Below are 56,971 nucleotides of genomic sequence, written 5' to 3'. Positions count from 1 at the left end.
GTCCTCCTCGTCCCCACCCTGTTCGTCATCACCCTCGGGGTGCTGCGCATCGCGGAGCAGACCGAGAAGGCCCGGTCCTACGACGGCGTGCAGCAGGCCGTCGCGCTCGAGAGCAACAACGCGAAGCTCCTCGCCGCGCTCGACGCCGAGCGTCGCGCGGCCGCCGTCCTCCTGGCGACCAACCGCGCCGGCGGGTTCGGTCCGGTGCAGGAGGCGGCCGACGCGACCAACGACCAGCTCGGCCGGCTGCGCAGCGCCTACACGTCGGCCGACTCGGTCGACGGCCAGACCCGGTCGGCCTACGGCGGCGCCTTCTCGGCCGTCGAGGGCCTCGACCGCGTGCGCGACGACGTGCGCGGTGGCGCGATCGACCCCGCGGGCGCGATCTCGCGCTACACCGACGCCACGTCGGCCGTCCTGACCTTCGACGAGTCGCTGACGCGGGAGGCGGCGGACCCGTCCATCGCGGGCCTGTCCACCGGGCTCTACGCCCTCTCGGTCGTCCGCGAGCAGGACGCCTACGTGCAGGCCGTCGTGGCGGCCGCCATCGCGGGCGGCCGGATCGACGCGCCGTCGATCGACCAGGCGCGCAACGCGACGCTGCGCCGGAGCATCGCCGTCGACGAGTTCCGCAGCGCGATCGGCACCGACAACGCGGGCCTCGCGGACGCGGTGGTCGGGGCGGCCGTGGACCAACGCGACCGGCTCGCCCAGGTCGTGCTCGGGCGGGGCAGCGCGGGGCTGCCGCCGCAGGTCTCCGCCCAGGACTGGGACACCGCCTCGTCGGCGGTGCAGCAGCAGGTCACCGGCGTGTCCGACCAGCTGCGGACCCGGCTGCAGGCCAACGCCACCTCCCTGCAGGACGGTGCCCGCAACGCGGCCGGGGTCGCGTCGGTGGTGCTGCTGCTCGCGCTGATGGCCGGCGCCGCGGTCGTCTTCTTCGTGACCCGCTCGCTGCTGCGTCCGCTGCGGCTGCTGCGCCGCACCGCGCTCGACGTGGCCGAGCGGCGGCTGCCCGACGCCGTGCGCAGTCTGCGCGAGGGCGAGGCCCCCGACACCGACGTCAGCCGGACCCCGATCGAGACCCGCGAGGAGATCGGGCAGGTCGCCCGCGCCTTCGACCAGGTGCACGAGCAGGCCGTCCGGCTCGCCGCCGAGCAGGCCGGCCTCCGCTCGGCGTACAACAGCATCTTCGTCAACCTCTCCCGCCGTTCGCAGGCCCTCGTCGAGCGCCAGCTCCGGCTCATCGAGCAGCTGGAGAACAAGGAGGAGGACCCGGAGGCCCTCGGCGACCTGTTCCAGCTCGACCACCTCGCCACGCGCATGCGGCGGAACTCCGAGAACCTCCTGGTCCTCTCGGGCACCGACCTCGCACGGCGCGGCGGGCGGCCGGTGCCGCTGGTCGACGTGCTGCGGGCCGCGGCCTCGGAGGTCGAGCAGTACCAGCGCGTCGAGCTGGCCCCGCCGCCGTCGGTCCAGCTGCTCGGCCGCACCGCCGCCGACGTCGTCCACCTCGTCGCGGAGCTGCTGGAGAACGCGACCGCCTTCTCCGCGCCCGAGACCCGCGTCGACGTGTCGGCACGGCCGGAGCCCGACGGCGCGGTCGTGCTCGAGATCGCCGACAGCGGCGTCGGGATGACCGACGAGGACCTCGCGGACGCGAACCAGCGCCTCGGGTCGCCCCCCACCGTCGACGTCTCCGCCTCCCGTCGCATGGGCCTGTTCGTGGTCGGTCGCCTGGCGATCCGCCACGGCATCGGCGTCACGCTGCGGACCCGCGAGGAGGGCGGCGTGGCCGCGGCGGTCCGCATCCCCGCGTCCGCGGTGCTGTCGGGCGCGCCCGGTTCCAGCCCCGGCGGCGGCCCCTCGACCCGCGCGCTCGGCGGCACCGGCCTCCCGGTGCGCTCGCCCGGGGCCAGCCCGCTCGGCAGCCCGGTCGGCGGCGCGCCGCGGGCGGAGACCCCGGGCATCCCGCGGCAGGAATCGCGGGAGGACGTCTCCGGTCTGCCCCGTCGCACCGCCGCCGCCCGGGGTGCCGCCGGTGCGGCAGCGGCCGGTGTCGGCGCCGCATCGTTCTTCTCACCCGCCGGTGCGCCCGAGGAGACATCGGACCCGGCTCCCACCGAGGCGCGCACCGAGACCCCCGTCGAGTCCGCGGCGGCGCCCGCGGGCCCGCGCCCGGCCGACGCCGCGGTGCCCGAGCGTCGGAACGGGCTGACCGGCGCCCTCGCGGCGGCGCTCCCTCGCCGCCCGGTCCGTCCGGGCGCCGCGCCGCCGGAGGACCCGCCCTCCGCGCCGACGGTCGCGCCCGCGGCGCAGGTGTCGGCGCCGCAGACCGATGCGGCGGACATCGACGACGAGGACGACGAGGACGACGACCGCGTCGCCACCGTGTGGGCCGGCGGTGACGACGACGGCGTCTCCGTCTGGAGCCAGGGCGCGCCCGCCGTCGAGGAGCGCCGGACGCCCGGGGTGCCGGAGCGTCCCGTGGCCGCGCACGCGTGGCGCGGCCCGGACGGCGCCGAGGACGAGGACGAGGCCCCGGCCGGCACCGTGGAGGAGGCCGGCCCGCCCGGACGTCACGGGTTCCGACCGCAGCCCGGTCCCGGACCGGTCCCCGCCGCCGGGCCCTCCGCGGAGCGCACGACCCGTGACGGTCGCCCCGCGCCGCGCCCGCGGCCCACGGGCTGGTCGGACGCGCCGCAGGGCATGCCCTTCGGCCCGGGTGGACCGGCCGACCCGGCGGGTCCGCCGCTGAACCGGCCCCTCCCCCCGCGGCCGTCGCCGCAGCGACCCGCGCCGTTCCCCGGTGCGGCCGCCGGACCGGGCCCGGCGCCGTGGGGTCCGCCCCCCGACAGTGGGCCGCGGCCGCCCGGATCGGCCCCCGCGCCGCAGCCCCCGATGTGGAACGGCGCCGAGGTGGTGCCGCCGCCCGGGCCCACGGCGTCCGAGGCGCCGGAGCAGGACGTCGAGACGACCGGCACGGACCACGCCGAGTCCGTCGCGGCGCCCGTGGTGGAACCGACCGCTCCGCACGCCGCGGCGCACGTCGCCCCGCCGGACGCCGAGCCGGAGCCGAAGCCAGAGCCCGAGCCCGAGGACGTGGCGCCGGCTGAGGCCGTCGTCGTTGAGGACCCGGCCGAGCGGGCCGCCGACGAGCCGGCCGCCACCGCGTCGGAGCCGTCCGCTCCGGACGAGGCTGCCGGCGACGGGCTTCCGTCCCGCCCGAGCCGCCGGTCCCTGCGACCGATGGCGCAGCGTCGCCGGCCCGAGGGCGAGCCGCTGCTGCGGCCCGGCCTGGCGCCCCGGTTGCGGCCACGTCCGGCCGACGAGCAGGCGGAGGGCGAGGAGGCCCCGGCGGCCTCCGCCGAGGAGCTGTTCGCCCCGGGCGACGACACGGCGTCGCCCGGCGCCCCGGCGCCGGTCGTCGCCACGAACGGCGTGCCGACCCACGGCGTGCCCGCCCACGGCGTGCCCGCGCACGGTGCTCACGCCGACGGGGATCACGCCGACGGGGCTCACGGTGTGGACGCCGACGACCCGGACGTCGACGGCACGGCGCCCGAGGACGTCGCCCCGAACGGCGCGCCTGCCACCGGGGCGCACGCCATCGGCACGTACACCGACAGCGCCCCCACCGACGGTGCGGCCACGAACGGTGCGGCCACGAACGGTGCGGCCGCGAACGGTGCGGCCACGAACGGCACGTACACCAACGGCGCCGTCACCAACGGCACGTACACGAACGGCGTCGCCACCAACGGGTCGGCCACGAACGGCACCGGACCCCGCCCCGTCCGGTCGACGCCCGAGGGGCTGCCGCGGCGTCCGGCGGCGGTGCTGCCCAACCGGGAGCGCACGCCGATCTTCGACGAGGTCGCCTCGGTGTGGTTCCGCGAGGCGGAGCCGAACGCGCCCGACACGGTCGACCCGGAGTGGTCGGACGCCGGACGTCCCGGGTTCGACGCGGGGGCGCCGTCCCTGACGACGGTCGACGCCGGGACCACCGAGTCCGGGCTGCCCCGTCGTCGGCCCCGGGCGCAGCTCGTGCCCGGCAGCGCCCGGCCGTCCGCTCCGAGCGTCCCCGGGGCCGCCCCGGAGGCCCCGCGGCGCAACGCCGAGGCGGTGCGCGGACGGCTCGCCAGTTATCAGCGCGGTGTCGCGGACGGGCGTTCGACCCGGCCCGGCCCGTACCCCGACGGCGGCCCCGCCGCCGACACGAACGCCATCGAGGAGGAGCAGTGACGGCACCCCAGTCGCAGCCCAGCAGGTTCGGCTGGCTGGTCTCGAACTTCGCGGAGCGGGTCCCGGGTGTGGCCCACGCCGTGGTCGTGTCCGCCGACGGGCTGCTGCTGACCGCGTCCAACCGCCTCCCGCGGGACCGGGCCGACCAGCTCGCCGCCGTGGCGTCCGGGCTGGTCAGCCTCACGCAGGGCGCGGCCCGCTGCTTCGAGGCCGGCGAGGTGGTGCAGACGGTCGTGGAGATGGAGCGCGGCATCGTGCTGCTCATGTCGATCAGCGACGGCTCCTGCCTGGCCACGCTGGCCGCGCCGAACTGCGACATCGGCCTCGTGGGCTACGAGATGACGTTGCTCGTCGACCGGGTCGGGCAGCTGCTCACCCCCGAACTGCGGGCGGAGCTGCAGGGATCGGGGTTCCGGTGAGGAGGCCGGGGGGTGAGCGGCGGTGAGTGAGGACGACTCGTACGCCGAGGTCCTCAACGGGATCACGGGGGGCGCGCCGGGACGCTCCGGCGAGCGTCGGGGGCTGTTCCGGCGCCGCCGCAGGAACGACCGGGCCGAGCAGGCCGACCAGGAGGCGGCCCGGCAGCTCGACGCGGAGGACGCCGGCGGCGCCCACCGCGGCAGCGCGACGGGGTTCCCGCCGGGTGCCGCGTGGGCCGGCTCGGTCCCCCGGCCCGGCCCGCTCTTCCCGAACGGGGACCCGGCGCTCCCGCCGACGACCCCCGGGGGCATCCAGGTCCCGGGCCGCCACCAGTTCGTGGCGCCCGACTACCCGGACGCCCCGCGTCACGGCGACGAGCCACCGGAGGCGTCGTTCGTCCGGCCCTACGCGTGGACGCGCGGCCGGACCCGTCCGGCCTACGACCTCGCCGTCGAGACACTGCTGTCGACGACGGCCCAGGGCCGCGACCCCGCCCAGGTCGTCCAGTACGAGCACCGCATGATCGCCGACCTCTGCGACCAGCCGAAGTCGGTCGCGGAGGTCGCGGCCCTGCTCCGACTGCCCCTCGGGGTGGCCCGGGTGCTGCTCGGCGACATGGCCGCGCACGGATCGATCGTGGTGCACGAGACCGCCTCGTCGACGGGTGACTCCCCGGACATGGCGTTGATGGAAAGGGTGCTGAGTGGACTACGACGGCTCTGACGAGGCGGTCCCGACGACCACGTCGGCCAAGATCGTCGTCGCCGGGGGGTTCGGGGTCGGCAAGACGACCTTCGTCGGCTCGGTCTCGGAGATCGACCCGTTGACCACCGAGGCGGTGATGACCGACGCGAGCGCCGGGGTCGACGACCTCACGGCGGTGCCGAACAAGCGCACCACCACGGTCGCGATGGACTTCGGCCGCGTCACCCTCGACGCCGACCTGATCCTCTACCTGTTCGGGACGCCGGGGCAGGACCGGTTCTGGTTCATGTGGGACGACCTCGTCCGCGGCGCCATCGGCGCGGTGGTGCTGGTCGACACCCGCCGCCTGGCCGACTGCTTCGCCGCGGTCGACTTCTTCGAGGACCGCAACCTGCCCTACGTGCTCGGCGTGAACCTCTTCGACGGCGTGCTGACCCACTCGCTCGAGGACGTGGCGGAGGCGTTGGCCATCGACCCGTCCGTCCCGGTGGTCACCGTGGATGCCCGTGACCGGGAGTCGACGAAGGAGACGCTCATCGCGCTGGTGGAGCACGCGATGCAGGTGTGGGCGGTCGGCGCGCGCGCCTGAGCCTCGGCTGACGAACGGGTCGACCGTGCGGCGAGGACGCACGAACGACCCGTTCGGGGTTCAGTTCTCGGTCAGCACGCTGACCGAGGTGATGCGGTGGAGCGCGAAGGACACCGCCGAGCCCGGCCCGGTGTCCTCCGACCCCACCGCTGCGTCGGTGCCCTCCAGCAGGCCGCCGCCGACCCGCAGCGGGCGCACCACCCGCTGGGAGGCGGTGCCCGCGGCGTCGACGTAGCCGATCCACACGGTGCGGCCGGTCCGGGCGGCATCGGCGAGCACCGCGACCGTCGCCGAGGCGGTCTGCCGGGTCGAACCCGGGACGGTGGCCGCACCCCGTGCCGCGGTGGCGGCACGGTCGCCGGCCCGCAGCTGCGCGACGAGGGCCGCGATCTGGTCGTCGGACAGGGCGGGTGCGCCGTTCCCCCCGCGGTCGGGCCGGCGCGGCGCCGTGCGGCGGCCCCGCGGGCGCAGGTCCAGCACCCCGCCGTCGGCGTCCTCCGCCACGGGGGAGAGCCCGGCGGCACGGAGCGCGTCGAGGACCTCGGCGAGCGCGGCCGTCGAGATCACCACGGTCGGGGCGAGGCGGCGCAGCCCGAGGGTTTCCGCCGTCGGCAACGCCATGACCTCGGCCAGCAGCGCCTCGTCCTCCGAGCGCAGGAACGACGCGGCCGAGCCGCCGCGCAGCCGGCCGTGGCGCCGCGCGACGTCGTCGACGAGGTAGGTCAGGCCCTGCGGCACCGGCGTCGCGGACCGCTCCGCGAACAGCGCGTGCACGTCGGCGGCGGTCCAGCCGAGGTCCAGGGCCCGGCGGATCGACGCCTCGCTGATCCGGTACACGGTCGCGCCGCCGGCCGACTCGACGTCCGCGAGCCGGTCCATCGCCGACGCCAGTTCCGGCTCCAGCCGCCCGGGGGCCACCGCGGTGAGGTCGGCCTGCAGCAGGATGTGACCGACGGGCTCCGGCATGGCCGGCCGGACCGCCGCCGCGGCGGCCGCGTCCGGGTCGTCGCCGGGCCGCCGCGGCACCTGCAGCAGCTCCCGACCCGCCGTCGTGATGGCATCCAGGGCGACGATGCCGAGCGCGGTCGCCTCGCGCACGGTCGCGCGTACCAGGTCGTCGCGCGCCCGGCCGCCGCGGCGCGGCGCCCGCCACGCCAGGGACTCGACGAGCGCGTCGACCGAGACCGGCCCCGCCCCGTCGTCGAACTCGGCGAGGCGGTGCAGCACCCGACGGCGGACCGGCGCGGCCCAGGGCCGGCGGACCTCGTCGGAGAGCGGGCCGACGAGCTTGTCCATCGTGTCGCGCTGCCCGATCGTCGAGGGCTGTCGCGGCATCTCCAGCCAGGCCCGCGCGAGGGCGACCCACTGTGTCTCCGGTGGGGAGGCGAGCCAGCGGTCGGCCGTCGTCGTCGGGCACCAGACGGCGTCGGCGTCCTCGCTCACCGCGAGCAGGGAGGCGGCGGCGAGGGTCTCGACGAGGAGGCCGGCGGCGGTCTCGTCGACGTCGAGCTGCTTGGCGAGCTTGCGCAGGTCCCGCACCCCCAGCCCGCCCGAACGCAGGACGGCGGGGGGCGCGGCGGACCAGGCGGCCAGCACGGCCTCCGCGCGCCGGACGGTCTCGAGGGCCTCGCCGGCCGCCGTGGCGTCGATCGTCGCCGGGTCCTGCGTGCGGGGGGCGGGCATCGGGTCCACGGCGACGATCGGGCCGAGGGGCCGGTCGCCGCGCAACCCGAGCCCGGCCTCGCGGGTGAGCTCCACGGTGTCGTCGTCGATCCGGCGCAGGACGCCGGCCGCGAGCAGGCGGGCGACCGGGTTGTCGTCGCCGTCCCGCGCGCGGCTGCGCCCGACCGGACCGTCGCGGTCCAGGGCGTCGACCACGGCGCGCTCGTCGGCCGGCAGGGCCGCCATCACCGCCGCCGGGTCCTCGCGGTGCAGCACCGAGTCCGACGGCGCGGGCCGGCCGAGACCGGCGGGATAGCGCCGGGCGGTGTCGCGCAGGGCGGGCACCGCGCGCACGCCGACAGGACCACTCCCGTCGTCGGGAACGTCCCAGACCAGCGCCAGCACCCGGAGCCGGTCGAGGGCGGCCCGGCCCACCTCGGGCGGGACGTCGGCGCCGAGCAGGCCGAGCACGTGCGCGGGATCGGCGGGCGACTGGTCGGCCTCGGCGACGAGCAGGGCGTCGACCAGCGCGAGGTGGAGGGCGTCGAGGTCCTCGCAGGCCCGGCCGACGGAGGTGCGCACGCCCGCGCGGGTGGCGACGACCCCGGTGTCGGCCGGCGCGGGCAGGGCCAGATCGGGGCGCGCCCGCAGGAGCGCGCCCAGGATCTCGTCGTCCTGGGCACGCAGGTGCTCGAGGAGGGTCCTGGCCATCCCTACCAGGCTAATCGGTCGTGATCGCGGAGGTGGTCCGGTCGGTGTGTCGGGCCGGGATGCGGCAGACTGGAGACCCACGGAGCGACCAGGGAGGAACCGGTGGCAGCGCAGAGCGACGGTGAGCAGACCCCGAAGGCCGTCGAGCCCCGGCAGGACCCGGGCTGGCCGCAGGTCGACGGCGGACACCCCATCACGGAGCTGATGGCGCCCACGCAGGGTGCCGCCTCCCCGTTCGGTGAGATCGAGTTCCCGCTGCCGGCCGACCAGCTCGGCTACGAGCACCCGGTCACGGAGATCAATCGCTGATGACGGTCGCCGGCCTCCTGCTCGCGGCGGGGGCCGGCCGCCGGATGGGCACGCCGAAGGCGCTCGTCGAACTCGACGGTGAGCCACTGGTGGCGCGGGCGCTGCGGGCCCTTCACGACGGCGGGTGCGCCCCGCGGGTCGTCGTGGTGGGGGCGGCCGCCGACGCCGCAGCCGCGGCCGTCCGCGCGGCCGACCCGGAGGCGCTCGTCGTCACCGCCGACGCGTGGGAGCGGGGGATGGGGGAGTCCCTGCGCGCCGGGCTCGACGTGGTCCCCGCGGACGCGGACGCCGTGCTCGTGCTCCTGGTCGACACCCCGGGCATCGGGCCCGCCGCGCTCGCCCGGGTCGCGGCCGCGGCGGCGCCCGACGGCATCGTCCGGGGGGCCTACGACGGCCGTCCGGGCCACCCCGTGGTGTTCGGACGGGACCATCTGGCCGCCGTCGCGGCCGCCGCGCACGACGATGTCGGGGCGCGGGGCTACCTTGCCGGGCGGGACGACGTGCGGGCCGTGGAGGTCGGCGACGTCGCGACCCGAGACGACGTCGACACCCCGGCCGATCTGGCCCGGCTGTCATCGGACTAGTGCGCAGGAGGGCTGAACCGTGGCGGTCCCCGGACCCGGCTATGCCATCACCGCCCGGGTGGAGGCGCCGCCGAGCGCCACCGCGGCGGGCGACCTCGCCGTGGCCGTCGGTCGCGTCGGCGGCGTGATGACGGCGTTCGACGTCGTCGAGTCGCGACCCGACTCGATCATCGTCGACATCAGCTGCAACGCCCTGTCCGAGCGGCACGCCGAGGAGATCACCGAGGCGCTGGACACGCTCGACGGCGTGCGGGTGCGCAACGTGTCCGACCGGACGTTCCTGGTGCACCTCGGCGGGAAGATCGAGGTCACGCCGAAGGTCGGGCTGCGCACCCGTGAGGACCTCTCCCGGGCCTACACGCCCGGCGTCGCGCGGGTGTGCCAGGCGATCGCCCGGCGCCCGGACGACGCGCGGCGGCTGACGATCAAGCGGAACACGGTCGCGGTGGTCACCGACGGGTCCGCCGTGCTGGGGCTCGGCAACCTCGGGGCCGCCGCCGCGATGCCGGTGATGGAGGGCAAGGCGGCGCTGTTCAAGCGCTTCGCCGGGGTCGACGCGTGGCCCGTGTGCCTCGACACGCAGGACACCGAGGAGATCATCCGTACCGTCGAGGTCCTCGCCCCGGTCTACGGCGGGATCAACCTCGAGGACATCGCCGCCCCCCGCTGCTTCGAGATCGAGGAGCGGTTGCGCGCGACCCTCGACATTCCGGTCTTCCACGACGATCAGCACGGCACTGCCGTCGTCGTGCTCGGAGCGCTGCGCAACGCGCTGCGCGTGGTGGGCAAGCGCGCGGAGGACTGCCGCATCGTCGTGTGCGGGGTGGGTGCCGCCGGGTCGGCGATCATCCGGCTGCTGCTGCCCCTGCAGCCCGCCGACCTGATCGCGGTGGACGTCGACGGGATCATCCACCGCGAGCGGCCCGGGCTGCACTCGTCGCTGCAGTGGGTCGCCGAGCAGACCAACGCCGACGGGCGGACCGGCGACGTGCACGACGCGCTGCCGGGGGCCGACGTCTTCATCGGGGTGTCGGCACCGAACCTGCTCCACGCCGAGGACGTGAAGGCGATGGCCCACGACGCCATCGTCTTCGCGCTCGCGAACCCCGATCCGGAGATCGACCCGGGCGTCGCGCAGCACCACGCGGCCGTGGTGGCCACCGGCCGGTCGGACTACCCGAACCAGATCAACAACGTGCTGGCGTTCCCCGGCATCTTCCGGGGCCTGCTCGACGCCCAGGCCCGGACCATCACGGACGCGATGCTGCTCGCGGCGTCGGCCGCGATCGCGGACGTCGTCGCGGAGCCCAATCCGCTGTTCATCGTGCCGAGCGTCTTCGACTCCACGGTGTCGCCCGCGGTGGCCTCGGCGGTCCGGAAGGTGAGCGAGGCGGAGGGCGCCGAGCTCGGGTCGGTGCAGGCGGCGCTCGACGCGGGCGCCGAGTCCGCCGAGGGCGTCACCAAGGAGGAGACATGACCGGCCCCGGCGGCCTCACGCACGTCGACGAGACGGGCGCGGCGCGCATGGTCGACGTCGGCGACAAGGAGGTCACCCGACGGGTGGCCACGGCGAGCGGGACGCTGCGCACCACCGCGGAGGTGTGCGCGGCCCTGCGCGACGGCACGGTGCCCAAGGGCGACGCGCTGGCCACGGCGCGCATCGCCGGGATCATGGGTGCCAAGCGGACGCCCGACCTGATCCCGCTCTGCCACCCGATCCCGCTGGCCGGCGTGACGGTGGATCTCGAGGTCGGCGCGTCGGAGGTCCACGTGACCGCGACCGCCCGGAGCGCCGACCGCACCGGGGTGGAGATGGAGGCCCTGACCGCGGTGTCGGTCGCGGGTCTCGCGCTGCACGACATGGTCAAGGCGCTCGACCCGGCCGCGACCATGGACGGGGTGCGGCTCGAGCGCAAGGAAGGCGGACGCTCCGGCGTCTGGACGAGGCCGGAGGGGCGATGAGGCGAGCGCAGCGACGGGGTGGCAGGCCGTGAACGAGCCGTTGCGGCGGGCGCGGGTGATCACGGCGTCGAACCGGGCGTCGGCCGGGGTGTACGAGGACCGGGGCGGGCCGGTGATCGTCGACTGGCTGCGCGAGCGCGGGTGGACCGCGGACGATCCCCAGGTCGTCCCCGACGGCGAGCCCGTCGCGGAGGCGCTGCGCGCGGCGGTCGCGGAGCGGGTGCAGGTGGTCCTGACGACGGGTGGCACCGGCATCTCCCCGACCGACGGCACGCCCGAGGCCACCCGGTCCGTGCTCGACTACGAGGTGCCGGGGATCGCCGACGCGGTGCGCAGGGCCGGCGCCGAGAAGGTGCCGACCAGCATGTTGTCCCGCGGCGTCGCCGGCGTCGCGGGGCGCACACTGGTGGTGAACCTGCCCGGCTCTCCGGGCGGGGTGCGCGACGGACTGTCCGTGCTCGAGCCGGTGCTCGACCACGCCGTCGACCAGATCCAGGGAGGGGACCACCCGTGAGTGCACCGACCGGCAGAGACGCGGCGCGGCGGAGCTCGACCATCGAGCACCCCGCGGCCGTGCTGCGCGCCGCCGTGGGCGAGGAGCCGCTCGACGTGTCCGAGCACGCCGCCCTGGTGGACGGGCCGCGCAGCGGTGCGGTCGTCACGTTCTCCGGCGTGGTCCGGGACCACGACCACGGCCGCTCCGTCCGGGCGCTCGACTACGAGGGCCACCCGTCGGCGGGGTCCGTCGTGGAGAAGGTCGCGGCCGAGATCGCCGGCCGGTTCGACGGGGTCACGGCCATCGCCGTGTCGCACCGGGTCGGCCCGCTCGCGATCGGTGACGTGGCCCTCGCCTGCGCCGTCGCCGCCGAGCACCGGCGCGAGGCCTTCGACGCGTGCAGCGAGCTGGTCGACGAGGTGAAACGCCAGCTCCCGGTGTGGAAGCGCCAGGAGTTCGCCGACGGCACCGAGGAATGGGTCAACTGCCCGTAGCTCCCGGGGGTCCTGGGCCTCGCGGTGAGCCGGCAGGACGTCCGGGCGCGAGGGCGCGCCCGACGTCGTGATGTTCGGGCCCGCTGACCTGTCGCGGGCAGTTGACGTCGGCCAGCGGCCTTGTCGCGCTGATTCACTGCGACTGCGTGCCGGGTGTCGGCAGGCCGCGACAGGACGAGCCGAGCCGGCGTCGCTCCGCTGCGCTCGGCGCCGGGGGAAGACGCCCGCCCGCGAGCGTGACGTGGGGCAGCTCGGAGCGTCGGGGAGCATGCCCGGCGTGCACCTCGCTGTGAGCCCAGCAGGACGTCCGGGCCCCGAGAGCGACGTGGGGCAGCTCGGAGGGCCGGGGACCATGCCTGGTGTCCACCTCGCGGTGAGCCCAGCAGGACGTCCGGGCCCGGAGAGCGACGGGGAGCCCCCCGGACACACCGCGACCCCCGGCGGTGCTCGGAGCACCGGCGGGGGTCGGGGCGGTACGGCGGATCAGCTCAGGGCGAGCTGCTGCCCGACCGCGAGGACGTCGGGGTCCGCGAGGCCGTTGCGCTGGGCGACCTGCTCCCAGGAGACACCGTGGGCGCTCGCGATGGAGCTGAGGGTGTCGCCGGAGACGACGGTGTAGCCGCCGGCCGGGGCGACGGCCGAGGCCGTCGGTGCCTTGATGGCCTCGCTGCTCGTGCTCTTCTTCGAGGAGCTGGACGAGCCGGACGAGCTCGACGAGCTGCTCGAGCTCCAGGAGTTGGACGAACTCGAGGTGTTGCCGGTCTTCTTGGAGCAGGTCGGCCAGGCGTTCATGCCCTGGGCGGCCTTGACGCGCTCGGCGACCGCGATCTGCTCCTCGCGGCTGGCGTTGTGGGCACTGCCCGACCCACCGAACGCCTGCCAGGTCGACGGCGTGAACTGCAGGCCGCCGGAGAACCCGTTGCCGGAGTTCGTCGACCAGTTACCACTGCTCTCGCACTGGGCGATGGCATCCCAATCCGTGGCGGATGCCGTGCCGGCGGCGAGCGCGAGCGGGGTGGCCGCGAGCGCGCCGACCAGCGTCAGCTGGGCCGCCCTACGGGTGAGGGCGCGCGCCAGCGACTTCTCGGAACTACGAAGCATGACCTCTCTCGTCGCACCGCGTCCCACGACACAGTCGGCCGGGAGTCGGTGCTCCCCGACGGATCACGGACCGGTTCCACGCGGTCTCACCGTGGGCACTCCCCGTGGGGCGCGCCATGCCTCTGCTCGTTCGGCCTGTCCGGTCCGCACCTCTCGTGTCGGGTCACCCGGGGCCGCTGGACAGGCGTCGGACGCGGCGACCTCGGGGCTGGTCGATGGCCGCTTTCCTGACGGCCGAGAGTGAACGGTACGGAGCCCACACGCGGTTTCAAGCGCCTCTCAGAAAGTCGAAGATCACCCCAATGGCGCCTTGCTGCGACTCCTCGTCACCGTCTTCGCAGGTCAACCCCCGTTTCCAGTCCGTTATCTCCCGTGTTACACCCCTGTGACTTACAGTCACGGTGTCGTGGTCGTCACGGTCGTAGCAGCCCCTCGTGCGGTGTGTGCCACAGCAACCTGAGCGTTATCCGGTCGTGTAGGGAACGATGGGGCTGTGACCGCCGCCTCCGAATTCGACCGGCCCGACGCCGTCGCCGCCGCCCTCGAACGCACCGGATACCTCGCCGACCCGGGCCTCGCGTCCGCGGCGTTCCTCGCCCTGCGCATGGGGCGACCGCTGTTCTGCGAGGGGGAGCCCGGCACGGGCAAGACGGCACTCGCGCAGGCGCTGGCCGAGGTCCTCGGAGCGCCGCTCGTGCGCCTGCAGTGCCACGAGGGCATCGACGCGGCCCAGGCGCTCTACGACTGGGACTTCCCGCGCCAGCTGCTGCACCTGCGCACGATGGAGGCGGCCGCCACGGCCTCCGGGGACGCGCTGGACGCCGACGCGGTCGAGGCCTCCCTCTACGACCGCCGCTTCCTGCTCGCCCGGCCCGTGCTCGAGGCGCTGCAGACGACGCCGAGCGTGCTGCTCATCGACGAGGTCGACCGGGCCGACGACGAGTTCGAGGCCTTCCTGCTCGAGGTGCTGGCCGAGAACTCGGTCACCATCCCCGAGATCGGGGTGGTGCGCGCCGAGACGCCGCCGCTGGTCGTCCTCACCTCCAACCGCACCCGCGAGGTGCACGACGCGCTCAAGCGCCGCTGTCTGTACCTCTGGCTCGAGCACCCCGACCTCGGCCGCGAGGTCGCGATCCTCAAGGCGCGCATGCCGCAGCTCTCCGACGAGCTGGCCCAGCAGGTCGCGCAGGCCGTGCACCGGCTGCGCGGGCTGGACCTGCTCAAGCCGCCGGGTGTCGCGGAGTCGCTGGACTGGGCCGCGGCGCTCGAGCTCATCGGCGCGCGTCACCTCGACCTGGAGTCGGCGACCACCACGCTCGGCGCGGTGCTGAAGTACCGCGAGGACGCCGACCGGGCCCGCGACGCGCTGGACGCCCTGCTCGCCTCATGACGTCGATGGACCGGGGCGGCAGCAGCGACGCGCCCGCCCCCCGCGCGCACGCCGGCGCGGTGCTGGCCGGTGGGATCATCGAGGGCCTGGCCGCTGCGCCCGCCACGACGACGCCCGGCAGGCACGCGCCCGAGGACCAGGCCCCCGACGAGGACGCCGTCCTCCGGGACTTCGTCGCCTTCACCCGCCTGCTGCGCAACGCCGGAGTGCCCGTCACCCCCGACCGGACGGCGACCTACCTGCGGGCGCTGCGCGAGATCGACGTCGCGAGCGAGGTGGCGACCTACTGGGCGGGGCGGCTCACGCTGTGCGGCGACCCCGACGACGTCGCGCGCTACGACCACGCCTTCTTCGCCTGGTTCTCCTCCGACCCGCGCGAGCAGCGGATGGGACGGCCGGCGCCGCCGAAGCCGCGGACCGCGACGATCGCGGCGCTCACCCCGCCGCCGGGGCAGGGGCAGGGTGACGACAACGACGACGTGCCCGAGCTCAAGGTGGCCGCCTCCGGCGAGGAGGTGCTGCGCGACCGCGACATCGCCGAGCTGACGATCAGCGAGCGCGAGCACATCCGCCGGATGCTCGCCCTGCTCACGCCGACCCCACCCCGCCGGCGCGCCCGTCGCCGTCGTCCCGGGCCCCGCGGCGAGCCCGACCCGCGGCGCACGCTGCGCGCGACGCTGCGGCACGCCGGGGAGATCCCCGGGCTGTCCCGGAAGAACCGTCGGGAACGCCCGCGGCGCGTGGTCATCCTGCTCGACGTGTCGGGCTCGATGGCGCCCTACGCCGACGCGCTGCTGCGGTTCGCGCACGTGCTCACCCGGCGCACCCCGCAGGCCGTCGAGACCTTCACCCTCGGGACCCGGCTCACGCGCGTGACCCGGGAGCTGCGCCAACGCGACCCCGAACGGGCGTTGCGCGATGCCGGCAACACGATCCCGGACTGGTCCGGCGGCACCCGGCTCGGCGAGGTGCTCGCGGCCTTCCTCGACCGGTGGGGGCAGCGCGGCGTGGCGAGGCGGGCCGTCGTCGTGATCTTCTCCGACGGCTGGGAGCGCGGTGGCACCGAGCTGCTCGGCGAGCAGATGCAGCGTCTCGCCCGGCTCGCCCACGCGGTGGTCTGGGTCAACCCGCACGCCGGCAAGCGCGGGTACGAACCGGTGCAGGGGGGAATCGCCGCGGCCCTCCCGCACGTTGACCGGTTGCTGGCCGGACACTCGCTGGCCACGTTGCAGGAGCTCACGGAGGTGCTCGCCGATGCGTGACGTGTTGGGAACCCTCGAGGGATGGTGGTCCGAGGGCCGGTCGACCGCCCTCGCCACCGTCGTCGGGACCTTCCGGTCCGCGCCCCGCCAGCCCGGTGCGTCCATGCTCGTCGGTCCCGACGGTGAGGCCGTCGGCAGCGTCTCCGGCGGGTGCGTGGAGGGCGCGGTCTACGAGCTCGGGTCCGATGTGCTGCGCGGGGAGGACGCGACGCTGCAGCGCTACGGGGTCTCGGACGACGACGCCTTCGCGGTCGGGCTGACGTGCGGCGGCATCCTCGACGTGTTCGTCGAGCAGGTCGACCGCGAGACCTACCCGCAGCTCGGCGAGATCGCCGAGGCGGTCCGCGAGCACCGGCCGGTGGCCACCGCGACGATCGTCTCCGGGCCCGGCGTCGGCCGCCGCCTCGTCGTCTGGCCCGATCGCACGGAGGGCACGCTCGGCAGCGAGCGGCTCGACGACGCCGTGCGCGACGACACCCGGGGGCTGCTCGCCGCCGGGCGCACCACCCTCGTCACCTACGGGACCGACGGCGAGCGCCGCGGCGAGGGCCTCGGGGTCTTCGTCGAGTCCTTCGCGCCGCCGCCCCGCCTCATCGTCTTCGGCGCGATCGACTTCGCCGCCGCGGTGGCCCGCATGGGCACCTTCCTCGGGATGCGGGTGACGGTCTGCGACGCCCGCCCGGTCTTCGCCACCTCCAGTCGGTTCCCGGAGGCGCACGAGGTCGTCGTCGAGTGGCCGCACCGCTACCTGGCCGCGGAGGCCGAGGCGGGGCGCATCGACGGCCGCACCGCGCTCGCCGTCCTCACCCACGACCCCAAGTTCGACGTGCCGCTGCTCGAGGTCGCCCTGCGCCTGCCCGAGATCGGCTACATCGGAGCGATGGGTTCGCGCCGCACCCACCACGACCGGTTGGAGCGGCTGCGCGAGGCCGGCGTCACCGAGGACGAGCTCGCCCGCATGTCCAGCCCGATCGGGCTCGACCTCGGCGCCCGCACGCCGGAGGAGACGGCGGTGTCCATCGCGGCTGAGATGATCGCCCAGCAGTGGGGCGGGAACGGCACCCCGCTGTCGGACCGACAGGGTCCGATCCACGGCGACTCCAACGTCGAACCCGGCATCCAGGCGGCCGAGCTGGCGACGGGTTCCCGCTGATCAGCGGCCTACCGGCCGGTAGCCGTGATCGTTCGCTCCGAGGCTGCCCAACCCCGTCGTCCGTCTGTAACGTGGGCTACACCGACTAGCCGAATTCCAACGGTGGGGAGGGGGCAGCGTGGTCCTCGTCGATTCCGTGACCCGCGCGGGTGAGTCCCTGGTGGTGCGCCGACGTCAGGCCGGGTCCCGGGCCCGGACGGAGGCCTCGCTGCCGGACCACGACGCCGGGTCCGGACGGGGCCACCTGCAGTCCGGGCCGGAGACGCCGCGGCTCGCCAAGTTCCACGTCCCCGAGATCGTCTTCGGCGCGGGATCGCTCTCCGAGGCCGCGCACGCCGCCGCCCGGTTGGGTGCGCGCCGGCCGCTGCTCGTCACCGACGACGGACTGCTCGCCGCGGGGTGGCCGCAGCAGCTCTGCCGTCACCTGACCGACGCCGGGATGCGGCCGTCGACGTGGCACGGGGTCACGCCGAACCCGAAGGACCACGAGATCACCGCCGGCCACGAGCACTACCGCGCCGAGCGCTGCGACGTGCTCGTCGCGGTGGGCGGCGGCTCGGTCATCGACGCCGCGAAGGGCATCGCCCTGCTCGCCGGCAACGGCGGGCGGATCACCGACTTCGAGGGCGTCGACCGGATGGTCAACCCCATCCCGCCGATGGTCATGGTGCCCGCCACCTCCGGCACCGGGGCCGACGTCAGCCAGTTCTGCATCGTCACCGACACCCTGCGGAACACGAAGATCACGATCCTCGGCCGGGCGCTCGTCCCCGACGTCTCCGTCGTCGATCCCCACCTGCTCACGACGATGCCCGACTGGCTCAACGCCGCGACCGGGCTGGACGCGCTGACGCACGGCATCGAGGCCTACGTCTCGCGGGCGCACAACCCGCTCACCGACCACCACGCGCTGCAGGCGATCTCGCTGGTCGGCAACCACCTCGAGCGCACGATGGACCATCCGCTCGAGCAGGAGTCGCGGGTCTTCATGGCCCAGGCCGCGCTCGAGGCGGGGCTCGCCTTCACCAACGCGATCCTGGGTGCCGCCCACGCCATGAGCCACCAGGTCGGCGGCCTGCTCGACCTCCCGCACGGCGTGATCAACGGGATCCTGCTGCCGCACGTGGTGCGGTTCAACGCGGAGCCGGACCCGGCGCGCTTCGTGCCGATCGCCCAGGCGCTCGGCTTCCCCGACGCCGTCGGCGGCCGCTGGTCGGAGGCCCTCGCGGAGGACGCGTCGGAGTGGGCGGCCGTGGAGGTCCGGCGCCTCGCCGACGAGCTGGGCGTGCCGAAGGGCCTCGCCGAGATCGGGGTGACCGAGGCCGACGTCGAGAAGCTGGCGACGATGACGATGGTCGACGCGTGCCTGTCGACCAACCCCCGCGAGGCGACGCGCGAGGACATCGAGGCGCTGTTCCGGCAGGCCCTGTAGCGCAGTGACCGAGCACCGCGTCACCGGCCGCGACACCGAACCGGGCCTGGACCTCGACCTGCTGACCGGCATCCGGTCGGGCAAGCCGTCCTTCTACGTCGAGTACCTCGCGTCGGCCGAGCGGCTGCGGCGGGTCATCCACGCGCTCGACCGGATTAGCCGCGCGCTCGTGCGCACCACCGAGGGGCCCGGCACGCTGGTGCGCTCGGTGGCCGAGGCGGCCTCGGAGCACCTCACCGCCCACTGGGTCGTCTTCGCCCTCGCCGACGGTGCGCTCCCCGAGGCCTCACCCCGCCACCTCGTGCTCGGACCCGATCTGGCCGAGGTCCCGGTGGACGGCCCGGAGGAGCTGCCGCCCTTCGTCCTGCGCCACCTGCACGCGGTGCGCCGCGGCGATCACGACGAGTCCGACCTCGACGTCGGCGCGGGCGACGGCGCGCCCTCCGACCCGCACCCGCACGACCCCCACCACCTGCACGTCCCCGTCCGGCTCGACGGCACCGTGGTCGGCGAGATCGTCGCCTGGACCGGCGTGGAGCGGCGGATCGACGCCACCGACGCGTCCGTGCTGCGCGTCCTCGCGAGCCAGACCGCGGCCGCACTGCAGAACTCGTCGCTGCACCAGCGCACGCTGCGGCTCTACGACGAGGCGAGCCGTCACGCCGAGGACCTCGCGGCCCGCAACGAACAGCTCCAGCGCACCCGCGACGCGCTGACGGTCGCCCGGCAGCGGGAGGTGCTCGACTCCGAGCGGCACCGGATCGCCCGCGAGCTGCACGACTCGGTGACCCAGTACGCGCTCTCGGCCGGGATGCAGATCGAGGTCGTGCGCTCGGAGATCCGGGACGAGGGGCAGCGCGAACGGCTCGAGACCGCGAAGCAGCTGACCCGGCGCGCCGTCGAGCAGCTGCGGTCGGCGATCTACGCGCTGAACCACTCGGGCGAGCACGGCCACCGCACCCTGCCCGCGATGCTCGAGGAGCTCTCGACCGTCCACATGCCCTCCGACCTGCGCGTCGAGGTCCGCATCGAGGGCCGGCCGGTGTCGCTGCCGTCGGCCGCGGAGCGCTCGCTGTTCCGGGTGGCGGGTGAGGCCCTCTTCAACGCGGCCGTCCACGCGGAGGCGACCGTCGCCGTCGTGCGGCTCTCGTTCCGCAAGGACCGGCTCGTGCTCTCCGTCGCCGACGACGGGACCGGCGACCCCGAACGGGTCCGCCGCTCGCTGCGGGTGGCCGCCGCGAACGACATCGACGGCTCGCACCGCGGGCTCGCGAACATGGCCGAGCGCGCCCGCGAGTTCGGCGGGCTGCTGCAGGTGCTGCGCGCCCGCCAGGGCGGGATCCGCGTGCAGGTGAGCGTCCCGCTCCCCATCGAACCCCGGCCGCACCCGGCCGAGGCGGCCGAACCGCCGGAACCGCCAGAACCGTCAGGAACGACGGGGACGGCGCCCGCCCCGGCGGGCGAGGATGGTGGCAGTCCGAACGACGCTGGGAGCACGCCATGACCGACATCCGCATCCCCGCCCGCGCGGCGGTCCGTCGGGGCGAGGTCCGCATCGTGCTGGTCGACGACCACGCGATCGTGCGGCAGGGCCTGCGCTCGGTGCTGGAGCGCGAGCCGCAGCTCGCCATCGTCGGTGAGGCGTCCTCGGCGGCCGAGGCGCTCGCCGTCGTCGCGCACGAGCGCCCGTCGATCGTGCTGCTCGACCTCAAGCTCTCCACCAGCTCGGACTCCGAGGGCCTGCAGCTGTGCCGCCAGCTGACCCAGGCCCACCCGGGGGTCGGCGTGCTGGTGCTGACGACGTTCCTCGACGACCGGCTGGTGGTCGAGGCGGTGCACGCCGGCGCCCGCGGCTACGTGGTCAAGGACGTCGACACCACCGAGCTCATCGCGGCGATCCGCGCGGTCTCCCGCGGCGAGTCGGCGTTCGACTCGCGCTCGGCCGCCGCCGTCGTGCGCTCGCTCAACGGGCAGCAGCCGCACGGCGAGACCCTCACCGGTCGCGAGCTCGACGTGCTGCGGCTGCTCGCCCGCGGCATGAGCAACCGCACCATCGGCCGCGAGCTCTTCATCTCCGAGACGACGGTGAAGTTCCACGTCGGGAACCTCATGCGCAAGCTCGACGTCTCGCGCCGCGCGGAGGCCGTCTACGCCGCCTCCAAGATGGGGCTGATCTAGGCCGTCTCCTCGAACACCACCTCGGTCGCGGCGATGACCGCGGGGTCGGAGACGACCTCCACGGCCGTGACCAGACCGTCGACGACGGTGAAGCGGAACATCGACACGGTCCGCCTCGCGGTGGCGTAGGCGAGCCCGGGCACGCCGTCGATGAGGACCGGCACCGCGGCGTGCGCGCGACCCGCGAACACCCGCGCGACCGCGTCGGCGCCGGGGACCTCGGGGGCGAGCGGCGGGGCGCCGCGGCCCGCGTTGATCGTCGCCATCCGCACGGCGACGGGGTCGGCGCGCAGCACGACCTCCGGGTCGAGCAGCTCCAGCAGGGCGCCGAAGTCGCCGTCCCGGGCCGCACGCAGGAAGGCCGCGACCACCTCGGCGGAGGGGCGGGAGGCCCCGGCGTCGGGATCCTGGCCCCGCACCCGCCGTCGTCCCCGGCTGGCGAGCTGGCGGGTGGCGGCGACCGAGCGGTCGACGATCGGTGCGATCTCCTCGAAGGGCAGCCCGAACACGTCGTGCAGCACGAAGGCGAGCCGCTCGGCGGGGGAGAGGCGGTCGAGGACGAGCGTCAGGGCGGGCCCGACGGCGTCCGCGGAGACGGCCAGCGACTCGGCGTCGGCGTCCTCGTCGGCGACGTCCGCGGGCTCCCCCTCGTCGACCGGGCGGCGGGCGCGGAGCTGGTTGAGCGCGATCCGGGCGACGACGGTGGTGAGCCAGCCCGGGAGGTTGTCGATCGCGTCCGGGTCGTCCTGGCGGGCCAGCCGCAGCCACGCCTCCTGGACGGCGTCCTCGGCGGCGTCGGGGCCGACGAGCCGGCCGGCGACGGCGAGCAGGTGCGGTCGGTGGGCGGCGAAGCGCTCGGCCAGCTCGGCGGGCTCCATGGCTGTCACATCCTTCCCGGGGCGGGTGTCACCTCCCTGACCGACCGGCGCCCGAGGATGTGACCGGCGGTCCGAGACGAGGAGCCGTCATGACCGTCACCGCACCCGAGGCCCGGATGGCCAACCCTGCCGCACTGCTGCCGGGGGCGGGCGAGGCGATCGGTGGACTGATCGCGGCCACCCGCGCGGGCGGCCTGCCCGAGCCACTGCTCGCGCTGGTCCACCTGCGCGTCAGCCTGATCAACGGCTGCGCCTCCTGCGTGCACGGCGGCACCACGGACGCCCGCGCGGCGGGCGAGACCGACGAGCGGCTCGCGACGGTGGGGGTGTGGCGCGAGGCGCCGTGGTTCAGCGAGCAGGAGCGGGTCGCCCTCGAGCTCGCCGAGCACGTCACCCGGCTCGCCGACCGGGGCGACGCCGTCCCCGACCCGCTGTGGGCCGAGGTGACGCGCGTGTTCGACGAGCCGGCCCGCGCCGCGCTGCTGCTGTGGATCGCCGTGGTCAACCTGTTCAACCGCTGCAACGCACCGATCCGTCACGTGGCCGGGACGGGGTGGTGACCCCTTTCCCGTGACAGCGAAGCGTCGTTGCTGTCACCCAGTGACAGCAACGACGCTCCGCTGCCACGGGGGTGGAGGTCAGGGCAGCGGCGTCAGGAGCCGGTGCGGGGCGCGGAGGGCGACGCTCACCGGATCGTCCCGGCGGCCGCGTCCGCCGACGGCACGGACCACGAGGTCGGGCGGCGGCGGGACGGTCCCGCACGTGGGGCAGCGGCCGTCGGCGGTGGTGTCGGTGCCGCACGTGACGTGGGCGAACCGGCGCACCGACCCGCCGGCCGCGGCCTGGGCCGACTCCCCGAACGCGGCCAGCGACCGCAGCGCCGGCCACAGCGGGTGGGCGGCCTCGGTGACCCGGTAGGACCTGCCGTCGGGAACGAGCAGCCCGGCCTCGACGAGACGGGCGAGGCGGTCGGAGAGGACCGCGCGCGGGACGTCGAGGCGGGCGACGAGGTCGGCGAAGCGGTGCACGCCGAAGAAGCAGTCGCGCAGCACGAGCAGGGTCCAACGGTCGCCGACGAGCTCGAGGGCGCGGGCGATCGCGCAGTCCTGCTGCGGATAACCCTGTCCGAGCGGCATGTCACCGATGCTAGTTCAATGACCGAACCGCCTGCTAGCGTCCCGGACCGTGCGGTCCCGAACCACGCTGGCCGTCGCCTCCACGGCGACGTTCCTGGCGCTCGTCGTGTTCACGTCCACGCTGGCGACGATGCCCGCCACGGCCGCCGCGCTCGGCGCGGGACCGGAGGGGCAGGCCTGGATCCTCAGCTCCATGAGCATCGGGCTCGGGGTGGCGCTGCTGCCGGCGGGCGCGGTCGCCGACGACCTGGGCCGACGCCGGGCGCTCCTCCTCGGGGCCCTCGTGCTCGCCGTCGGGTCGGTGCTCTGCGCCCTCGCCCCGACGACGGCGGTGCTGGTCGCGGGTCGCATCGTCGCCGGGATCGGGGCGGCGGCGCTCGTCGCGGCGAGCCTCGGGCTGATCGGCCACGCCTTCCCGGCCGGGACGCCCGACGCGCCGCGCGCCAGCGGCATCTGGGGTGCCGCCCTGGGCGCGGGCATCGCGATCGGCCCGTTGCTCGCCACCGGCAGCGAACGGCTCGCGGGATGGACGGCGGAGTACTGGATCGAGGCGGTCCTCGCCGTGCTGCTCGCGGTGTGGGCGCGCACGGCGGTCGAGGAGTCGCGGGCCGACCAGCCCCGCCCGGTGGACCTGCCCGGCGTCGCGCTGCTGGCCGCCGGCATCGCGCTGCTGCTCACCGGTCTCGTCGAGGCCCGCACCGGCGCCTTCCGGCCCGCCCCGGTGTCGCTCGTCGTCGGGGGTCTGCTCGTGCTCGCCGTGTGGCTCGTGGTGGAGCGGCGCCGGGCGGCCCCGATGATCGACCCGACGTTGTTCCGGTCCCCGCGCTTCCTCGCCATGATGCTGGCCGCGCTCGCGACCGGCATGGGCATCATCGCCACCACATCGGTGCTGCTCAGCGTGGCCGAGCGCGGGCTGCGCGCCTCCGCGCTCGCGGCCGCCGCCGTCCTGCTCGCCTGGTCGGTGACGAGCGTCGTGACCTCGCTGCTCGCGCGCCGCCTCCCGGCCGCCGTCAGCGGGCGGACGCAGATGGCGGTGGCGCTGCTCGTCGTCGCGGTGGGGCAGGCGCTGCTGCTGGGCGCGACCCCGGAGTCCTCGGTCTGGCGCTTCGTGCCCGGCCTGTTCGTCGCCGGCATCGCGAGCGGGGTCCTCAACGCCGCGTTCGGGCGGGAGGCCGTGGCCAGCGTCCCGGCCGGTCGGGCCGCGATGGGCAGCGGCGCGAACAACACGGCGCGCTACGTGGGCTCGGCGATCGGGACGACGGTGGTCGCCGTGATCACCACCCGCCCCGGCCTGCCGTCGGGACCGGTGGGCCTGCTCGGCGGGTTCGACGACGCCGTGGTGGTCGCGGGCATCTTCTCGCTGCTCGGGGCGATCGCCGTGTTCGCCTGTCGCGGTCGGCGCGCCGAACAGGCATCCTTGAAGCATGGACAAGGCAGCGCTCGCCGAGACCCAGGGCCCCCTCAAGCAGCAGTACCGTGACGACCCGGAGTCGGCCGTCGTCGTCCTCAAGGCGGACGGTGACCTCGACGGCTCCGGTATCGCGTGCCGGGTGCAGACGGCGCAGGCCATGGTCGAGGCCGGCCTGCACCCCGCCACCGGCGGCACGGGCGAACTGCTCTGCTCCGGGGACATGCTCCTCGAGGCGCTCGTCGCCTGCTCCGGCGTGACGCTGCGCGCGGTCGCCACGTCGATGGGCGTCGAGGTCCGTGGCGGCACGATCCACGCCGAGGGCGACCTCGACTTCCGCGGCACGCTCGGCGTCGCGAAGGACGCGCCGGTCGGCTTCAAGGACATCCGGCTCTCGTTCGACCTGGACACCGACGCCGACGACGACACGCTCGCGACGCTGCACAAGCTCACCGAGCGGTACTGCGTCGTCTACCAGACCCTCGTGCGCTCGCCCGAGGTGTCGCTGACGCTGGACCGGCGCGCGACCGCGCAGGCCTGATCCCACGACGACGGGGCCGTGCACCACGAACGATCGTGGTGCACGGCCCCGTCGTGTCCGGGGACCCCGTCAGTCGGTGTGGTAGGGGTCGTAGTGGATCTGCATGAATGGTGTCCCGGCGTCGAGCATCGCGGACACCGTCGAGCGGACCATGGGCGGGGAGCCGGCGACGACGACCTGCCGGTCGGCCCAGGCGCCGTACCGCGCCACGACCTCGCCGAGGGTGCCGGTCTCCGCGCCGTAGCGCCGACCGTCCTCCTCGACGACGGGGACGACGGTGAGCCAGGGGTTGTCCTGGGCCATCCGACGCAGGGTGTCGATGTCGTAGAGCGAGCTCCACGTGCGGCCACCGACGAAGAGCGCCACCTTGCGGTCCGAGCCGTCGATCATCAGCTGCTCGATCAGCGCGCGGGCCGGAGCGAGCCCGGTGCCACCGGCGACCATCAGCAGGTCAGCGCGGGAGCGCGGGTCGAGGGTCATCTGGCCCATGGGCGGGCCGATGCGCCAGACGTCGCCGACGCGGGCGTGCGAGACGATCGCCCGGCTCACCCAGCCGCCCGGGACGGTGTGGACGTGGAACTCCATCACGCAGTCCGGGCCCGGCGCGTTGGCGGGGGTGAGCGAGCGCCACATCCGCGGGCGCTGCGGCGTCTCCACGGTGACGTACTGCCCGGCCTGGTAGGGCACCGGTTGGCTGGTCTGCACCCGCACGATCGCGAGGTCGGGGGCGATCCGGCGGTGCTCCATGACGCGCGCCATCCAGACGGCGGGGCCGCGCTCGGCGTCCGCGGCGTCGCGCATGGCCTGGGCGACGACGCCGTAGGCGCCGACCCAGGCGTCCTTGACCTCACGGGTCCAGAGCGGCCCGGCGATCTCACCGAGGGCACCGAGCAGGGCCTCGCCGACGCGGTCGTAGTGCTCGCCGATGACCCCGAACTTGCGGTGGTCCCGCCCGAGCTGGCGCAGGAAGATGCTGAGCTCGTCGGGCCGGTCGACCATCTGAACCACGTGAATGAGCGCGCGCAGCAGGCGGGTGCGCTGCAGCTCCATCGTCACGGGGAAGAGCTCGCGGGTCTCGGGCGCGATGCGGAAGAGCCAGCCGTAGAACAGCTGCGTCAGCTCGTCGGCCCGGGGCGCGACGGCCTCGAAGCTCGACCGGATGATCGCCACCATGTCGGCGGCGTCGTTCGACGGGGCGGCCGCCTCGCGCGGCTGCGGCAGCCCGACGCCCTCGGGCACGACGTGGTCGAAGCCGGGGGAGGAGATCGCGGTGGTGCGGGGCGGCTCGTCGTGTCGGCCACCGGACCAGCCGTCGGACGGGTAGCCGGTGTCGGAGCCGTACCCGCCGTAGCCGCCGGTCTCGTACCCCCCGGTCTCGTAGGCGCCGCCGGACCAGCTCCCGGACCCGTAGCCGCCCGAGGAGTAGGAGTCCGGGCCGTGGCCGCCGGTCGCGTAGCCGGCGGTCTCGTACCCGCCCGACTCGTAGCCACCGTGGCCGCCGGTCGTGTAGCCGCCGGTGTCCCCGGGATAGCCACCCGGCTCCGGCCGCGCCGAGGGGAGCGAGGCGGGGAAGCCGCTGCGGGGCGGAGGCGGGGGTACGGGGCCGCGGCCCTGGGGGTGGCTCATCGTCGTCCCGTCGTCGCGCCGGTCGTCGGCGATGTCGAACACGGCGTCGTCGGGGTCGTAGGCCCCGCCGAGCTGGGAGGTGCGGCCCGACCCCCGCGGGGAGTCGAACGGTCCGGCGCCGAACGAACCCTGGCCGGAGACCACGGACCGGTCGAGCGCCGAGGCGCCCCAGTTCCCGGTCCGGTCCCCGGGCACCGGACCCTCGCGGGGAGGTCCCGCGGGTCCGACGGGACCGTGACGGCCCGCGTCGGGACCGTTGTTCCTCGCTGCGGTCACGTCCGGTCGACTCCTCATCTCACGATGACTCGCTCGCCCCCCGCCCGGGCCACCCTGGCGGTGGGCACTGTGGCGCGACGCTACTCCGCGTCCGCCCTCGAACGAGCAGGGTGGCACACGGTGCGGTCAGCGTACGGCCACGGCCGGTGAACGGCGACGCCCCTGACGCTGTCGTGGCAGGACGGACGACCCGTCGTCACTGGTCGTGGCGGGTCGACCGTTCTCCCGGTGACGTGATCGTCACTCGTCCGGGGAGGCCTCGGTGTCCGTCGCGTCGGGCTCGGCGCCCGTCCCGGGCGCGGGGGAGGTGGTCGGGAGCGTGGCGCGCTGCGCGATGCGGCGGGGTGTCGTGGACGCGGTCGGCGCGGTGGTGGTGGATCGCGGCGTGGCCCGGCGGGTGACGGTGGGGCGCGGCGGACGCGTCGGTCGGGGCCTCGTGCTCCGGGCGGGGGGCGACGGCGTCGACGTGGTGGTGGTCGTCGACGCGGGCGTCGTCGCGTCCCGGGGTCCCGACGACGGGGCGGGTCGGCCTCCTGCGGCGGTCGGGCGCTCCTCCGGGCGGATGAGGTCGGCGCCCGCGACGGCCGGATCGAGGGCGACCGTCACGGGACCGGAGCCGGCGGAGTGGCCGGTGCCGCCGGGGCCGCCGGCGCCGCCGGCCGTCGTGCCCGGGAGGTCGGTGCCGGGGTCGGCGAGGACCGGCGACGGCGCGGCCGGCAGTTGGCCCTCCGCGCCCGTGGGCGTCAGGCCGAGCGCGAGGCCCACCCCGCCGACGCTCAGGGCGCCGAAGGCCGCGACGGCGGCGGGCAGCGCGGTCGAGCGACGACGACGGCGACGACGGGTGCGGGGGGCGGCCTCGTCCAGCAGGGCGGCCATCTCGTCCGCCCGGGCGCGCAGATCGCTCGCGCGCACCCGTCCCTGCGCGCCTCCCCAGGAGCCCGCACCCTGCGTGCGACCCCGCTCGGCTCGGCTCACTCCAGGCCTCCCACCGTCGGTCTCGTCACACTGGGTACTCGTGACGACTACTGCCGGTCGTCGGCCAGGGTGCCAGAGGTGAGGGGCCCCCGTCCCGGTGACCCGACACGGAGAGCACCAACGAGTGACGCTGGGTGAGGTGGTCCCGCCCTCCAGCGGTCGTCGGGCGACCCCCTACAGTGGGCCGGTGTGACAGGTCACGATCGGGTTTCGGCTGCGCCGCCGGAGTGGTGTTTGGACCGAAAGGCCGATCATCAGGGCCCGGATCGCGACTGACGTGAGTCCGAACGGCGAGATCCGCTCGACGGACCCGTCGGTGAGGATGGAGAGCGGGCGCGCGGGGGTCCGGCTCGGACGTCGTCACCGACGACGTGCACGACTCAGATGTCGACGACGTCGCTGAAGTGCATCGGCGACGGACGCAGGACCTCGGAGCACACGGAGGTGGCATGGCGCGCGGGATGGCCACGATGGCCGTCGTCGGGACCTCGTCGGAGGCCGACCCGGTGAGCACGCCGGCGGCCGGGACCCCGGTGGGGGCCGACCCGGTGGACGCCGCGACGACGACGGTGACGCGCGACCCGGCACCCGCCGGGACCGCGGCCGGCGCCGACCCGGCGACCACCGCGGTCCCTCCGGTCCGGCCCCTCCCGGCCGCCCGGACGGGCGACCCCGGGGTGGCGACCGCGCCGCTCGTGGCCGCCGGACCCGCCGCACCCGCCGCCGTGCCCACGTCTCCCGCCGCCGCACCCGCCGCACCCGCCGCACCCGCCGCACCCGCCGCCGTGCCCGCGTCTCCCGCCGCCGTCGTGACCGACCGGCCGCGCCCGCGTCCCCGCCGGACGGTGACCGCCCCCGCGGCCCCGGCGGCCCTCGCGTCCCCGCCCGAGGCGGCGGCCCCGAGCACGTGGGGAGCGCCGGCGGACGACCGGTCGACGAGCGTCCCCGCCGTCGACCCGGCCGAGGCCGAGGAGTTCCTCCGCCAGTTCTTCGCCGAGGCCGAGGAGCCCGGGGCGACCACCGTGAAGGGCACCGCGGCGCCCGCCGTCACGGTGGAGGAGCGCATCGCCGCCGTCCGCGAGGAGATCGCCCGGACGGGCACCTACGTGCACACCACCGCCGAACTGACCTACGGCGCGCGGGTGGCCTGGCGGAACTCCGCGCGCTGCATCGGCCGGCTCTACTGGCGCAGCCTGCACCTGCGCGACCGCCGGCACGTGACCGCGCCGGAGGAGGTCGCCGCGGAGTGCGTCGGCCACCTCGACGAGGCCACCCGTCGCGGACGCATCCGCTCCACGATCACGATCTTCGCGCCGGACACCCCCGCCGCGGCCGGGCCGCGGATCTGGAACGAGCAGCTGGTCCGCTACGCGGGCTACCGTACGGGCGGGCGTGTCCTGGGCGACCCGCGCCACGTCGGGTTCACCGACCACGCCCGGTCGCTCGGCTGGGTCCCGCCCTCACCGATGGGGCGGTTCGACGTGCTGCCGCTCGTGGTCTCGGGCGGCGGGGAGTGGGCCGAGAAGGGCCCGCAGTTCTTCGACGTGCCGTCCGCCTCGGTGCTCGAGGTGGACCTGCACCACCCGGACCACCGCTGGTTCGCCGACCTCGGGCTGCGCTGGCACGCCCTCCCGGTCATCAGCAACATGCGGCTCGACATCGGCGGCGTCTCCTACCCCGCCGCGCCGTTCAACGGCTGGTACATGGCGACGGAGATCGGTGCCCGCAACCTCGCCGACGCCGACCGCTACGACATGCTGCGCGAGGTCGCCGAGAAGATGGGCCTCGACACCTCCAGCGACCGCACCATGTGGCGCGACCGCGCCGCGGTGGAGCTGACGCTCGCGGTGCAGCACTCCTTCGACGTCGCCGGCGTGTCGATGGCCGACCACCACGGCGAGTCGGAGCGCTTCCTGCGCCACCTCGAGCGCGAGGAGCAGGCCGGCCGGTCGTGCCCGGTCGACTGGAGCTGGATCGTCCCGCCGATCTCGGGCGGACTCACCCCGGTCTTCCACCGGTACTACGACGAGCCGACCGACACCGGCCCGATGTTCCGGGTCGACCCGCAGGCCGCGGCGCGGGGTCAGGGCTGTCCGATGTGAGCTCCGCTCACGTGAGCACTAAGCGGGCCTATAGCCCCATTTAGTGCTCACGAGCGCTCCGCGCACAACCAGCCCCCGTGGTGCTCGTCCACCCGGAACGGCAGGCCGGTGCGCTCCCCGAGGGCCGTGAGGTCGTCGGGGGTGAAGCGGCGCAGGTGCCCGAAGACGGGGTCGGGGGTCTCCTCGTACGGCACGGCGACGACGATCCGGCGGCGGGCCACGCGCACCATCTCGTCGACGACCGCGCCCGACTCGCTCGCGGGCAGGTGCTCGAGCAGGTGGATCGCGGTGACGGTGTCGACGGAGGCGTCGCGCAGCGGGACGGCGCGGGCGTCGCACACCAGGGTGCGCAGCCGGTCGGCGGCCGCCGGCACCACGCCCGCCCCGGCCACGGCGGCGAGCAGCGTCATCGTGCCCGGGGTGTGGTCGGTGGCCACGACGTCGAGTCCCCGCTCGGCCATGAGCAGCGGCAGGAAGCCGAAGCAGGCCCCCAGGTCGGCCACCGTGGACCCGCGCACCTCGTCGAGGGCGCGGGCGTGCACGGGGGCGAACCCCGCGAGCGAGGCCTCCGGCGGGAGCCCGACGGCGGGGGCGGAGCGCGGGTGGCGCAGGACGGCGAGCGAGTTGGCGTAGAAGGTCGACCAGGCGGTCAGCGGGTCGAGGACCGTCGACCGGACGATGCCGGTGACCACCCGCTCGAACAGCGGCGCGGAGTCGACCACGGCGCCGAGCTCGTCGGCGACGAACGTCGAGACGTCGTCGTCGAGTTCGTCGGGGCGGAAGCGGTGCAGGACCAGCAGCCGGTCCCCGAGCCGGTGCACCTCGAACCGGTCGGTGCGCAGGTCCGGGGTCCTGCCCTCGGCGAGCCGCACCGGTACGGCCCCCCGGTCGAGGTGGCACACCACGACCGGGCCGTTCTCCCACCGGCCCGGGTGCGCCGGGGCGAGCGGGTCGATCCGCAGCGAGCCCGCCGTGTTGTCCACCGGCCCGGTCAGGGTCACCGACGTCACCGGCCGATCATCTCGGACACCATGTCGTGGCTGACCTCCGAGAGGCCGGTCAGGTCGCGGACCACCCGGATCCGGTCGCAGAACTCGGCGTACTGCGGCAGGTCGCACGCGCCCAGGCCCCACGAGTAGCGGGGCTCGGGCGTGAGCCAGATCGTCTCCCGGGCCCGGCGCGAGATCTCGGCGAACGCCTCGATGTTCGGGTCGTTCCCGTTGCCCCGGCCGTCGCCGAGCACGATCACCGTGGAGCGCCGGTTCACGGCCGACGCGTGGTCCTCGAGGAACGTCCCGAAGGCCTCGCCGTAGTTCGAGTTGGCGTCCACGTCGATCATGTCGCCGCCGAAGATCAGTCCGAGGGCGTCCTCGACGGTGTGGTCGGAGAAGAGGTCGGTGACCTCGATCAGGTCGGACACGAAGGCGAACGACCGCACCTGCCCGAACATGTCCTGCAGCCCGTGCACGAGGTGCAGGGTGAACCGGGCCGTCGCGCGGACCGAGAGCGACACGTCGGCGAGGATCACCAGGCGCGGTTTGTCCTCGGCGCGGCTGACGGTGACCGGCGTGAACGGGATGCCGTCGAAGCGCATGTTGCGCCGCATCGTGCGACCCGCGTCGATGCGTCCGCGCGGGGACTGGCGGCGCCGGTGGGTCAGCGCGCCGTGCAGGGTCTTGGCGAGCCGGCGCAGCGAGTCCTCGAGCTGCTGGCGCTCGTGCTCCTCGGCGCGGTCGACCTCGGCCCGGTGTGCCTCCTCGTCGGCGTGCCCGCCGTCGATCACCCGCTGCTCGATCTCCATGAGCCGCTCGAGGTGCCGCTTGATCGCCTCGGGCAGGTTCTCGAGCATGCCGGCGAGCCGGCGCCGCAGGGCCATCGCGTCGGACTCGTCCCCAGCACGGCCCTCGGCGTCCTCCTCGACGCCCTGCAGCCAGCCGAGCAGGGCCTCCTGCTGGGCCACGTTGAGGTCGGCGTCGACCTTCGTGCCCGACGCGGTGGCGATGTCGCCGGGCAGCCCGCCACCGTGCAGGTGGTCGGTCTCGATCTGGACCTTCTCCCCGGTGTTCGTCTGGTCGGTGGCGCCGTCCTTGGAGAAGACGATCTCGTCGGTCATCGCGGCGAGGTCGATCTTGTTGGCCTCCTGGTGCAGGTTGTACTGCTGCGCCATGTCCTCCGGGTCGAAGAACTGCTTGATGTCGACCGGCTTGCCGTGCTCGTGGCCCTGCTCCGGGGTCTCCGAGGGCTCCTCGGAGAGCGTGAAGTCGTTGAGGGTGCCGTCGTCGGAGAGGTCCTCGTGGCCGTGCCCGTGGCCGTGACCGGTCTCCGACCTCCCGATCTTCACGAGGGCGAAGAAGGCGTCGAAGATCTCGTCGAAGGTGGCCTCGTCGCGGATGTCCTTGACCAGGGAGACCTGCAGCGCCGCCTTGAGCGTCGCCCGGTCGGCGAGCACGCCGGGTTCGCGGGCGCACCGCATGGCGTCGAGGACCTCCGAGGTGGAGATCCGGACCTGACGGATGCGCAGGAGCCGCACGAAGCGGTGGATCGTGGCCTCCATCGCGAGGCCTCCTCTCGGTCGGGACCGCCGGGGACGGGCGGACCGGCACCGACCCGACGTCGGGAACGGGGCCGGTCCGGGCGCGCGTCAGAGCGCGCGCTTGCGACCCAGCCCGAACGACCGGTCGCCCTGCGAGGAACTGACCTTGCGCGGGTTCGTCGGGTTCTTGTCGGAGCCGGTGCGCGCGGCCTCCTGGTTGTCCCGGCCGGGCGCCCCGTAGACGCCCGCGTGGCGGCCCGGCTCGTCCTTCGCGGCGCGCACCGCGCGCCCGTCCGGACCGTCCTCGTCGTCGGGCGCGGGCACCGGCCCGGCGGAGCGGCCGTTGGTGGGAGCGTCGTGGGAGTGGTCGCCGTCGTGCCCGTGGCCATGTCCGTGGCCATGACCATGCCCGTGGGCGTCGTCGATCGTGGCGTTCGGGTCGACCAGGCCGGGCAGGGCGTTGAGCGCCTTGGTCACGTCCTTGTCGTACTTCACGACGACGCTGACGGTGTCGGAGAGGATCTGGGAGTTGAGGTCGTCGATGCCCAGCACCGCGAGCGTCCGCGCCCAGTCGATGGTCTCCGAGATCGACGGTGCCTTGCGCAGCTCGAGCTCCCGCAGGCCGCGGACGACCTCGACGAGCTCGCGCGCGGCGGCCTCGGGCAGCCCGGTGTTCTTCGACCGGACGATGTCGAGCTCGCGCTCCGCCGTCGGGTAGTCGAGGAACAGGTGCAGGCAGCGCCGCTTGAGGGCGGCGGCGAGATCGCGGGTGTTGTTGCTGGTGAGGATCACGTAGGGCGCGTTCTTCGCGGCGAACGTCCCGACCTCGGGCACCGAGATCTGGAACTCGCCGAGCGTCTCGAGCAGCACCGCCTCGAGGGCCTCGTCGGCGCGGTCGACCTCGTCGATCAGCAGCACGACCGGCTCGTCGGAGCGGATCGCCTCGAGCAGCGGGCGCGGGGCGAGGAAGCGCTCGGAGAAGAAGACGGAGTCCTGCGCGCCGATGCGGTCGACGGCGGTGGGGATGTCGGGGGCGTCCTCGACGACCTGCCCGATCTTCTCCCGCAGGATCTGGGTGTAGAGCAGCTGCTTGCCGTAGTCCCACTCGTAGAGGGCCTTCGTCTCGTCCTGGCCCTCGTAGCACTGCAGCCGCAGGAACTTCCGGCCCGTCGCGACGGCGAGCATCTTCGCGAGCTCGGTCTTCCCGACGCCGGCCGGGCCCTCCAGCAGGAGCGGCTTCTCCAGCCGCGTGAGCAGGAAGACCGTCGTGGCCAGCCGCCGGTCGGCGATGTACCCCTGGGCCGCGAGCGCCTCGACGACGTCGTCGACGGACTCGAACGGGCCCGTGGCCGCGGTGGGCTGCTCGGACGTGCTGGTCACGCGGGGATCCTCTCCTGCGGTGATCGTTCTGGGGGAACGCGCCGGTGCCCGGCGGGCCGTGGGACCGCCGGGCACCGGAGTGGCTACGTCGCTCAGCTGAGCAGGTCGTCCAGGTCGCCGTTGAGGCAGTGGTCGACCACGGGGCGCACCGTCGTGAAGGTGCACTCCTTCGGGTTGCCCGGGGTGCAGGCGTCGCCGAGGACGTGGTTGGTGATGCGGTCCACGTCGGCGTCGTTGCCCGTGATGGTCTTCTCGTTCTCGTAGAACTTCGTCGGGCCCTGGCCCAGCCGGTTCTTCGAGTACGAGTCCTGGGTGACGTCGGTGAACTTCTCCGGGATGCCCACGTCGCGCAGCAGCCGGATGGAGGCGGCGAGCGCGGCCTCCGCGGCCTGCACGTCGGTCATGTGCGTGGTGTCCACGCCCATGGCCGTCGCGATCTTCGCGAAGCGCTTGTAGGCGACCGGCATGTTGAACGCCCACACGCGGGGGAGCGCGATGGCGTTGTTCAGGCCGTGGTGGGTGTCGTAGAAGGCCGACACGGCGTGCGAGATCGAGTGGATGATCCCGAGGCCGCCGGAGTTGAACGCCTGGGCGGCGATGTACTGCGCGTACATCATGCCCTCACGGCCGGGGAGGTCCTGGCCGTTCCACACCGCAGCGCGGAGGTTCTCCGCGGTCAGCTCGATGGCGCGCAGCGCGTTGCCGAGGCTCGGCTCGAAGTTCAGGCGCGAGACGTAGGGCTCGCTGGCATGCGCGAGGACGTCGAAGCCGCACTGGGCGGTGAAGTCGATCGGGCAGTCGTAGTAGAGCACCGGGTCGTCGATGGCCAGCGAGGTCACCGAGTTGTCGTCGAACGCGACGTACTTGTGCGGGTTGTTCGGGTCCGTCGTCGTGTCGGTGATGACGTAGGCCCACGAGGTCTCGGAGCCGGTGCCGGCCGTCGTCGAGACCGCGATGTGCGGCGGGTTCTTCGGGTTCTCGGACTGGTTGAAGCCCTCGAACTCGTTGACGTTGCGGCCGTCGTGCGCCACCGAGATGCGGGCGCCCTTGCAGGCGTCGTGCGAGGAGCCGCCGCCGATCGACACGAAGCTGTCACAGGAGTTCTCCTGGTACAGCTTCACGGCGTCCATGACGTTGTAGTCCTTGGGGTTCGACTCGACCTGGTCGTAGATGACCGTCTCGATGCCGTGCCACTTCATGGACTCGCTGATCTTGTGGACGATGTCGGTACCGCGGAGGCCCGACGTCATAATCAGCGTCTTCTTGAAGCCCATCTTGAGGGCCTCGGGGCCGATCAGCTCGTGCGAACCCGGCCCGAGGAGCGCCCGGGGGAACGGGTGGAACTCCTTGATGGGGAACGGCTTGAGCAGCTCGTCGACCTGCATCGCGATCCTCTCGTCGTCTCGAAGACCCGCTCGGACCTCTGACCTCGAGCCGGTCTCTCGTCGGAGCCGGACGCTAGGCGTGCGCCACGTCACTCGCGAGAGTCACACGGTGATCCCGTTCACGGAGGTGGGAGATCACCTGCACCTTCGGAGGGTTTCGAGGGCTGCCCTTCCTACCGCCCGCACCGCTGCCTGCAGCTGCCAATAGCTTGCGACAAGCGACCCATGGTTCGTCCGGTCCCGCCCGGGAACTCCCGGCGACGTGGACCTCTCCGGCCGGACGGCGGTGGTGACCGGCGCGAGCCGGGGGCTCGGACGCCAGATCGCGCTCGGGCTGGCGGCGTCCGGCGCGCGGGTGATCGGTGTCGCGCGACCGGGCTCCGAGGTCCCTTCCGAGCTCGAGGCATTCCCGCTGGACCTGGCCGACGTCGACGCGATCGGCACGGCCGTGGCCGACGTCGGCGACGTGGACGTGCTGGTCAACGCGGCGGCCGTGATGAGCGAGCGCCGGTCGAAGACGTTGGAGGTCTCCCTCGCCGACTGGCGGGCGGTCCGCGACGTCGACCTCGACGCGCCGTTCGCGCTGATCTCGGCGTTCGTGCCCGGGATGGCGGAGCGCCGGTGGGGGCGCGTGGTCAACGTGAGCGCCTGCCTGGGGCGGATGAGCGGCCCCGGCACAGCGGGCGGGCTCGCGCCCTACCGGATCGCCAAGGCCGGGCTGAACGCCATGACCCGCAACCTCGCCCACGAGCTCGGCAACGGCCGCAAGGGTGTGCTGATCGACGCGACGTGCCCCGGGCACTGCCGGACCGACATGGGCGGCCCGGACGCACCCCGCTCCATCGAGGAGGGCGCGGACACCGCGATCTGGCTCGCCGGTCGCGACGCCACGCTGTCCGATCCGCCCCCCACCGGACGCCTGTGGGAGGACCGGGCCGAGGTGCCCTGGTAGGTCTTCCCGACGACGGGTGGGGCCGGTCCCGTCGCGGGCTGCGGTGGGGCCGGGTGACCAACGGTCCGCCATGGGGCTGCGGTGGGGCGGGCCTCGCCGTGGGTGATCAACAGTCCCGCAGCGGGCTCCCGGGGGTCCGGTGAGCCCGCTGAGGGACTGGTGATCACCGAGGTGGGGTCGGACAGAACCTGCAGACGGAGGCGGTGCAGATGCCCCGACGCGGGACCGGCACCGACGCGGACCGGCAACGGGGCGCGTGCCGCCGCCGGGCACCGGACCGGCACCGACCAGGCGTCAGGAACCCGCGAGCGCGGCCCGGGCGAGGTCGACGGCCCGTTCCGGGGACACCCCGAGCTCGCGCATCCTGACGGCGTAGGCCCGGGCGGCCGCGCGGGCCTCGTCGGGACCGTCGGAGGACTCGACGACGAACGTGCCGAGGCGGCCGCGCGTCTCGACGACCCCGGCCGCCTCGAGCTCCCGGTAGGCCCGGGCGACGGTGTTGGCGGCGAGGCCGAGGTCGACCGCGAGCCGACGGACCGCCGGGAGGCGCGTGTGGGCGGGGAGGGCCCCGGTGCGGACCAGCTCGGTCACCGACGCCCGGACCTGCTCGTAGGGCGCCACGGACGACGACGGGTCGACGTCGATCAGTGCGGTGGGGTCGGGGTCGGTCACCCGAAGCCCCGCCCGAGGTCGTCGAAGGCCGCCACGACGAGGGACCGTAGCTCCGCGTCGGGGGAGGCGAGCCACACCGTGAACACCCCGCGCATCGCGGCCACGACCACGCGGGCGAAGACCTGCGGGCGCAGTTCGTCGACCGGGCAGCCCCACCGCGCGGCCGCGTCCCGGGCGAGCGCGGCCTCCCAGGCCTCGTACCGGACGGCGGCGCGGGCGGCGACCTCCGGCACCGTCTCGATGAGCGCGAGCCGGCGCCGCAGGACCGGCTCGTCGCCGGGGGAGTAGGCGTTGACCTGCAGGAACGCCTGGCGGGCGGCGATGGTGGGATCGGTCGTCGTCGGCACCCGGGCGAGGGCGTCGACGAGCGCGGCGAGGGCGTCGTCGAGCTGACCGAGGACGACGTCGAGCTTCGTCGGGAAGTACCGGAAGAAGGTCCGGCGGCCCACGCCGCCCGCCGCGGCGAGGTCGTCGACGGTGACGTGGTCGAACCCGCGCACGGTGAACAGCTCCAACGCGACCGCCTCGAGGCGGCGGGCGCGGAGCGTCCGAGTGGCAGAGGTCACCCAGGCAGTGTGCCCCGTCCGAGGCGGCCGTCTCCTCGCGCGTAACAAACGAGACCGCGATCACGCCCCGCCCGATCGGTCGGGACCGGACCGTCCACGACGACCGTGTGAATGGCACCCGGTGCCAGTTAGCGTCCGACGCGTTCCGAGGTGGTCGAACGCAGGAGGTCGGTATGGCTGAGCCCACGCACGAGGAGACCCCGCTCGTCGAGGAGACCCTCGTCGAGGAGGTCTCGATCGACGGCATGTGCGGCGTCTACTGATGACCGCGGCTCCGGCGGAGGCACAGACCTCCGCCGGCGCCTTCGACCCCGCGCGCCCGTACCGGCTCTCGACGTCGGTCTCGGTGCGGCCGGAGTCGTTCGGCGCCCTCGTCTACGACTTCCACACCCGTCGGCTCTCCTTCCTCAAGACCAAGCCGCTGGTGCGGGTGGTCGAGGTCCTCGCGGATCACGACGACGTCCACGGCGCCCTCGTCACCGCCGAGGTGCCCGAGGCCCAGCGCGACCAGTACCTGCGGGCCCTCGCCGGGCTCGCCTCCGCCGGCACCATCCAGCGACGGGACGCAGGAACATGAAGCTCGTCGAGCACTTCACCCACGGCCTGACCTCCCCGATCTGCCTGACCTGGGAGCTCACCTACGCCTGCAACCTCTCGTGCGTGCACTGCCTCTCGTCGTCGGGTCGGCGCGACCCGAACGAGCTCTCCACCGCGGAGTGCAAGGCGGTCATCGACGAGCTGCAGCGGATGCAGGTCTTTTACGTCAACATCGGCGGCGGCGAGCCGACGGTGCGCAGCGACTTCTGGGAGCTGCTCGACTACGCGATCGCCCACGACGTCGGGGTGAAGTTCTCCACCAACGGCGTGAAGCTCGACCGGGAGCGCGCCGCGCAGCTGGCGAGGACCGACTACGTCGACGTCCAGATTTCCCTCGACGGCGCCACCGCGGAGGTCAACGACCACGTCCGCGGCCCCGGGTCGTACGACACGGCGATCCGCGCGATGGAGAACCTGTACGAGGCGGGCTTCGGCGAGTTCAAGATCTCGGTCGTGGTCACCCGCCAGAACGTCGACCAGCTCGACGACTTCAAGGCGATCGCCGACCGCTACGGCGCCCAGCTGCGCATCACCCGCTTCCGCCCGTCGGGCCGCGGCGCCGACTCGTGGGACGAGCTGCACCCCACCCGCGAGCAGCAGCGCCAGCTCTACGACTGGCTCGTCGCGAAGGGCGAGGACGTCCTCACCGGCGACTCGTTCTTCCACCTGTCGGCGTTCGGCCAGGAGCTGCCGGGGCTGAACCTCTGCGGCGCCGGTCGCGTGGTCTGCCTGATCGACCCGGTCGGCGACGTCTACGCCTGCCCGTTCGCGATCCACGACCAGTTCCTCGCCGGCAACGTCCGGTCCGAGGGCGGGTTCCAGGGCGTGTGGCAGGACTCGGAGCTGTTCGCCGAGCTGCGCGGCCCGCAGTCGGGAGGGGCGTGCACCAAGTGCTCGCACTACGACGCCTGCCAGGGCGGCTGCATGGCGGCGAAGTTCTTCACCGGCCTGCCGCTGGACGGTCCTGACCCGGAGTGCGTGCTCGGCAACGGAGAGGTCGCGCTGGCGAAGCTGGAGATGGACACCGTCATCCCCAAGCCGTCGCTGGATCACTCGCACCGCACCGAGCGCGGACCGCGCAAGGACGGCGGGCCGGTCCCGCTGACCCTGTCGGTGCGGCGCCCGGACAAGGCCTGCGACACGGACCCGCTCGCGGGCGAGGGTCGCCGGTTGCCGGCGGGCATCCGCGCCCACTAGGAGACGCAGCGGAGCGGAGCTCGAGCTGCCCACGACCTCCCCCGGCGCCGCGGACCCCCTCGTCGCGGCGCCGGGGTGAGCCCAGATGTTGACCGACCCGGCCACGTTCGGCACGCGCACGCTCCCGTCGCGCGTGCTGTTCGGTCCGCACGCCACCAACTCCTCGCCCGACCGCACCCTCGGCGCCGTCGAGCACTACCGGCTGCGGGCGGCCGGGGGCGCGGGCGTCGTCGTCACCGAGGTCGCGTCGGTGGTGGCGGACGACCGGCCGTACGAGTACGCCCCCCTGGCTCCGACCTGCGTCGACGGGTGGGCGGCGGTCGCGTCGGCGTGCGCTCCGTCGGTGGTGTTGGCCGGGCTCGGCCACGCGGGCTCGCAGTCCTCGGCGCGGGGGTTGCTGCGGGCGCCGTCGTCGGTGCCCGAACCGGCCACCCGGGCGGTGCCGCGGCCGCTGTCCGCGGCCGAGATCGACGTGCTGGTGGAGGCCTTCACGACGGCGGGTCGCGGGGCCGTCGACGCCGGGTGCGGCGGGGTGGAGATCGCGGCCGGGCAGTACTCCCTGCTCCGGCAGTTCCGGTCGGGGCTCAGTACTCCGACACCGGACGACCGTGTGCTGGTCGCGGTGCTCGAGGCGGTGCGGGCGGCGGTCCCCGACGCGTGGGTCGGCCTGCGGCTCGGCGTCGACGAGCTCGCGCCGTGGGCGGGGATCACGCTCTCGTCGGCGCTGGAGACGGTCGACCGGGTCGCGGACCTGGTCGACCACGTCGTGCCGGTGCGAGGGTCGGCGCTGTCGGTCGCGGCGACACGGCCGGACGCGCACACGGAGCCGGGCTTCATGGCCGAGGCGTGCCGGGCGGTGCGCGCCGTGGTGGACGGCCGGTGCGTCGTGGTGCTGGCGGGCAGCGTCGTCGATCCGGCCGACGCGGAGCGGGCGCTCGTGGACGGCGTCGCCGACCTCGTCGAGATGACTCGCGCCCAGCTCGCCGACCCGGCCCTCGTCGCCACCGTGCGGGCCGGCCGCACCCCGCGGCCCTGTGTGCTGACCAACCAGTGTTGCCGGGTCCGGGACGTCCGGAACCCGCGAATCGGGTGCACGGTCGAGCCGTCGGTCGGGGCCGTGCCCCGCCATGACAGCGGAGCGTGGTTGCTGCCACTGGACGACAGCAACGACGCTTCGCCGCCACCGGGGGGAGGGCCCGCACCGGAGGTGCTGATCGCCGGCGCGGGGCCCGCCGGGATGGAGGCGGCGCGGACCCTGGCGCTCGCGGGACGGGCGGTGCGGATCGTGGAGCGGGCCGACGCACCGGGCGGGCTGCTGCGGGTCATCGCGGCCCTCCCCGGCCGGCACCGTTTCGGCCTGCTCGCCGACTGGTACGTCGACGAACTCACCAGGCTCGGGGTCTCGATGCAGCTCGGAGGGCCTGTCGACGGGCCCGCGGACATCGTCGCCACCGGAGGACGGGACGCCGACCGCCCGGGAACGAGCGTCCTCGACGTCCTGCGCGGTGCCCCGCTCGACGGTCCCGTCGTCGTCGACGACCCGCTCGGGCACGGCGCCGCACTCGCGCTCGCCGAGCACCTGGCGACCACCTACGCCGTCACGCTCGTGACCCCCGACCAGGTCGCCGGGAAGCACGACCCCGACCTCGTCGGCGCGAACCTGCGGCTGCAGCGCGCCGGGGTCGAGCGGGTCCCCGAGCATCGGGTGGTCGAGCACCACACCGACCACGTCGTCGTCGCCGACGTCGTGACCGGTCAGCGACGCACGATCCCCGGCACCCTGGTGGACGCCGGACCGCGGGAGCCGCACCACCTGCCGTCGGGAAGGCTCGTCGGCGACGCCCGAGCCCCGCGCACCGTCACCGAGGCGATCCGGGAGGGGCGCCGCGCGGCCGAGGAGATCCTCCGTGCTGGGTGAGCCCCTGCGCATCGGGACACGCACCGTCCGGAACCGGATCGTCTTCCCCGCCCACCTCACCAACGCGGCCGAGCGCAACCTCCCGAGCGCCCAGCACGCCGCCTACTACGCGGCACGCGCAGCCGGGGGCGCCGGGCTGATCATCGTCGAGGAACAGGCCCTCGACCGGCCCTACGAGAAGGCGGTCCTCGGCACCGATCCCGGCGTCGTGCCCGGCTACCGGGCCATCACCGACGCGGTGCACGTGCACGGGGCGGTGGTGCTGGCGCAGGTCGGGCACAACGGCGCGCAGTCCGGCTCGCTCTACTCCCGCGCACCGGTCGTCGCCCCGAGTCCGGTCCCCGACCCGATGTTCCGCGAGGTCCCCGTCGCCCTCGACGAGGCGGGGATCGCGCGGGTGGTGCGCGGCTTCGCGACCGTCGCCCGCCACTGCGTCGCCGGCGGCTTCGACGGCGTGGAGATCCAGGGCTCGCAGGCCTCGCTCGTGCGCCAGTTCCTCTCGCCGCTGACCAACCACCGCCACGACCGCTACGCCGACGGCGTCGTGTTCCTCCGCGAGGTGCTCGCGGCCGTCCGCGCCGAGCTCGGCGACCGCGTGCTCGGCGTGCGGCTGCAGGGCGACGAGGGTCTCGACGGCGGGCTCACCGCGGCCGATGCCGCGCGGGTGGCGGTGCGCGTGGCCGACCTGGTCGACGTCGTGAACACCGCGGTCGGCGTCGCCACCGCGACGCTCCCGCTGATCGAGCCGCCCATGGGCGTGCCCGCGGGCTACGCCGAGCCGGTGCCCTCCGCGGTGCGGACGGCGTTGCGCGGGACCGGCGTCCCGGTGATCGGCGTCGGGCGCTACACCACCCCCGAGCAGGCACGACGCGCGCTCGAGGTCGGGGCGTGCGACCTCGTCGGGGTCGTCCGCGGGCAGATCGCGGACCCGTCGTTCGCGACGAAGGCCCTCCGCGGGGAGCGGGTCCGCCGCTGCATCGGGTGCAACCAGGAGTGCATCGCGGCGGTCGGGCTGAACCGGCGGCTCGGGTGCGTGGTCAACCCCGACGCCGGGCGGGAGTCGGCGCCCGTGCCGACGGTGCGTTCCCGACGACGGGTGCTGGTCGTCGGCGGTGGTCCGGCGGGTCTAGCCGCGGCGGCCGAGGCGGCGGAACGGGGCCACGACGTACACCTCGTGGAGCGCTCCGACCGGCTCGGCGGCCAGCTCGCGATCGCCGCATCTGCGCCGGAACGGCGGGAGCTGGCGCACGCGGTCGCCGACCTCGCGCACCGGTGCCGCGACGCGGGCGTCCGGGTGTGGCTCCGCCAGGTGAACAGAAACGGTCGGTATGACGACCCTTTCTGCTCACCTGCGGAGCACGTCATCGTCGCCACCGGGGCCCGCCCGCACCCGCCGTCGGGAACGATCGACGTGACCGACGTGCTCACCGGCACCGCCTCGCCGTCGGGACGGGTGCTGGTGGTCGACGACCTGGGCGGTCCGGCCGCGCCGAGCGTGGCCGAACTGCTCGCACAGCGGGGCGCACGGGTGCGGCTGATGACGAGCGGGATGGTCGCGGCGGAGGGGCTCGGCCCGCTCCTGGAGCGGGAGCGGTGGCGACGACGGGTCGCCGCGCTCGGGGTCGAGCTGCTCACCGACCGGGTGCTCCTCGCGTCCTCCGACCCCCGTCGCTCCGCTCGCCCGGACGGCATCCTCCACCACCCGACGGGCACCCTCGAGCCGCTCGGCGCCGACGTCGTGGTCCACGCCGGCCCGCGGGTCCCGGCGGACATCGAGGGACCGGGCACGCGGGTCGGCGACGTCCTCGCGCCGCGCGACGCCGCCGCCGCGATCCGGGAGGGGACGGACGCCGCGCGCGCCATCAGGTAACCGCAGGGTTGCGTGTCGGGAAGAGCAACCGCTAGGTTCCCTGTCGTGGACGACGCGGTGTTCCGGGCGCTGGCCGACCCGAGTCGCCGCCACGTGCTCGACGCCCTCCACGCACGGGACGGCCGCACGCTCTCCGACCTGGTCGAGGGGCTGGACATGACCCGGCAGGCGGTCGCGAAGCACGTCGCCGTGCTGGTGGCGGCGGAGCTCGTCGTGGTCCGGCGGCACGGGCGCGAGAAGCACCACCACCTCAACCCGGCGCCGCTGGCCGAGCTGGCCGACCGCTGGATCCGCAAGTTCGACCGGGCGCGGGTGGACGCGCTCACCGACCTCAAACGAGCCCTCGAGGAGCCCGCGATGACAACGCCCGACTTCGTCTACGTCACCTACATCCGCACCACGCCCGAACAGCTCTGGGCGGCACTCACCGACCCGACGTTCATCCGCCGCTACTTCGACGGTGGGGGACCGGACTCGGACTGGCAGGTCGGCTCCCCGGTGCGCTGGAGCATCGGCGGCGAGCCGGCGCAGGACTGGGACCAGCACGTCCTCGAGTCCGACCCGCCCCGGCGGCTCGCGTACTCCTGGCACACCTACCGGCCCGAGATGCAGCCGATGTTCGGGTGGTCGGACGAGAAGCTCGCGGAACTGCAGCAGGAGCCGGTCAGCCGGGTCGCGTTCGAGATCGAGCCGGTCTCCCCGACCGCCGTGAAGCTCACCGTCACCCACGACGGCTTCCCGCCCGGCAGCGAGATGCTCGCGGCGATCTCCGGGGGCTGGCCGGGCATCCTGTCCAACCTCAAGTCGCTGCTGGAGACGGGGGAGGTCGTCGCCGGACGGTGATCTGACAGGCTCGGGCGCGATGGACATCAGCGCCGCGCGGTCGGGCGACACCGCCGGGACCGACCTGCTGCTCGTGCCCGTCGGGGCGACCGAGCAGCACGGCCCGCACCTCCCGCTGGGGACCGACACGACCGTCGCCACGACGGTCGCGGGGCGGCTCGGTCTCCCCGTCACCGCCCCGATCGCGTTCGGCGCCTCCGGCGAGCACGAGGGCTTCCCCGGCACGATCTCGATCGGCACCGAGACGCTCGCCGCGGTGCTCGTGGAAACCGGACGCTCGGCCGGCCGGTGGGCGCGCCGGCTGTGCTTCGTCAACGGGCACGGGGGCAACGTCCCCGCTCTCGTCACGGCGACGGCGCTGCTCCGGTACGAGGGGCGCGACGTCGCCTGGCACTCCTGCGGGGTCCCGGACGCCGACGCCCACGCCGGCCGCCACGAGACGTCCGTGATGCTCGCGCTGGCCCCCGACGACGTCGACCTCGACCGCGCCGAACCGGGCAACACCGCCCCGCTGCGCGAGCTCATGCCCGCCCTCCGTGCCGGATCGGTCCGCGACGTCAGCCCCAACGGCGTGCTCGGCGACCCGACCGGCGCGTCGGCGGGGGAGGGCGCGGAGACCGTCGCGGTGATGGTCGCCGCCCTGCGCGACGCGATCGCCGACTGGCGGGTGTCCGAGCACGGTCGCCTCGCCTGAGGGGCGGCCGCGCCTAGACTCGCGTCCTGCCATGAGCTCCCCGCGCCTGCCGGACGGCTGGACCGTCCGCCCCGATCCCCGCACCTGGCGGGTCGACGGCGGAGCCACCTGGATCGGCGGCTCCCCACCCCGGGTGCTGCGGCTCTCCGCGGCGGCGCGGGAACGCCTCGGCGGGCCGGAACTCGTCGTCGCCGACGCGACCTCGGCCGCGCTCGCGCGCCTGCTCTCCGACGCCGGGGTCGCCCACCCCGCCGGCGGAGACGGTCCGGCGCCGGACGACGTGACCGTGGTGGTCCCGGTCAAGGACCGCACCGCCGAGCTGGAACGGCTGCTCGTGGCCGTCCGCGCGACCGCACCCGGCGTCGGGATCGTGGTGGTCGACGACGGGTCGGACGATCCGTCCGCGACCTCTCGCGTGGCCGACCGACACGGCGCGACGGTCGTGCGGCACCCGACGGGTCGCGGCCCGTCGGCCGGCCGCAACACCGGCGCCCGGGCGTGCACGACGCCCGTGATCGCGTTCCTGGACTCCGACGTCGTGCCCGAGCCGGGCTGGTTGGACACGCTGCTGGGGCACCTCGCCGACCCCGCCGTCGGGGTCGTGGCGCCCCGGATCGTGGCCTTCTCCGACGGCGGCCCCGAGAACGCCGTCACGCGCTACGAACGGCGGCGCTCGTCGCTCGACCTCGGGGCGCGCCCCGCGCCGGTCACCGCCCGCTCGCGCGTGTCGTACGTCCCGAGCGCGGCGCTGGTGGTGCGGCGCGAGGCGTTCGGTGAGGGCTTCCGCGAGGACATGCCGGTCGCCGAGGACGTCGACCTCGTCTGGCGGATCGCCGGTGCGGGGTGGCGGCTGCGCTACGAACCCGCGGCCCGCGTGGCCCACGAGCACCGTGCCCGGGTCCGCGCCTGGCTCGCCCGCAAGGCGTTCTACGGCACCGGCGCGGCGCCCCTGGCCCGGCAGCACCCGCGCCGCGTCCCGCCGGTGGCGCTCGCCCCGTGGACGGCGGCGACCGTGGCGCTGCTCGGCGTCCAACGGCGCTGGTCGAACGCGGCGGCGGGGGTGGTCACGCTCGTCGCGACCGCCCGGCTCGCTCGCGGTCTGCGCAGGCCCGGCGAGCCGTGGCTGCGGGTCCACCTCCGGTGCACGCAGCGACGCATTGCGTGCACCGGGCCGGTGCCCCTCGCCCTCGTGCTCGCCCCGTGGGGCCTCGGTGGGGCACTCTGGCAGGCGGCCGGGGCGCTCACCCGGCACTGGTGGCCCGCCGCCGCGGTCGGGGCGCTCGTCAGCCGGCGGGTGCGGCGCGCGCTGCTGCTCGCCGCCGTCGCCGAGGGCGTGGCCGACTGGGTGCGGTTCCGCGATCGGGGCGCCGGCCCGCTCGACGCGGCGCTGCACCTCGCCGCCCACCGCGCCGACGACCTCGCCTACGGCGCGGGCCTCTGGTGGGGCGCGTGGCGGCACCGCACCGTCGAGCCGCTGCGGCCCGACCTCTCCGGGAAGGGGCCCGATGCCTGACCCCCGCGTGCTGGACGTCGCCGTCGGCCGCGTCGCCGAGATCGCCGGCCCGAAGGACCGCACGACGCTCACCGCGAGCGCGAAGCACCCGGTCGAGGGCCCCGTCGCCGTGCACCGCGAGTACCTCGAGGGCGACGAGCAGGCCGACCTCGAGAGTCACGGCGGGCCCGACAAGGCCGTCTACGTCTACGCCGCCGAGGACGTCGCGTGGTGGGCCGACGAACTCGGCCGCGCGGTCGACCGGCAGACCTTCGGCCAGAACCTCACGACGACGGGCCTCGACCTGCGCGCCGCGGTCGTCGGCGAGCGCTGGCGCATCGGGACCGCCGAGTTCGAGGTCGCCCAGCCGCGCATCCCCTGCTTCAAGCTCGGGCTGCACTCCGGGGACCCGACGATGCCGCGCCGCTTCATCGCCGCCGTCCGCCCGGGCGCCTACCTGCGGGTCCGGACGACGGGTCGGCTGGCCGCCGCGGACCGCGTCGAGGTCCTCGACCGGCCCGACCACGGCGTGACCCTCGCCGAGGTCTTCACCGTCTTCCACCACGAGCGGGACCGGGCGGCGACGCTGCTCGACGTCCCGCAGCTCGCGCCGATGTACCACCGCTGGGCCCGCGAGCGGGTCTGACCGGCGCCGACGCGACGTCGGGACGGGCGTGTGAGGTCGCCGTGGCGACATGCATACGAGCACCTGTCCGATCGGGTAGGTCGGCACGCTGCCCGGACCGCCCGATTTCCCCCGGCTCGCCCCGAGTTCCCGGCACCCTGGAGCGGCTCGGGCACGCAGGTGCGGAGGCAAGCTCGCTGTGCCCCCGCATCTTCGGAGCAGCACGTGCCACCGGCGCTGACCAGGACTGCATGTACCCGCGACAGGCTCCGGCCAGCCGTTGCGAGATGGCGATCACGGGGGTGTGATGTGGCCGCCGCCACGCTGTCACGCGTGACGGCGTCGTCGTGGGCCGGGGTCACCGGCGCCGCGGCGGAACACCACCACTGATGACGACGTGCTCGCCTCTTCAGTCCCGCGGGTAGCGGGCTTGGGCGTGTGAGGAGTGAATCCATGGCACGCATCCGGACCACCGTCGACGGCCTCGTCTACGAGGACGACGTCGAGCCCCGCATGCTGCTCGTGCAGTACCTGAGGGAACGCCTGGGCAAGACCGGCACGGTGATCGGCTGCGACACCAGCAACTGCGGTGCCTGCACCGTGCACCTGGACGGCCTGTCGGTGAAGTCCTGCTCCGTGCTGGCCGTGCAGGCCAACGGCAGCGAGGTGCTCACCGTCGAGGGCCTGGAGCGCGACGGTCAGCTCCACCCGGTCCAGCAGGCGTTCCACGACAACCACGCCCTGCAGTGCGGCTACTGCACGCCGGGCATGATCATGCAGTCGATCGACCTGCTCGGGGACAACCCGGACCCGACCGAGCAGGAGGTCCGTGAGGGCATCGAGGGCAACCTCTGCCGCTGCACCGGTTACCAGAACATCGTGCGGGCCGTGCAGGACGCGGCCCAGAAGATGAAGCCGGGCGCCTCGCAGGCGGCGCCCGTCGGGGGAGGCGCCTGATGACCACGGTCGAGAACGACGCACCGGCGCAGGAGATCGGGCGCGACCGGCGCCGCAAGGAGGACCGTCGGCTCATCACCGGGCGCACCCGGTGGACCGACAACCAGGCCCTCACCGGCCTGCTCCACATCTCCATCGTGCGCAGCCCCTTCGCCCACGCGGAGATCGGCAGCATCGACACCGGCGCCGCCAAGCAGGTCCCGGGCGTCGTCGCGGTCTACACCGCGTCCGACCTCGGCGCCGACGCGGTGCAGCTGCCCTGCGCGTGGCCGATCACCAAGGACATGAAGTCCCCGCAGCGCCCCGCCCTCGCGGGGAGCCGGGTGAACTTCGCCGGCGAGGGCGTCGCCGTCGTCGTGGCCCGCTCCGCGGCCGCCGCGAAGGACGCCGCCGAGCTCGTCGAGGTCGACTACTCGGAGCTCGAGCCGGTCCTGGACATGGAGGAGGCCCTCAAGGAGGGCGCGACCCTCGTCCACCCGGAGCTCGGCACCAACGAGAACGCCCAGTGGGTGTTCGACTCGGGCGAGGCCGGCTCGGGCGGGTCCGCCGCCGAGGCGATCGCCGCGGCGGAGAAGGCCGACGACCAGGTCGTCATCACCCGCCGCTTCCGCCAGCAGCGCCTCGTGCCGGTCTTCATGGAGCCGCGCTCGACGGTGGTCGACCCGACCGGCGAGCAGCTGGTCATGTGGTCCTCCACCCAGGTGCCGCACATCCTCAAGACGATGCTGGCGCTGACGCTCGGCCTGCCCGAGCACAAGATCCGCGTCATCGCCCCCGACGTGGGCGGCGGCTTCGGCGGCAAGATCGCCGTGGCGCCGGAGGAGGTCGTCACGCTGCTGGTGGCCCAGAAGCTGGGCAAGCCGGTGAAGTGGACCGAGACGCGCTCGGAGTCGCTGCTCACCGCGCACCACGGCCGCGACCAGATCCAGGACCTCACCGTCGCCGTCACCAAGGACGGCGTCATCAAGGCTCTGGACGTCAAGCTCCTCGCGGACATGGGCGCCTACCTCGGCCTCGTCGGCCCGGGTGTCCCGATCCTCGGCGCGTTCATGTTCAACGCGATCTACAAGATCCCGGCCTACCGGTTCGACTGCACGAACGTCTTCACCACCAAGACGCTCACCGACGCCTACCGCGGCGCCGGCCGTCCGGAGGCCACCTTCGGCATCGAGCGGATGATGGACGAGGTCGCCGTCGAGCTCGGGATCGAGCCGATGGAGCTGCGCAAGCGCAATTGGATCAAGCACGAGGAGTTCCCGTTCACCACGGTCAGCACGCTGACCTACGACACGGGCAACTACGAGGCCGCCACCGACCAGGCCATGTCGATGTTCGACTACGACGGCCTGCGGCGTGAGCAGGAGGAGCGCCGGCAGCGCGGCGACGTCAAGCAGCTCGGCATCGGCATCTCGACCTTCACCGAGATGTGCGGGCTCGCCCCGTCGCGCGTGCTGGGCTCGCTGGACTACGGCGCCGGCGGCTGGGAGACCGCGTCCATCCGGATGCTGCCCACCGGCAAGGCCGAGGTCGTCGTCGGCGTCAGCCCGCACGGGCAGGGCCACGAGACCGCGTTCTCGCAGATCATCGCGGACAAGCTGGGCATCCCGTTCGACGACGTGGAGATCCTCCACGGCGACACCCAGTCCTCCTACCGCGGGCTCGACACCTACGGGTCGCGCTCGCTCGCGGTCGGAGGCATCGCCATGGTCAAGGCGGCCGAGAAGGTCGTCGAGAAGGCCAAGCCGATCGCGGCGCACATGCTCGAGGCGTCCGAGGACGACATCGAGTTCACGGCCGGCAAGTTCTCGGTCAAGGGCACCGACAAGGGCGTGGGCATCGCGGACGTGGCGCTCGCCGTGTTCGCCGCCCACGACTACCCGGAGGGCATCGAGCCCGACATCGACGCCCACGCGACGTTCGACCCGGAGAACTTCTCCTACCCGCACGGCACCCACCTGTGCGCGGTCGAGGTCGACACCGAGACGGGCTTCGTGCAGCTGCACAAGTACGTCTGCGTGGACGACGTCGGCACCGTGATCAACCCGCTGATCGTCGAGGGCCAGATCCACGGCGGTCTCGCCCAGGGCATCGCGCAGGCGCTGTTCGAGGAGGCGCCCTACGACGAGTCCGGGACGCTGCTCTCGGGCACGCTGGTCGACTACACGCTGCCCTCGGCGGCCGACCTGATCAACTTCGACACGGCGAACACCTCGACGCCGTCGACGACGAACCCGCTGGGCGTCAAGGGCGTGGGCGAGGCGGGCACCATCGCCTCCACCCCCGCCGTCGTGAACGCGGTCCTCGACGCCGTGCGCCAGTACGGGGTCAAGGACATCGACATGCCGACCACGCCGTTCCGCGTGTGGACGGCGATCAACTCCGCCAAGGGCACCGCGGGTCGTGGTGACGAGGCGGACGTGGCCTCGCCCGGCGCGGGCCTCGGTTCCACCGCGAAGGACATGCCCGAAGGAGGCAACCTGTGATCCCGGCTTCGTTCGACTACGTGCGGCCGACGTCGGTCGCCGAGGCCGTTCAGGCCCTCGCCGACGGCGGGGACGACGCGAAGATCCTGGCCGGCGGCCAGAGCTTCATCCCCGTCCTGCGGCTGCGCATGGGTGACCCGTCGCTCGTCGTCGACCTCGGCGGGATCGCCGAGCTCCGCGGCGTCCGCGAGGAGGGCGACAAGATCGTCGTCGGCGCGATGACGACCCACCACGACGTCACCCGCGACGAGCTGCTGAACCAGCACGTGAAGCTGATCAGCGAGGCGACGAAGACGGTCGCCGACTTCCAGGTCCGCCACCGCGGGACCCTCGGCGGCGCCCTGGCGCACGCCGACCCCGCCGGTGACCTCGCGGCGCCCGCGCTCGCGCTGGACGCCGAGTTCGTCATCGCCGGCGCGAACGGCGAGCGCACCGTCGCCGCCGCGGACTTCTTCGAGGACTACTTCACGACGGCCATCGGGCCGCAGGAGATCCTCACCGCGATCCGCTTCCCGAAGTACACGGGCTGGGGCGCGCGGTACGAGAAGTTCAACCGCGTCGCGCAGGCGTGGTCGATCGTCGCGGTCGCCGCGACGGTCAAGGTCGAGGGCGGCACCATCACCGACGCCCGCATCGGCCTGACCAACATGGCAGGTACGCCCGTCCGGGCGCGGGGTGTGGAGTCGGCCCTCGTGGGGCAGACGATGAGCGAGGAGACGGTCCGCGCCGCCGCGCAGTCCGCCGCCGAGGGCACCAGCCCCACGTCGGACGCCGACGCCGGGTCGGACTACCGCGAGCACCTCGCGAAGGTCCTCACCGGGCGCGCGGTGCTCGCCGCGGCCGGCTGACACGCAGCTGACACAGAGGGCCCAGCGCCCTACCGTGAGGCCCGTCCCAGCCCGGGGCGGGCCTCACGTGCGTCCACCCACTCGCCAGGAGGCGTAGATGCAGCTCGAGAACACCTTCACCGTGCCGGTCGCGATCGACACCGTGTACGACGCCATGAACGACCCGGAGAAGATCACGCCGTGCTTCCCGGGTGCCACGCTGACCTCCGCCGACGGTGACGACTTCACCGGCACCGTGAAGGTCAAGCTCGGCCCGATCTCCATGACCTACAAGGGCAAGGGCACCTTCGTCGAGCGCGACAGGACGGCGCACAAGATCGTCGTCGACGCCCAGGGCCGCGACTCGCGCGGCAACGGCACCGCCTCGGCCAAGGCCACCCTGACGATGTCGGAGGACGGCCCGGGCTCGACCAAGGTCACCGTGCTCACCGAGATGCAGGTGACCGGGAAGCCCGCGCAGTTCGGTCGCGGCGTCATGTCCGACGTGGGCGACAAGATCCTCGGGCAGTTCGCCTCGTGCCTGGCCGACGAGTTCGCCGACGCGCCCGCGCCGGAAGCCGCCCCGGCCTCCGCGTCGTCCTCCAACGGTGCGGCGGCCCCGGTGTCCTCCGGGGCAGAGGCCGTGTCCGGCGCCGCGACCCCGGTGTCGCAGCCGGCCAGCCCCTCGCCCGTCGCCGCCGGCTCCGGCGCGCCCGAGGCCGCGCCGATGGCGTCCACCGTCGCCGAGGCCCGCACATCCGACGAGGCCGCCGCCAAGCCGGGCGCCTCGCCCGCCTCCGGGGCCGGCCCCCGTCCGGTGCAGTCGGCGCCGAAGCCCCAGCGGCAGCAGGCCGAGGCCATCGACCTGCTCGAGGCCTCGTCCGGCGCGATCACCAAGCGCCTCGCCCCGGTCGCGGCCGGGGTGGGCGTCCTGGCGATCATCCTGCTGATCATCCGGCTCGCCCGCCGCTGATCCCCCTCCGTCCGAAGGGCACCTCCCGCGCCGGAGGTGCCCTTCGTTCGTCCCACCCCCGACAATGTCGACCATGACCACGGGACCGCTCGCGGGGCTGCGAGTACTGGAGATGGGCACGATCATCGCCGGGCCGTTCGCGGCCCGGATCCTCGGCGACTACGGCGCCGACGTGATCAAGATCGAGCCACCGGGCCGCCCCGACCCGCTGCGTGACTGGGGACAGGGCGAGTACAAGGGCGAGCACTTCATGTGGACGGTGATCGGACGCAACAAGCGCTGCATCACCCTCGACCCCCGCAGCGGACGCGGGCAGGAGATCTTCCTCGACCTCGTAGAGCAGACCGACGTCATCGTCGAGAACTTCCGCCCCGGCACCCTGGAGCGCTGGGGCCTGGGCTTCGACCGGCTCGCCGAGGTGAACCCGGGCCTGATCCTCGGTCGCGTCTCGGGCTACGGCCAGACCGGTCCCTACGCCTCGAAACCGGGCTACGCGTCGGTGGCCGAGGCAGTCAGCGGCATGCGCAGCATCAACGGGTTCCCCGGCGAGGCGCCGCCGCGCATGGCGGTCTCCCTGGGCGACTCGCTGGCGGGCATGGTGGCGGTGCAGGGGGTGCTCGCCGCGCTCTACAGCCGGAGCGTCACCGGGAGGGGCCAGGTCGTCGACATCGCGATCACCGAGGCCTGTCTGTCCGTGCTCGAGTCGGCCATCCCCGAGTACGACAAGCTCGGCGCGGTGCGTCGCCCCGGCGGCACGAAGCTCGACGGCATCGCGCCGTCGAACATCTACCGCTCCTCCGACGGGCTCTGGATGGTCGTCGCGGCCAACCAGGACACGGTGTTCAAGCGACTCTGCGAGGCCATGGGCCGCCCGGAGCTCGCCACCGACGAGAGGTTCGTCGACCACGTCGCCCGCGGCCGCAACCAGGACGAGATCGACGGCATCGTCGCCGACTGGGTCGCGTCGAAGCCGGCCGACGAGGTGCGGGAGATCCTCGACGGGGCGGGCGTCATCGTCGGGCCGGTGAACACGATCGCCGAGGTGGTCACCGACGAGCAGTTCCTCGCCCGCGACATGATCGTCGCCCACCATGACGAGCGGCTCGACGAGGACGTGCTCGGCCCCGGCGTCGTGCCGACCTTCGCGGGGACGCCTGCCTCGGTGCGCCGCTCCGGCCCGGCGCTGGGCGCGGACAACCACGAGGTCTACCGCGAGCTCGGGATCTCCGACGACGAGATCGAGGAGCTCACGACGGCGGGCACGATCTAGATGGTCGAGCGCCGCTCCGCCCCGTCTCCGGGCCCGATGCGCGTCGGGCACGCCCAGCGCCTCGGCGACGGCGCGCTGACCGGCACCACCGTGGTCCTCCCGGGCCCGGAGGGAGCCGTCGCCGGCGTCGACGTGCGTGGTGGCGGGCCGGGCACCCGGGAGACCGACGCGCTCGACCCCCGCACGCTCGTCGACCGGGTGCACGCCGTCGTCCTCTCCGGTGGCTCGGCCTACGGGCTGGCGGCGGCGACCGGGGTGATGGACGCGCTCGGGGCGGCCGGTGTCGGGTTCCCGGTCGGTGGCCCGGACGAGGCGGGCGCAGCGACGGGGGCCGTGCCATGGGTGGTCCCGATCGTGCCCGCCGCGGTGGTGTTCGACCTCGGGCGCGGCGGCGACTTCCGCGCCCGCCCGGACGCCGCACTCGGCGCCGAGGCGCTCGCGGCCGCGGGGGAGAGCTGGGAGGACGGCGTCGTCGGCGCGGGGACCGGGACGCTCGTCGGCGGGCTCAAGGGCGGGGTCGGCACGGCCACGGCGGCGACGGACGCGGGCGAGGTGACCGCGCTCGTCGTCGTGAACGCGGCGGGGTCCGCGGTCGACCCCCGGACCGGGGAGCTGTGGGCGGCCCGGCACCTCACCGCCGCGGACCGCACCCCGCCTCCCCTTCCCGACGACCGGTCGGGTCTGATCGCGCGGCTGGCCGCGGCCGCCGCGCCGCCGACGCTGAACACCACGATCGGCGTCGTGTGGACCGACGCGACCCTCACGGTCGCCCAGTGCTCGAAGCTCGCGGCCGTGGGCCACGACGGGCTCGCGCGGGCGATCCGGCCGGTGCACGGGATGACCGACGGCGACACGCTCTTCGGGCTCGCGACGACGGCGGGTCCCGCCCCCGACCTCGCGGGCCTGCAGGCGATCCTGACGGCGGGTGCGGACGCGGTGACCCGCGCCGTCGGCAACGCCGTGCTCGCGGCGACGTCCGTCGGCGGCTACCGCTGCTACGCCGACCTGGTGCGCCCGTGAGGCTGCGCGTGGCCACCTGGAACCTCTGGTGGCGCTTCGGGGACGCGGACGGGCGCCGACCGGCGGTGCTCGAGACGCTGCGCGAGCTCGACGCCGACGTGATCGGGCTGCAGGAGGTGTGGTCGCGCGGCACCGAGGACCTGGCGAGCGGGCTCGCCGCCGACCTCGGGATGCACGCGGTGTTCGGGGCGTCCCCGGACGCGTCGTCGTGGACCGCGCGGCTCCCCGGGGACGCCGACTGCGGCATCGGCAACGCCGTCCTCGCCCGGTGGCCGGTGCACCCGCTGCACCTCGAGGGGCTGTGCGGGACCGGTCGGCCGCTGCTCGGCACCGTCGTGGACACGCCCGTCGGGTCGTGGCACGTGCAGTCGGCGCACCTGTCGTCGTCGGCGAGCGGGTCGGCCGTGCGGTGCGAGCAGGTCCGGATGATCGCCAAGCATGTCGTCGCCGCGCCGCCGACCGACCTGCCGCCGCTCGTGCTCGGCGACTTCAACGCCGAGGCGGCCGCCGACGAGATGCGGCTGCTGGAGGGCCACCTCACGGCCCCGGCGGAGCCCGGGGTGGTGCTCGTCAACACCCGCCGCTGGGCCGCCGACCCCGACGAACCGACCTGGTCCCCGGCCAACCCCTACGTCGCGCCGACCGGGTCCCCGCCCTCGCGGATCGACCACGTCCTGGTGGGCGCCGGGCGCGGGACCGTGCGGCTGCGGGTCGGCGCGGTGGCGGTGTTCGGCGACGGTCCGGCGTCGGACGGCATCTGGCCGTCGGACCACTACGGCGTCGTGGTCGATCTCGAGGTGGCGCCCCGTGAGTCCTGATCCGCGTCGGGGTACGGAGAAGTGCTCAGGGGCGCGCAGCGCGCACCCGTGGCGCCGCCTCGCGGCCGGGCCGGCGCTGATCCTCCCGGACGGCTGCCTGGACGTGATCCTCCGTCCCGACGGGGAGGCCGTCGTCGCCGGGCCGGACGCGGTCGCGCGGGAGCACGTCGGCGACGGCCCCTACCGCGGGGTGCGCTTCTCCCACGGGGTCGGGCCCCTGGTGCTCGGTGTGCCTGCGGACGAGCTGGTGGGGCGGACGGTGCCGCTCGCGGACGTCGTCGGGCGGGTCCCCGACGTCGCGTCCTGGCTGCGGTCGCGCCTGCAGGAGCTTCCTGACGACGGGGCGTGGGCCCGTGCCGTCTTCGACGCTGCGGCCCGCGGCGTGTCGGTCGCGGCGACGGCGGACGGGCTCGGCTGGTCCGCCCGGACGCTGCACCGCCGGTGCCTGACGCGCTTCGGCTACGGGCCGCAGCACCTCCACCGGGTGCTGCGACTGCAGCGCGCCCTCACCCGTCGTCGGGACGGGTGGACGTGGGCGGCCACCGCGGCGGAGGTCGGGTACGTCGACCAGCAGCACCTGGCCCGGGAGACGCGGGCGCTCACCGGGAGGTGTCCTTCGGACCTGTGAGTACTTCTCCGTGTCCCGGCACGGAAAAGTACTCACGGGGCGGAGCCACCTGCGAACAAGTCCACGCCGACGCCGTCCGGGTCGAGGACGGCGGCGTAGCGCTGCCCCCAGACGGCGTCGAACGGCGCCAGGCGGCCGCGGTACCCGGCGCCGACGAGACGGTCGTACTCGGCGTCGACCTCGGCCGGCGAGGCGCACTCGAGCGCGAGGCCGACACGGCCGGCGCCCGTCGGCGGCGTGAACGACGGGTCGAAGGACGCGACGACCTCCTCCGTGTCGAGCAGCAGACGCAGGGCGCCGAACGCGATCTCCACGTGCGGGGCGGGCTCGTCGGGCACGTCCAGGCCCAGCGAGCGGTAGAAGGCGAGCGAGGCGGCCATGTCGGTCACGACGATGCCGACGGCCGAGGGTGAGGGCTTCATGGCGTGGGAGGCTAGGACCGTGACGGCGACGAGGTCGTGGATCCATCGGACACACGCCCTCGGGTTCACGGCACCGCTGTGTCCGGACAACCTCTACGGCCACCTGGTCGCGACGGCCGTCCCGGGCGTCGAGGAGTGGTTCGACGGCGCGTACCGGCGGACGCTGCGCCTGCCGGGCGGACCCGCCGTCGTGAGCCTCCCGCCGCCGACCGACGGGGTCGTCACGGCGGAGATCCGGCTCGCCGATCCCGACGACGGGTCGGAGGCGGTCCGGCTCGCCCGGCGCCTCCTCGATCTCGACGCCGACCCGGTCGCGGTGGACGGTGTCCTCCGCCGCGACCCGGTGCTCGCGCCGCTCGTCGACGCCGCCCCCGGCCGTCGCGTGCCGGGCAGCCCCGACCCCGACGAGTTCGCGGTGCGCGCCGTGCTGGGCCAGCAGGTCTCCACCGCGGCCGCCCGGACCCACGCCGCCCGTCTGGTCCGGGACCACGGCACCCCGTTGCCGCTGGGGCTGGCGCCGGCGGGCTCGTCGTTGACCCACCTCTTCCCGAGCGCGCACCAGCTCACCGCCCTCACCGACGACGAGCTCGGCATGCCGGCGAGCCGGAAGCGGACGCTGCACGGACTCGTGGCCGCGCTCGCCGACGGGAGCGTGGACCTGCGGGCGCCCGATGCCCGGGAGCAGCTCGGCGCGCTGCGGGGGATCGGGCCGTGGACGGTGGACTCGGTCGCGATGCGCTCGCTCGGCGACCCGGATGCCTTCCTGCCGTCCGACCTCGGCATCCGCGTCGCGGCCCGTGAGCTCGGACTGCCCGAGCGCGACCGCGACCTGGTCGCCCGCGCCGAGGCCTGGCGGCCCTACCGCGCCTACGCGACGCAGTACCTGTGGGCCGCCCTCGACCACGCCGTCAACACCATGCCCGCCTAGGTGTACTGACCGGACAGGTTGGTCAAGCGGGTGATGGGGGCTTGCCTGCCGATGGCGCTGTGGGGCCGGTGGTGGTTGTACTCGTGCAGCCACCCCGGCAGCGCTCTACGGCGCTGGGATTCGCTCAGATAGAGCCGTCGGAACGCCCACCCGGCGGTCATGGTGCGGTGGAACCGCTCGATCTTCCCGTTCGTCTGCGGCCGGTAGGGCCGGGTCCGCTTGTGGACCACGCCGAGCTCGGCGCAGGCGTCGCGCCAGGCGTGGGAGCGGTAGGCCGATCCGTTGT

Annotated in this window: 51 protein-coding genes and 1 pseudogene (1 of these 52 cut by a window edge); 38 read left to right on the top strand and 14 right to left on the bottom strand. The window is 74.5% G+C overall.

The features are described from left to right. The 4 genes in view from A3CO_RS35705 to A3CO_RS0111390 are tightly spaced (at most 22 nt apart) and all read left to right on the top strand, a layout consistent with a single transcriptional unit that may run on beyond the window. Window positions 1–4,245, top strand: partial view of a nitrate- and nitrite sensing domain-containing protein gene (locus A3CO_RS35705; RefSeq protein WP_051085921.1) — the 3' portion only. Its footprint begins 132 nt before the window's first position; the window shows 4,245 of its 4,377 coding nt (coding positions 133–4,377); its start codon lies off the left edge, out of view; it ends in the stop codon at window positions 4,243–4,245. Continuing rightward, window positions 4,242–4,664 (top strand): roadblock/LC7 domain-containing protein, encoded by a 423-nt coding sequence (locus tag A3CO_RS0111400; RefSeq protein WP_018332375.1) that lies wholly within the window; start codon window positions 4,242–4,244, stop codon window positions 4,662–4,664. The genes A3CO_RS35705 and A3CO_RS0111400 overlap by 4 nt, the downstream gene beginning before the upstream one ends. A 22-nt stretch (window positions 4,665–4,686) precedes the next feature. Next, window positions 4,687–5,388 carry a DUF742 domain-containing protein gene (locus tag A3CO_RS37490; protein WP_018332374.1) on the top strand — a complete coding sequence of 234 codons (702 nt, stop codon included), beginning with the start codon at window positions 4,687–4,689 and terminating at the stop codon, window positions 5,386–5,388. Further along, a complete protein-coding gene (locus A3CO_RS0111390; protein WP_018332373.1) occupies window positions 5,369–5,959 on the top strand; it encodes a GTP-binding protein in 591 nt (196 codons plus the stop codon). Before A3CO_RS37490 ends, A3CO_RS0111390 begins: the two co-directional genes overlap by 20 nt. A 60-nt stretch (window positions 5,960–6,019) precedes the next feature. On the opposite strand, the gene A3CO_RS0111385 is transcribed toward A3CO_RS0111390, so the two are convergent. Beyond that, on the bottom strand, window positions 6,020–8,332 hold the full coding sequence (locus A3CO_RS0111385; RefSeq protein ID WP_018332372.1) for a helicase-associated domain-containing protein: 2,313 nt from the start codon (window positions 8,330–8,332) through the stop codon (window positions 6,020–6,022). 102 nt (window positions 8,333–8,434) lie between these two features. Between A3CO_RS0111385 and A3CO_RS0111380 the strand changes: the two genes are divergently transcribed. The 5 genes and pseudogenes from A3CO_RS0111380 to A3CO_RS40365 all read left to right on the top strand — a co-directional run bounded on the left by A3CO_RS0111380 (window position 8,435) and on the right by A3CO_RS40365 (window position 12,177). Continuing rightward, window positions 8,435–8,641: a hypothetical protein gene (locus A3CO_RS0111380; RefSeq protein ID WP_018332371.1), complete on the top strand. Its 207-nt coding sequence runs from the start codon at window positions 8,435–8,437 to the stop codon at window positions 8,639–8,641. After that, complete coding sequence (locus A3CO_RS0111375; protein WP_018332370.1) at window positions 8,641–9,225, top strand: nucleotidyltransferase family protein; 585 nt, start codon at window positions 8,641–8,643, stop codon at window positions 9,223–9,225. Before A3CO_RS0111380 ends, A3CO_RS0111375 begins: the two co-directional genes overlap by 1 nt. Window positions 9,226–9,244: 19 nt before the next feature. After that, window positions 9,245–10,702, top strand: coding sequence for an NAD-dependent malic enzyme (locus A3CO_RS0111370; protein ID WP_018332369.1), 1,458 nt, complete (start codon window positions 9,245–9,247; stop codon window positions 10,700–10,702). Continuing rightward, window positions 10,699–11,187 carry a cyclic pyranopterin monophosphate synthase MoaC gene (gene moaC, locus A3CO_RS0111365; RefSeq protein WP_018332368.1) on the top strand — a complete coding sequence of 163 codons (489 nt, stop codon included), beginning with the start codon at window positions 10,699–10,701 and terminating at the stop codon, window positions 11,185–11,187. The genes A3CO_RS0111370 and moaC overlap by 4 nt, the downstream gene beginning before the upstream one ends. A gap of 40 nt (window positions 11,188–11,227) precedes the next feature. Beyond that, window positions 11,228–12,177 (top strand): annotated as a pseudogene (locus tag A3CO_RS40365) (molybdenum cofactor biosynthesis protein MoaE). Window positions 12,178–12,660: 483 nt separating this feature from the next. Here the strand turns inward: A3CO_RS40365 and A3CO_RS39995 are convergent. Further along, a complete protein-coding gene (locus A3CO_RS39995) occupies window positions 12,661–13,278 on the bottom strand; it encodes a LysM peptidoglycan-binding domain-containing protein (RefSeq protein WP_018332365.1) in 618 nt (205 codons plus the stop codon). 493 nt (window positions 13,279–13,771) lie between these two features. Between A3CO_RS39995 and A3CO_RS0111345 the strand changes: the two genes are divergently transcribed. The 6 genes from A3CO_RS0111345 (at window position 13,772) to A3CO_RS0111320 (ending at window position 20,693) form a co-directional block, all read left to right on the top strand. Continuing rightward, window positions 13,772–14,668, top strand: coding sequence for an AAA family ATPase (locus A3CO_RS0111345; protein WP_018332364.1), 897 nt, complete (start codon window positions 13,772–13,774; stop codon window positions 14,666–14,668). Further along, window positions 14,665–15,930: a vWA domain-containing protein gene (locus A3CO_RS0111340; protein ID WP_018332363.1), complete on the top strand. Its 1,266-nt coding sequence runs from the start codon at window positions 14,665–14,667 to the stop codon at window positions 15,928–15,930. The genes A3CO_RS0111345 and A3CO_RS0111340 overlap by 4 nt, the downstream gene beginning before the upstream one ends. Next, the gene (locus A3CO_RS0111335; protein ID WP_018332362.1) at window positions 15,923–17,083 is read left to right on the top strand and encodes an XdhC family protein; all 1,161 of its coding nucleotides are present in this window, start codon (window positions 15,923–15,925) and stop codon (window positions 17,081–17,083) included. The genes A3CO_RS0111340 and A3CO_RS0111335 overlap by 8 nt, the downstream gene beginning before the upstream one ends. A gap of 118 nt (window positions 17,084–17,201) precedes the next feature. After that, window positions 17,202–18,515, top strand: coding sequence for an iron-containing alcohol dehydrogenase (locus A3CO_RS0111330; RefSeq protein WP_018332361.1), 1,314 nt, complete (start codon window positions 17,202–17,204; stop codon window positions 18,513–18,515). 4 nt (window positions 18,516–18,519) lie between these two features. Beyond that, window positions 18,520–20,019, top strand: a complete 1,500-nt coding sequence (locus A3CO_RS0111325; protein WP_018332360.1) for a MadS family sensor histidine kinase — start codon at window positions 18,520–18,522, stop codon at window positions 20,017–20,019. Continuing rightward, complete coding sequence (locus A3CO_RS0111320; RefSeq protein WP_018332359.1) at window positions 20,016–20,693, top strand: MadR family response regulator transcription factor; 678 nt, start codon at window positions 20,016–20,018, stop codon at window positions 20,691–20,693. Before A3CO_RS0111325 ends, A3CO_RS0111320 begins: the two co-directional genes overlap by 4 nt. On the opposite strand, the gene A3CO_RS0111315 is transcribed toward A3CO_RS0111320, so the two are convergent. Beyond that, complete coding sequence (locus tag A3CO_RS0111315) at window positions 20,690–21,571, bottom strand: sigma-70 family RNA polymerase sigma factor (protein WP_018332358.1); 882 nt, start codon at window positions 21,569–21,571, stop codon at window positions 20,690–20,692. The genes A3CO_RS0111320 and A3CO_RS0111315 overlap by 4 nt on opposite strands. 89 nt (window positions 21,572–21,660) lie before the next feature. On the opposite strand from A3CO_RS0111315, the gene A3CO_RS0111310 reads away from it, so the two are divergent. Further along, window positions 21,661–22,131, top strand: coding sequence for a carboxymuconolactone decarboxylase family protein (locus A3CO_RS0111310; protein ID WP_018332357.1), 471 nt, complete (start codon window positions 21,661–21,663; stop codon window positions 22,129–22,131). 78 nt (window positions 22,132–22,209) lie between these two features. Here the strand turns inward: A3CO_RS0111310 and A3CO_RS0111305 are convergent, their stop codons facing one another. Beyond that, window positions 22,210–22,707 (bottom strand): winged helix-turn-helix transcriptional regulator, encoded by a 498-nt coding sequence (locus A3CO_RS0111305; RefSeq protein ID WP_018332356.1) that lies wholly within the window; start codon window positions 22,705–22,707, stop codon window positions 22,210–22,212. Between the two features lie 49 nt (window positions 22,708–22,756). Here A3CO_RS0111305 and A3CO_RS0111300 point away from each other — a divergent pair, with 49 nt between their 5' ends. Beyond that, a complete protein-coding gene (locus A3CO_RS0111300; RefSeq protein ID WP_018332355.1) occupies window positions 22,757–24,187 on the top strand; it encodes an MFS transporter in 1,431 nt (476 codons plus the stop codon). Beyond that, window positions 24,132–24,656 carry an OsmC family protein gene (locus A3CO_RS0111295; RefSeq protein WP_018332354.1) on the top strand — a complete coding sequence of 175 codons (525 nt, stop codon included), beginning with the start codon at window positions 24,132–24,134 and terminating at the stop codon, window positions 24,654–24,656. Before A3CO_RS0111300 ends, A3CO_RS0111295 begins: the two co-directional genes overlap by 56 nt. Window positions 24,657–24,725: 69 nt before the next feature. On the opposite strand, the gene A3CO_RS40205 is transcribed toward A3CO_RS0111295, so the two are convergent. Continuing rightward, a complete protein-coding gene (locus A3CO_RS40205) occupies window positions 24,726–26,558 on the bottom strand; it encodes a globin domain-containing protein (protein WP_342663157.1) in 1,833 nt (610 codons plus the stop codon). A 240-nt stretch (window positions 26,559–26,798) separates the two neighbouring features. Then, on the bottom strand, window positions 26,799–27,470 hold the full coding sequence (locus A3CO_RS0111285) for a hypothetical protein (protein WP_026204497.1): 672 nt from the start codon (window positions 27,468–27,470) through the stop codon (window positions 26,799–26,801). 908 nt (window positions 27,471–28,378) lie between these two features. Between A3CO_RS0111285 and A3CO_RS36745 the strand changes: the two genes are divergently transcribed. After that, a complete protein-coding gene (locus tag A3CO_RS36745) occupies window positions 28,379–29,635 on the top strand; it encodes a nitric oxide synthase oxygenase (RefSeq protein WP_085942354.1) in 1,257 nt (418 codons plus the stop codon). Between the two features lie 47 nt (window positions 29,636–29,682). Here the strand turns inward: A3CO_RS36745 and mftM are convergent, their stop codons facing one another. From mftM to mdo, 4 genes are all read right to left on the bottom strand, one after another. Next, window positions 29,683–30,645, bottom strand: coding sequence for a mycofactocin oligosaccharide methyltransferase MftM (mftM, locus tag A3CO_RS0111275; protein WP_018332351.1), 963 nt, complete (start codon window positions 30,643–30,645; stop codon window positions 29,683–29,685). Then, window positions 30,642–32,189, bottom strand: coding sequence for a VWA domain-containing protein (locus A3CO_RS0111270; protein WP_018332350.1), 1,548 nt, complete (start codon window positions 32,187–32,189; stop codon window positions 30,642–30,644). Before A3CO_RS0111270 ends, mftM begins: the two co-directional genes overlap by 4 nt. Before the next feature lie 87 nt (window positions 32,190–32,276). Then, window positions 32,277–33,548, bottom strand: a complete 1,272-nt coding sequence (locus tag A3CO_RS0111265; RefSeq protein ID WP_018332349.1) for an AAA family ATPase — start codon at window positions 33,546–33,548, stop codon at window positions 32,277–32,279. 92 nt (window positions 33,549–33,640) lie between these two features. Next, window positions 33,641–34,933 (bottom strand): NDMA-dependent methanol dehydrogenase, encoded by a 1,293-nt coding sequence (gene mdo / locus A3CO_RS0111260; RefSeq protein ID WP_018332348.1) that lies wholly within the window; start codon window positions 34,931–34,933, stop codon window positions 33,641–33,643. A gap of 262 nt (window positions 34,934–35,195) precedes the next feature. On the opposite strand from mdo, the gene A3CO_RS0111255 reads away from it, so the two are divergent. Beyond that, entirely contained in the window at window positions 35,196–35,885 is a 690-nt protein-coding gene (locus A3CO_RS0111255; RefSeq protein WP_018332347.1) for an SDR family NAD(P)-dependent oxidoreductase, read from the top strand. A 294-nt stretch (window positions 35,886–36,179) separates the two neighbouring features. Here A3CO_RS0111255 and A3CO_RS0111250 read toward each other — a convergent pair whose 3' ends face one another. Both A3CO_RS0111250 and A3CO_RS31575 read right to left on the bottom strand, forming a co-directional pair. Next, window positions 36,180–36,557, bottom strand: a complete 378-nt coding sequence (locus A3CO_RS0111250; RefSeq protein WP_018332346.1) for a GntR family transcriptional regulator — start codon at window positions 36,555–36,557, stop codon at window positions 36,180–36,182. Further along, complete coding sequence (locus A3CO_RS31575; protein WP_018332345.1) at window positions 36,554–37,123, bottom strand: acyl-CoA-like ligand-binding transcription factor; 570 nt, start codon at window positions 37,121–37,123, stop codon at window positions 36,554–36,556. The genes A3CO_RS0111250 and A3CO_RS31575 overlap by 4 nt, the downstream gene beginning before the upstream one ends. A 173-nt stretch (window positions 37,124–37,296) precedes the next feature. Between A3CO_RS31575 and mftA the strand changes: the two genes are divergently transcribed. From mftA to A3CO_RS31565, 17 genes are all read left to right on the top strand, one after another. After that, window positions 37,297–37,386: a mycofactocin precursor MftA gene (gene mftA, locus A3CO_RS31570; RefSeq protein ID WP_018332344.1), complete on the top strand. Its 90-nt coding sequence runs from the start codon at window positions 37,297–37,299 to the stop codon at window positions 37,384–37,386. Further along, window positions 37,386–37,700 carry a mycofactocin biosynthesis chaperone MftB gene (gene mftB, locus A3CO_RS0111235; RefSeq protein WP_018332343.1) on the top strand — a complete coding sequence of 105 codons (315 nt, stop codon included), beginning with the start codon at window positions 37,386–37,388 and terminating at the stop codon, window positions 37,698–37,700. Before mftA ends, mftB begins: the two co-directional genes overlap by 1 nt. Beyond that, window positions 37,697–38,917 carry a mycofactocin radical SAM maturase gene (mftC, locus tag A3CO_RS0111230; protein ID WP_018332342.1) on the top strand — a complete coding sequence of 407 codons (1,221 nt, stop codon included), beginning with the start codon at window positions 37,697–37,699 and terminating at the stop codon, window positions 38,915–38,917. Before mftB ends, mftC begins: the two co-directional genes overlap by 4 nt. An 85-nt stretch (window positions 38,918–39,002) precedes the next feature. Then, entirely contained in the window at window positions 39,003–40,835 is a 1,833-nt protein-coding gene (locus tag A3CO_RS0111225) for an oxidoreductase (protein ID WP_018332341.1), read from the top strand. After that, window positions 40,825–42,705, top strand: a complete 1,881-nt coding sequence (locus A3CO_RS0111220; RefSeq protein ID WP_018332340.1) for an FAD-dependent oxidoreductase — start codon at window positions 40,825–40,827, stop codon at window positions 42,703–42,705. Before A3CO_RS0111225 ends, A3CO_RS0111220 begins: the two co-directional genes overlap by 11 nt. A gap of 45 nt (window positions 42,706–42,750) precedes the next feature. Continuing rightward, on the top strand, window positions 42,751–43,548 hold the full coding sequence (locus A3CO_RS0111215) for an ArsR/SmtB family transcription factor (protein WP_018332339.1): 798 nt from the start codon (window positions 42,751–42,753) through the stop codon (window positions 43,546–43,548). 19 nt (window positions 43,549–43,567) lie between these two features. Next, a complete protein-coding gene (gene mftE, locus A3CO_RS0111210; protein ID WP_018332338.1) occupies window positions 43,568–44,242 on the top strand; it encodes a mycofactocin biosynthesis peptidyl-dipeptidase MftE in 675 nt (224 codons plus the stop codon). Between the two features lie 31 nt (window positions 44,243–44,273). After that, the gene (mftF, locus tag A3CO_RS0111205; RefSeq protein WP_018332337.1) at window positions 44,274–45,755 is read left to right on the top strand and encodes a mycofactocin biosynthesis glycosyltransferase MftF; all 1,482 of its coding nucleotides are present in this window, start codon (window positions 44,274–44,276) and stop codon (window positions 45,753–45,755) included. Further along, entirely contained in the window at window positions 45,748–46,380 is a 633-nt protein-coding gene (locus A3CO_RS0111200) for an MOSC domain-containing protein (protein WP_084681730.1), read from the top strand. Before mftF ends, A3CO_RS0111200 begins: the two co-directional genes overlap by 8 nt. A 432-nt stretch (window positions 46,381–46,812) precedes the next feature. After that, window positions 46,813–47,316: a (2Fe-2S)-binding protein gene (locus tag A3CO_RS0111195; RefSeq protein ID WP_018332335.1), complete on the top strand. Its 504-nt coding sequence runs from the start codon at window positions 46,813–46,815 to the stop codon at window positions 47,314–47,316. Beyond that, a complete protein-coding gene (locus A3CO_RS0111190; protein WP_018332334.1) occupies window positions 47,316–49,799 on the top strand; it encodes a xanthine dehydrogenase family protein molybdopterin-binding subunit in 2,484 nt (827 codons plus the stop codon). Before A3CO_RS0111195 ends, A3CO_RS0111190 begins: the two co-directional genes overlap by 1 nt. Then, on the top strand, window positions 49,796–50,647 hold the full coding sequence (locus A3CO_RS0111185) for an FAD binding domain-containing protein (protein WP_018332333.1): 852 nt from the start codon (window positions 49,796–49,798) through the stop codon (window positions 50,645–50,647). Before A3CO_RS0111190 ends, A3CO_RS0111185 begins: the two co-directional genes overlap by 4 nt. 97 nt (window positions 50,648–50,744) lie before the next feature. Beyond that, window positions 50,745–51,599 carry an SRPBCC family protein gene (locus A3CO_RS0111180; RefSeq protein ID WP_018332332.1) on the top strand — a complete coding sequence of 285 codons (855 nt, stop codon included), beginning with the start codon at window positions 50,745–50,747 and terminating at the stop codon, window positions 51,597–51,599. A 73-nt stretch (window positions 51,600–51,672) separates the two neighbouring features. Then, window positions 51,673–52,869 (top strand): CaiB/BaiF CoA transferase family protein, encoded by a 1,197-nt coding sequence (locus A3CO_RS0111175; RefSeq protein WP_211214448.1) that lies wholly within the window; start codon window positions 51,673–51,675, stop codon window positions 52,867–52,869. Next, on the top strand, window positions 52,870–53,889 hold the full coding sequence (locus tag A3CO_RS0111170; protein ID WP_018332330.1) for a P1 family peptidase: 1,020 nt from the start codon (window positions 52,870–52,872) through the stop codon (window positions 53,887–53,889). After that, a complete protein-coding gene (locus A3CO_RS0111165) occupies window positions 53,886–54,707 on the top strand; it encodes an endonuclease/exonuclease/phosphatase family protein (protein WP_157647430.1) in 822 nt (273 codons plus the stop codon). The genes A3CO_RS0111170 and A3CO_RS0111165 overlap by 4 nt, the downstream gene beginning before the upstream one ends. Next, window positions 54,697–55,335 (top strand): helix-turn-helix domain-containing protein, encoded by a 639-nt coding sequence (locus A3CO_RS31565; protein ID WP_084681728.1) that lies wholly within the window; start codon window positions 54,697–54,699, stop codon window positions 55,333–55,335. The genes A3CO_RS0111165 and A3CO_RS31565 overlap by 11 nt, the downstream gene beginning before the upstream one ends. Window positions 55,336–55,367: 32 nt before the next feature. Here the strand turns inward: A3CO_RS31565 and A3CO_RS0111155 are convergent, their stop codons facing one another. Next, entirely contained in the window at window positions 55,368–55,757 is a 390-nt protein-coding gene (locus tag A3CO_RS0111155) for a VOC family protein (RefSeq protein ID WP_018332327.1), read from the bottom strand. Between the two features lie 19 nt (window positions 55,758–55,776). On the opposite strand from A3CO_RS0111155, the gene A3CO_RS31560 reads away from it, so the two are divergent. Next, window positions 55,777–56,685: a DNA-3-methyladenine glycosylase family protein gene (locus A3CO_RS31560; RefSeq protein ID WP_018332326.1), complete on the top strand. Its 909-nt coding sequence runs from the start codon at window positions 55,777–55,779 to the stop codon at window positions 56,683–56,685. Here the strand turns inward: A3CO_RS31560 and A3CO_RS0111145 are convergent. After that, window positions 56,682–56,971: integrase core domain-containing protein (locus A3CO_RS0111145; protein WP_018332325.1), on the bottom strand; the 290-nt coding region annotated here is incomplete at its 5' end. The genes A3CO_RS31560 and A3CO_RS0111145 overlap by 4 nt on opposite strands.

Origin of the sequence: Actinomycetospora chiangmaiensis DSM 45062 (assembly GCF_000379625.1) — a bacterium.
Lineage (GTDB): Bacteria > Actinomycetota > Actinomycetes > Mycobacteriales > Pseudonocardiaceae > Actinomycetospora > Actinomycetospora chiangmaiensis.
The sequence above is the reverse complement of the archived record's forward strand: the minus strand, read 5'-3'. Positions and strand labels throughout refer to the sequence as shown.

What these genes read in the sequence shown, in the direction of transcription:
- A3CO_RS0111385 (WP_018332372.1), bottom strand. Translation starts at nt 8,332, where the DNA reads ATGGCCAGGACCCTCCTCGAGCACCTGCGTGCCCAGGACGACGAGATC.
- mftF (WP_018332337.1), top strand. Translation starts at nt 44,274, where the DNA reads ATGAGCTCCCCGCGCCTGCCGGACGGCTGGACCGTCCGCCCCGATCCC.
- A3CO_RS0111175 (WP_211214448.1), top strand. Translation starts at nt 51,673, where the DNA reads ATGACCACGGGACCGCTCGCGGGGCTGCGAGTACTGGAGATGGGCACG.
- mdo (WP_018332348.1), bottom strand. Translation starts at nt 34,933, where the DNA reads ATGCAGGTCGACGAGCTGCTCAAGCCGTTCCCCATCAAGGAGTTCCAC.
- A3CO_RS39995 (WP_018332365.1), bottom strand. Translation starts at nt 13,278, where the DNA reads ATGCTTCGTAGTTCCGAGAAGTCGCTGGCGCGCGCCCTCACCCGTAGG.
- A3CO_RS0111340 (WP_018332363.1), top strand. Translation starts at nt 14,665, where the DNA reads ATGACGTCGATGGACCGGGGCGGCAGCAGCGACGCGCCCGCCCCCCGC.
- mftA (WP_018332344.1), top strand. Translation starts at nt 37,297, where the DNA reads ATGGCTGAGCCCACGCACGAGGAGACCCCGCTCGTCGAGGAGACCCTC.
- A3CO_RS0111190 (WP_018332334.1), top strand. Translation starts at nt 47,316, where the DNA reads ATGACCACGGTCGAGAACGACGCACCGGCGCAGGAGATCGGGCGCGAC.
- A3CO_RS0111270 (WP_018332350.1), bottom strand. Translation starts at nt 32,189, where the DNA reads ATGGAGGCCACGATCCACCGCTTCGTGCGGCTCCTGCGCATCCGTCAG.
- A3CO_RS0111305 (WP_018332356.1), bottom strand. Translation starts at nt 22,707, where the DNA reads ATGCCGCTCGGACAGGGTTATCCGCAGCAGGACTGCGCGATCGCCCGC.
- A3CO_RS0111180 (WP_018332332.1), top strand. Translation starts at nt 50,745, where the DNA reads ATGCAGCTCGAGAACACCTTCACCGTGCCGGTCGCGATCGACACCGTG.
- A3CO_RS0111200 (WP_084681730.1), top strand. Translation starts at nt 45,748, where the DNA reads ATGCCTGACCCCCGCGTGCTGGACGTCGCCGTCGGCCGCGTCGCCGAG.
- A3CO_RS0111375 (WP_018332370.1), top strand. Translation starts at nt 8,641, where the DNA reads ATGACGGTCGCCGGCCTCCTGCTCGCGGCGGGGGCCGGCCGCCGGATG.
- mftE (WP_018332338.1), top strand. Translation starts at nt 43,568, where the DNA reads ATGGACATCAGCGCCGCGCGGTCGGGCGACACCGCCGGGACCGACCTG.
- mftB (WP_018332343.1), top strand. Translation starts at nt 37,386, where the DNA reads ATGACCGCGGCTCCGGCGGAGGCACAGACCTCCGCCGGCGCCTTCGAC.
- A3CO_RS0111195 (WP_018332335.1), top strand. Translation starts at nt 46,813, where the DNA reads ATGGCACGCATCCGGACCACCGTCGACGGCCTCGTCTACGAGGACGAC.
- A3CO_RS0111155 (WP_018332327.1), bottom strand. Translation starts at nt 55,757, where the DNA reads ATGAAGCCCTCACCCTCGGCCGTCGGCATCGTCGTGACCGACATGGCC.
- mftC (WP_018332342.1), top strand. Translation starts at nt 37,697, where the DNA reads ATGAAGCTCGTCGAGCACTTCACCCACGGCCTGACCTCCCCGATCTGC.
- moaC (WP_018332368.1), top strand. Translation starts at nt 10,699, where the DNA reads ATGACCGGCCCCGGCGGCCTCACGCACGTCGACGAGACGGGCGCGGCG.
- A3CO_RS0111225 (WP_018332341.1), top strand. Translation starts at nt 39,003, where the DNA reads ATGTTGACCGACCCGGCCACGTTCGGCACGCGCACGCTCCCGTCGCGC.
- A3CO_RS0111170 (WP_018332330.1), top strand. Translation starts at nt 52,870, where the DNA reads ATGGTCGAGCGCCGCTCCGCCCCGTCTCCGGGCCCGATGCGCGTCGGG.
- A3CO_RS0111335 (WP_018332362.1), top strand. Translation starts at nt 15,923, where the DNA reads ATGCGTGACGTGTTGGGAACCCTCGAGGGATGGTGGTCCGAGGGCCGG.
- A3CO_RS0111310 (WP_018332357.1), top strand. Translation starts at nt 21,661, where the DNA reads ATGACCGTCACCGCACCCGAGGCCCGGATGGCCAACCCTGCCGCACTG.
- A3CO_RS0111320 (WP_018332359.1), top strand. Translation starts at nt 20,016, where the DNA reads ATGACCGACATCCGCATCCCCGCCCGCGCGGCGGTCCGTCGGGGCGAG.
- A3CO_RS0111295 (WP_018332354.1), top strand. Translation starts at nt 24,132, where the DNA reads ATGGACAAGGCAGCGCTCGCCGAGACCCAGGGCCCCCTCAAGCAGCAG.
- A3CO_RS0111315 (WP_018332358.1), bottom strand. Translation starts at nt 21,571, where the DNA reads ATGGAGCCCGCCGAGCTGGCCGAGCGCTTCGCCGCCCACCGACCGCAC.